We start from the raw sequence: 56,724 nt of genomic DNA, 5'->3' as shown, positions 1-56,724 counted from the left end.
TGTTTCCCAATCCGGCGCCGAGTTCGGTGTCGCTGGGGTTCGAGATTCTCGCGTTGGACTCGAAGGCGATGACGACCCGCGTGCGCTTTGACGGGCGACAGGAGTTCACCAATCCGGCGGGGTTCATCCAGGGCGGCTATCTGGTCGCGATGATGGACGATGCCATCGGCATGCTGACGACCGTGAAGGCGGGCAAGTCGAAACTACCTTCGACTGTGGACCTTCACACGCACTTTCTGCGCCCGGTGCGCGTTGGCGCCATCGAAGTCGCCGCGCGCCTGCGCAATGTCGGCCGGTCCATGGTGTTCGCCGAAGCTGAACTGTTCGACGCGCGCGGCAAGGAAGCCGCCCGCGCCACTGCCTCCCTCACGCTCAACCCGGTGTCGAAGCCGGCCACCTCATCCTGATCCCCTGAAAGGAGCCTCCAATGCCTGAAGCCTATATCTACGACGCCGTGCGCACGCCCCGCGGCAAGGGAAAGTCCTCTGGCGCGCTGCACGAGATCACGGCGCTTAGCCTTGGCACGCAGGTGCTGCAGGCCATCCGTGACCGGAACAATCTCGACACGTCGAAAGTCGACGATGTGGTGTTCGGCTGCGTCTCGCCGGTCGGCGAGCAGGGCGGCGATATCGCCCGTATCGCGGTGCTGAACGCCGAATATGCCGAGACGACCGCCGGCGTGCAGGTCGACCGTTTCTGCGCCTCGGGCCTTGAGGCCTGCAACATGGCCGCCTCGAAAGTCATCACCGGCGAGGCCGACATGGCGATCGGCGGCGGTGTCGAAAGCATGAGCCGCGTGCCGATGGGCGCAGCGGGCGGCGCGTGGTCGACCGATCCGCAGATTGCACTCAAATCCTACTTCACGCCGCAAGGCATCGGCGCCGATACCATCGCCACCAAGTACGGCTTCAGCCGCGATGACGTGGACGCCTTCGCCGTCGAGAGCCAGCGCCGCGCCGCGCAGGCCTGGAAGGAAGGCCGTTTCAAGAAGTCCGTTGTGCCGGTGCGCGACCAGATGGGCGGCATTCGCCTGGCGCATGACGAGTTCATGCGGCCCGACACGACCATGCAGACACTGGCGGCGCTTGAGCCATCCTTCGCGGGCATGGGCGGCATGGGCTTCGATGAAGTCATCAAGCAGCGCTATCCGGAACTCGAGAAGATCAACCACGTGCACCATGCCGGCAACTCGTCGGGTATCGTGGACGGGGCCTCGGCGGTGCTGTTCGGCTCGAAGGAAATGGGCGAAGCGCTCGGCCTGAAGCCGCGCGCGAAGGTGCGCGCCATGGCCTCGATCGGCTCTGAGCCGGGCATCATGCTGACCGGCCCGACCTATGTGACGCAGAAGGCCTTGAAGAAGGCCGGCATGAATGTCGGCGACATCGACATCTACGAACTGAACGAGGCCTTCGCCTCGGTCGTGATGCTGATGATGAAGTTGCTGGGCATCCCGCACGAGAAGATGAACGTCAACGGCGGCGCGATTGCCATGGGCCACCCGCTGGGTGCCACCGGCGGCATGATCCTCGGCACCGTGCTCGACGAGCTTGAGCGCTCGGACAAGGAAACCGGCCTGATCACGCTCTGCGTCGGCGCCGGCATGGGCACCGCCACGATCATCGAGCGGGTCTGAGGCTTTCGGCGATGGACCCGGCCGAGCGGTACAGCGCTCTCTCAGCAGATTCGATCCTCAAGACGCTTGGCCGTCTTGAGGACCGGGTGCTGGAGCGTTTCCCTGACCGGGGCATCGCCGGCGTCAGCTCCGAGCTGAACCGGATCGCGAAGATCCATGTCAGCCGCGTGAAGGAAGTGTCGAGGCCGCACCTGCTGCTTCGTGGATTGGTCGCGCTCGTGTTGATGGCGGGCCTCGTCATGGCCGGGTTCGGCATCGAGCAGAAGGTCCGGGGACTGATCGATAATCCCGATGCCATCGGATTCGAAGGCATCGAGGCGATCGTTAACATCCTCATCCTGATGGGCGCGGCGATCTGGTTCCTTCTCAACCTCGAGACGCGGATCAAGCGCGCGCAGGCGCTCAACAGCCTGCATGAGCTCAGGTCGATGGCGCATGTGATCGACATGCACCAGCTGACCAAGGATCCGGCCAGCGTGCTCGGCACGGACCGGACGGCTTCGTCACCGGAGCGGGATCTCTCGCCCGGCGACCTCATGCGCTACCTCGACTACTGCACCGAGCTTCTCTCGCTGATCGGCAAGCTCGCCGCCCTCTACATGCAGGGCGTGCGCGACGAACTGGTCATCCACACTGTCAACGAGATTGAGGGCCTGACCACCAATCTCTCCAGCAAGATCTGGCAGAAAATCATGATCATCCGTTCCGAGATCGATCTGCCTCAAACCCAAACCGCATAATTCCGAATACAAGGAGACACTCCATGAAACTCGAGACATTTGGCTGGGATATCGACGCGGACGGCATTGCTCATGCCGTGTTCGATGTGCCCGGACGCAGCATGAACACGCTGACGGCGAAGGCCGTGGCGGATATCATCGCCATCACCAAGGAAGTGGCCACCAACGACGCCATCAAGGGCCTCGTGATTTCGTCCGGCAAGGCCAGCGGCTTCTGCGCCGGCGCCGACCTCGGCGAGATGAACGAGCGCGCGGGCGGCGGCGAGAAGGTCAAGAAGTCCGCAGACGAACTGAAGAAAGAACAGTTTGACGCTGGCTTCTCGCTGAACGGAACGCTGCGCAAGCTGGAGACGTGCGGCAAACCGGTCGCCATCGCGCTGAACGGCCTGGCCCTCGGCGGCGGCCTCGAAGTGGCGCTGGCGGGGCACTACCGCGTCGCCGCAAATGACAATCCGAAGCTGCAATTCGGCCTGCCGGAAGCCAAGATCGGCCTTCTTCCCGGTGCTGGCGGCACGCAGCGTCTGCCACGACTTGTCGGTATCCAGGCCGCGCTCCCGCTGATCCTGCAGGGTGAAAGCTTCACCGCCGAGCAGGCGAAATCGATGGGCGTGGTGAACGAGCTTGCGCCGTCTTCGGAAACCGTTGCCCGCGCGAAAGCCTGGGTGAAGGCGAACCCCAAGGCCAAGGCGCCATGGGACGAGAAGGGCTTCAAGGTGCCGGGCGGCGTTCCGCACAAGTCGCCGGGCGTCGGCCAGGTGGCCACGATGTCGAACATGATGCTGTCGGCGAAGACCTACGGGAACTATCCGGCGCAGAAAAACATCCTGTCGTGCATCTATGAAGGCATCCAGGTTCCGATCGATGCTGGCCTGCGCATCGAGACGCGCTATTTCATCAATACGCAGCAGCGCCCGGAGGCGAAAGCGATGATCCGCTCGCTGTTCCTGTCGATGCAGGAACTGGGCAAGGGCGCAAACCGCCCGGCCGGTCATCCGAAGACGGAGTTCAAGAAAATCGCCGTGATCGGCGCGGGCCTTATGGGGGCAGGCATTGCCTATGTGCAGGCAAAGGCCGGCATCCCGACGGTGCTGGTCGACGTGTCGAAGGAAGCGGCCGAGAAGGGCAAGCAGTATTCAGTGCGCCTCGTCGAGAAAGATGTCTCGCGCGGCAAGCTCTCGAAAGAGAAGGGCGATGCGCTGCTCGCGCTGATCACGCCAACCGATTCCTATGATGACGTGAAGGGTGCCGACCTCGTGGTCGAAGCGGTTTATGAAAACGAGGAACTGAAAGCGAAGATCACCAAGGCGGCCGAGGCCGTGCTGGGCGACGACGCCGTGTTCGGCTCGAACACCTCGACGTTGCCGATCACCGGTCTTGCGAAAGCTTCGAAGCGCCCGGCGAACTTCATCGGCATCCACTTCTTCTCGCCGGTCGAGCGGATGGGTCTCGTCGAGATCATCAAGGGCAAGGAGACGAGCGAGGCAACGCTGGCGAAGTCGATCGACTATGTGCTCGCCATCCGCAAAACGCCGATTGTCGTGAACGACAGCCGGGGCTTCTACACCTCGCGCTGCTTCGGCACCTATACGCGCGAAGGCATGGAAATGCTGGCCGAAGGCATCAAGCCGGCGATCATCGAAAACGTGGGCCGCCAGGCCGGCATGCCGATGGGCGCGCTGGAAGTTTCGGACTCTGTGGGTCTCGACACGGCGCTGAAAGTGACGCGCGCGATGGCGGAAGCCACCGGCGTTGATCTGCAGTCGGATGAACGCACGCAGTTCCTCGCCTGGCTGGTCGAGGATCAGGGCCGCGTTGGCCGCAAGGCTGGCAAGGGCTTCTACGACTATGACGAGAAGGGCAAACCCGCCCGCCTGTGGCCGGACATCAACAAGCAGCTGACGCTGAAAGTTGATGAGTGCCCGCCGGCGCTGAAGAAGGAGCTGACCAATCGTTTCCTCGTGCGTCAGGCGGTCGAGGTCGCCCGCTGTTTCGAGGAAGGTGTGATCACTGACTCGCGTGACGCGGACATCGGCTCGATCCTCGCCTGGGGCTTTGCACCGTTCACCGGCGGCTGCTGTTCCTATGTCGACCTGATCTGGGGCATCAAGGAGTTCGTCGCCGAAGCTGACAAGCTCGCCGACAAGTATGGCGACCGCTTCCGCCCGAACAAGTTGCTGCGCGACATGGCCGCCAAGGGCGAAGGCTTCTACGACCGCTTCCCGCCGGCAGGCTCGAAGGCGAAGGTGAAAGAGCCGGCATAGGCTCTTTCCGCCAGCCAGACTGAAAAGGCCGGAGCATCGCTGCTCCGGCCTTTTTTGTTTGAGTACGGATGAGCCGCCTTATTTCTTGCTGCGGTTCCACCAGCCGGACTTTTTCGGGCCTTCGGGCTGCGTTGGCGCGAGCGGCGCAGACGGCTCGGGTGCAGGCGCTTCGGCTTCGGCCATGACGGGTTCGGGCGCAGCTTCCGGTTCGGCCGGAGCCGCTGGCGTGTCCACTTCCACCGTCTCGGGCGGATGCTCGGCGACTTCGGCCTCGACATCGGCGACCGGGTCCGGCGCTGGCTTTGCCCGGCTGCGGCGGCTGCGCGGCTTCTTGGCCGGCGCGTCTTCCGCCGCGACTTCCTGCTCGGCGTCCGCCTCTGACACGTCATCAGCCTCTATGGCGGCCGCTGCCTCGACAGGGACAGCTTCGCCTTCTTCGGACAGCATCGCTTCAGCGCTCACCGAAAGACCATCCAGATAGGCGCCGCCATCGGCGATCGCCGCGATCTCTCCGCCTTCCGGACGGGCCTCGCCCGAACGACGCCGGCGCCGGCCGCCCCGGCGACCCCGGCGGCGGCGTTTGCGCGGGCCGTCTTCGCCTTCCGCGCGCGGGGCCATGCCGGCGTCATCGCCTTCGTCATCTTCCTCATCGTCGCTGTCTTCGCTGGAGGCTGCGACTGCGTCTGCGAGGGCGGGCGCATCACCATCGACGACCTCGAGGCCGGTCTCGCGCTGCTCCCGGCCCTTGCCGCCGCGGCGACGGCGACGGCGCTTGCGTCCGCCGTTTCCGCCTTCGGCACCTTCTGGACGGGCCGCGCGAGGCGCTTCGCCCTCGTCGCCGCTTTCGTCTTCGTCGGCATCGGCGATTTCTTCGATTTCCTCGCCGTCCTCATCGTCCTCGTCGCGGACCGAAGCTGGGGTGGGCTTCATCAGCGAGCGGGGCGAGGGGCGCTTCTTCGGCTTGGCGTTAGGGTCGCGCTCGGCGTCGAGCTGGAAGTCGCCCGGCAGCATGTCTTCCGAGGAATGGATCGACACGGCAAAGCCGGCAACCCGCTCGATCTCGATCAGGGCTTCGCGCTTGTTGTTCAGGATGTAGAGGGCGACGTCGGTCGGCGCCTTCACCGAGATGCCCTTGAGGGCGCCAATAGCAGCGCGGGCCTCGATGGCGCGGATCAGCTGGAGGGCGGCCGACGGAATAGAGCGGCGGCGGCCGGTGCCGTTGCACGCTTCACACGGATCGGACGTTGCCTGCAACACACCCTGGCGGCGGCGCTGGCGGGAGATTTCCATCAGGCCGAACTGCGAGATGCGGCCATGCTGGACGCGCGCACGGTCAACCTTCAGGCATTCCTTCAGACGTTTCTCGACGGCGCGATTGTTCTTGTTCTCCTCCATGTCGATGAAGTCGATCACGATCAGGCCGGCCAGGTCGCGCAGGCGCATCTGGCGGCACGCTTCTTCAGCGGCCTCCAGGTTGGTGCGCACGGCGGTCTGCTCGATGTTGCGCTCACGGGTCGATTTGCCGGAGTTCACGTCGATGGCGACGAGGGCTTCGGTCTGGTTGATCACCAGGTAGCCGCCGGATTTCAGCTGCACGGTGGGCGAGTAGATGGAATCCAGCTGGCCTTCGACGGCTTCGGCAACGTACAGCGGGTCATCCTCGCGCCATTGCTGCACCTTCTTGGCCTGGCTCGGCATGATGATCTTCGCGAGGTCTTTCGCCTCGCGGTAGGCATCATCGCCCTGGACCCAGACCTCCTCGATTTCCTTGTCGAACATGTCGCGCATGGCGCGGTGGACGAGCCCGCCTTCGGCATTGATCAGGGCCGGCGCTTCCGAGGTCAGCGTCTTTTCGACGATCTGCTCCCAGAGTTTCGACAGATAGTCATAGTCGCGCTTGATCTCGGCCTTGGTGCGCTTAGCGCCGGCCGTGCGCACGATCAGGCCCTGGCCCTCCGGCACGTCCAGCTCGGCGACGATGCTTTTCAGGCGCTTGCGGTCGGCGGAGTTGACGATCTTGCGGGAGATGCCGCCGCCGCGCGGCGTGTTCGGCATCAGGACCGAATAGCGACCGGCGAGGGAGAGGTAGGTGGTGAGGGCCGCGCCCTTGTTGCCGCGCTCTTCCTTGACGACCTGCACCAGCATCACCTGCCGACGGCGGATGACTTCCTGGATCTTGTAGCGCTTGGAGATCGGTGTGCGGGTCGAGGCCGGCTTCGAGCTGCGGGCGCTGCGGGCGCGGGGCTTGGGCGGGCGCGGAGCGGCCTCGCCGGCGTCATCGCCCTCGGCCTCGTCGCCTTCGGCGTCTGAGTCGGTCTCGCCTTCGGAGTCGGCCTCGTCCGAGTGGTCGTGGTCAGCGTGGTCGTGATCATGGTCGTGTCCGCCATGCTCGATTTCGGCGGCCACGCCGTGCGGCACGTAGGGGCCGTCATCGTCGTCATCGTCCTCGATAGCGGCTGCCGCCTCTTCCGCGGCTTCGCGCAGCAGGGCTTCGCGGTCCTCGGCGGGCAGCTGGTAATAGTCGGGGTGGATCTCGCTGAAGGCGAGGAAACCGTGGCGGTTGCCACCGTATTCGACAAAGGCCGCCTGGAGCGAGGGCTCCACCCGGGTGACTTTTGCGAGGTAGATGTTGCCGCGGAGTTGTTCGTTGCCGGTTGCTTCGAAGTCGAAATCGTCAACCTGGCCGTTGTTGACGATCGCCACCCGCGTTTCTTCGGGATGGGCGGCGTCGATCAGCATCAATCTGCTCATGTAACAGAACCTTTCGGTCCGGCGCGGCGGGCCAGGGCGCAGGGCGCCTCAGTTGGCCCCGAAGGCCGGCGGTATGAATTGAAGGACATGCCACGCCCGACGGCCTCGCGAATCGCGTTGGCGACCCGGCGAATCCTGTAGTGGCAGTGGCACAGTTGCGCATTGTTCCTTGCTTTCCGGAGCGCGCTACCCGCTTGCCTTTCCGGGGAAGCCGGGTCTGGTGCGCGCTTGTGGGAAACCCTTGGGCCAGCCTCTTCGGACGGCCACGCGAATATAGTGCCCAATTTCGCCCGCAAATGAAAGGGCCAAATTCCGAACCCCGGACTGCGCGCTGCTAAGGGGCGGTCAAGCTGAGGTTAATCTTCCTCAGGCTAAGAGGCAGCTTCCGCCTTTGCCTCCCGAGTTCGGGCCCGACGACAACCTTGATGCCGAAATTCTTCGCTATCCTTTTGATAATATTGGGTTTGTCTGGCGCGCTGCCGGCAGGCGCCGATGTCACGCAGGTGCGAATCGTGGGAGATGGCGCGCCGACCCGCATCACCATCTGGACCGATACGGCCGAAACCGCCGACGGGCTGGTCACCGAAGCCGGCGGGGAACGCAAGGTTGTGCTTCTGCTCGCGCAGAACGGGTATTCTGCGGCGGGCGAAGGCAATGGCGGGGTGGCGGCCTGGACGCTCGAGCCCGGCCGCCTCGAATTCAAACTGGACCGGCCGATGGCGGTAACCCGGATGCTGCGCCTGCCGCCCACCGGCAAGGAGCGCGCCTACCGCGTCATCCTCGATCTCGATACGGTTTCGGCGGTGCGCTACACGACGACGGCGCGCCGGGACACCAAGAAACTCGCCAAGCTTGAAACCGAGTATGCCGATGCGCGCGCCAGTGCGGTGCTCGCCGGAGCGGCGCCCGCCCGTGGCGGGAAGCTCGCCGGGGCGCCGCGCAAGCATGTGGTGGTCGTGGACGCCGGGCATGGCGGCAAGGATCCCGGCGCCTTGGCCGTAAACGGCGGCAAGGAAAAGGACATCACGCTCAAGACGGCGCTGGCGCTGAAAGAGCGGCTGGAGCGGGACGGGCGCTACGATGTCCGCCTGACCCGAGACTCGGACGTCTATGTCGAGCACGAGGACCGCGTGACGCTTGCCCGCAAGTGGGGCGCCGAGCTGTTCATTTCGCTGCATGCCGATGCGGCGGGATCGGACTCGGTCGCGGGCGCCTCGGTCTACACCATCTCCGCACGCGGCGAGACGCGGATTGACCGCGAATCGACCCGCAATGACTGGAAGATCGCCATTGAGGATGGCACGCCGGAGCGCCTGAACAGCCTGCTGGAAGACCTTGTGAAACGCGAAACCAAGACGCGTTCCGCCGAGTTCGCCGAGCTGCTGCTGCCGCAGCTGCAGGAGGCGGGCCCGGTCCTGCGCAATTCGCACCGCAATGCGGGCTTTTATGTGCTGCTGGCGCCGGATGTGCCGGCGGTGCTGCTGGAGCTTGGATTCCTGACCAACGATGCGGATGCCAAGCGCCTGCAATCCGACAAGGGACGCAAGGCGGCGGTGGAGGCAATTGCCAGCACCATCGACACCTATTTTTCCCAGCAGGACCTGCGGCTCGCATCGAACTGACCGGCCGGGCGCGGCGCGGCGCCCCTTGCCGCACCGATCGGATGCTGCGACTTTCGGGCGATGAAAGCTCCCCGTTTCCTGCTCGCCCTGGCGCCGTTGCTCGTTGCAACGGCCTGCGCCAGCGGTTCCTTCGGATCAACCCGCTATCCCTCGGCTGACCGGCCCGACGAGGCGCGTGCCTATGCCGACTTCATGGTGGCGCGCTATGCGGCGATGACGAATGACCCGCAGGTGGCCACCCGCCACTACGCGTCGGCGATCAGCACCGCGCCCGAGGACACGGGCGTCGCCGAGCGCGCGGTGTTCTCGGCGTTGCTGGCAAATGATTACGGCATGGCGGCGGGGCTGGCGCGGCGGGCGAGCGATTCCGGCAGCGAGGCCAGCCTTGTGCGTCTCACGCTTGCCGTCGATGCCATCGGCCGGGGCAAGGCCGGGCAGGCGATCGACATCCTCGAAGCCAGCGACCTGCGGGCCTTCAACCGGATGATCGCCCGCAGCCTGGAAGCCTGGAGCGTGCTCGATACCCAGGGGTCCGAGGCGGCCGAAACCTTGCTCCAGCGCAACCTGACGGGCGATCCGCGGCTCGACAATGCGACGCTTCACATGATGGCCCTCGTCCAGGTCGCCGCAGGCGAAGACGATGCGGCGATCGCCACCTTCGACACGATCTGGGCGTCGGGCGCGCGTCTGGCCGTCGGCGCCGAAACCTATGCGTCGCTGCTGGCAGCGCGGGGCGAGCGCGACAAGGCGCTCGCCATTCTCGGCCAGTTTCGCGAAGAAGTCGGGTTCAACGCATCGCTGATGGCGTTGAAGGCACGGCTGGAAAACGGCGAGGCGATCAAGCCGGTACGCCCGTCGACACGACAGGGCGCGGCGCTCGCGCTTTTCCTGCCGGCCTCGGCGCTGATGTTCCAGACCGATGACGATGTCGCCGCCGTTTATTTCGTGCTGGCGCTCGCGCTTGATCCGCATCTGAACCAGGCCCGCACCCTGCTGGGCCAGTCGCTGGTGCAAGGTGGCCGGCCGCAGGCCGCGATCCGGGTGCTCGGTGAGGTGCCGACGGACTCTCCCTATTATGCCGTGGCGCGCGGCCAGATGGCGAGCGTGCTCTACAAGGAAGACCGCGCAGACGAGGCGCTGCGCGTCGCGGCCGAAGCCCTCGCGGCGAGGCCGGATCGCAGCCTCAAGATCCAGGTCGCTGACCTTTACCGCGCGGCCGACCGGCAGGCAGACGCGGAAGCGCTGCTGAGCGAGGTGATCGCATCGGACGAGGCGGAAGGCCGGCGCGACTGGCGTGTCTATTTTGTGCGCGGCGCAGCGCGCGAGCGCCAGTCAGACTGGGCAGGCGCCGAGGCGGATCTCGAGAAAGCGCTCGAACTGAACCCCGAGAACGCGACGGTGCTCAACTATCTCGGCTATTCCTGGATCGACCGGGGAATCCGGCTTGAAGAGGGTTTCGGCCTGATCCGGAAGGCGGTGATCCTTGAGCCGAATTCGGGCCATATCGTCGACAGTCTCGGATGGGCACACTACAAGCTGGGCATGTACGAGGACGCAGTCGACTTCCTCGAACATGCGGTCGAACTGCTGCCTGCTGATCCGACGCTGAATGACCACCTCGGTGATGCGTACTGGAAATCGGGACGCCGCAAGGAAGCGGGTTTCCAATGGCAGCGGGCCCTTAAGCTTGATCCGTCAGCGGATGACCGCGTCCGCATCGAGCAGAAACTGTTGACGGGGCTGGAGGCAGCGCCTGCGGGCACTGGTCCTGCAGTCGCCCGTTGAACATCGCCGTGGGAGGGCGGTGACATGACGTTCCTGATGGCGCGCGCGCCGGCCAAGGTAAACCTGTTCCTGCATGTCGGGCCGGTCAAGCCGAACGGCCGCCACGATCTCGACTCCCTCGTCGTGTTCAGCGACACCGGTGCAGGTGACTATATCAAGGCAGAAGCCGCCGACACGTTGACCCTGGAAGTGACGGGGCCTTTCGCGGCCAATGCCGGCGCGCTGCAGGACAATCTCGTCCTGCGTGCGGCGCAGGCGCTGCAGGCGGCGTCTGGTTGCACGCGCGGGGCTGAGATCATCCTGCAGAAATGGCTTCCGGTGGCGGCCGGTATCGGCGGCGGTTCATCTGATGCGGCGGCGGCGCTCAAGCTGCTGACCGAGCTCTGGGGTATTGATCCCGTCCACGCGGACAACCTGGCGCCCTCGCTCGGCGGCGATGTGCCGGTGGCGCTCGCGGGTGTGCCGTCGCTGATGCGCGGTGAGGGAGAGCGCGTTGTGCCTGTGGATGTGCCGCTGCGGCTCCCGGCGCTACTGGTCAATCCCGGGGCGGCTTGTCCGACCGGGCCAGTTTTCCGGGCCTATGATGCAGCAGGCGGCGGTGCGGGGTTCACCGAAATTGATCCGTTCCCGGGCTTTCTCGACAAGCACCATCTTGCAGACTGGCTCGGCGCGCAGCGCAACGACCTTGAGGCTGCCGCTACGGCGCTGGTGCCGGAGATCGGCGACGTGCTCGCCTTCCTGCGCGCCCAGCCGGGCGTGAGGATGGCGCGGATGAGCGGATCGGGCGCGACCTGTTTTGCCTTGTTCGAAGCGGTTTCGTTTGCCGAGCGGGCCTCGGTCGTCCTCAAGTCTGAACAGCCGGATTGGTGGACTGCGCCGTGCCGGCTCGGAGCGTCGGATTGAACCTGATTACCCTCATCCTCGTCCCGTTCGTGGTCAGTCTTGCGGCCTGCTGGCTGATGATCCGGCTTGGCCCCAAGGACGCGCCGGATGGCGGAAGAAAGTTGCAGGCGGCGCCGGTGCCAAGCTCGGGCGGCATGGGCGTGCTGGCCGGTATCCTCGCCGGCATCGGCGCGATCGCAATGCTTGGGTCGCCGGTCACGGCGCTCCTTTCCGCACCGCCGCTGGCCGGCGTGGCTGCGTTCACGGTGCTGGCGGCGTTCCTCGGCTGGATCGATGACGTGTACGGATTACCCGCCATGGCGAAGCTGGTAGCGCTCGTGGTGGCGGCGGTTGGCAGCATTGCCTTCGGTCCGCAGCCCTCGGCGCTCTGGATCGGTCATGACGTCTTCGCCATTCCAATCGTGCTTGGCATTCTGGGCGCGGCGGCTTTCGTGTTCGTGATGGCGAACGCGGTCAACTTCATGGACGGGGCGAACGGCATTGCGATGGGCACGGCCCTCATCATCCTCGCCGCGATGGGCCTGTTGCTCGCGCCCGGCGCGGCCTATTCGCCAGACCAGATCGCACCCGCCATGCTGATGGCCCTGCTGTTCGCTTCGGTGGCTGCTCTGGCCGGTTTCCTCTTCTGGAACCTGCCGGGACGCCTTTTTGCGGGGGATGCGGGCTCCCTGTCCGTGGGCGGACTGATCGGCGGCGCAACGGTCATGTACGCGCTGAACGGGCAGGTTCTCGTTCCGCTCACGCTGTGCCTGCCGATTCTGATCGACGTGTTCATGACGCTCGCCTGGCGCGCGCGCAGAGGCCTGCCATTGATGCAGGCGCACACGGATCACGCCTACCAGCTCCTGCTGCGGGCCGGTTGGTCGCATGCGCAGGTTGCGCGGCTTTGGTGGGGCATGACGGCGATGACCGCCGGCGCGGTGATTGCAGGTCCGTTCGCCGCCACGAGCGGCGCTTACACGACCGGCGGCATTCCTCTGGATGTGGCGGTGTTTGTAGGGGTGCTGACGATCGGCATCTGGCTATGGCTGCGCCAGCGCGCGAACTGGGGCGTCGAGGCGGATCAGTAAGCCCGGCTGACGCAGAAGTCAGCGAGGTCTTCCAGCGCATCGCGGTAAGGCGTCGCCGGGAGGGTGCGCAGGGCGCCCTTGGCGAGGGCGGCATAGGCTTCCGCTTCCTGCACGGCCGCTTCGGCGGCGCCGGTCGCCCGGATCAGGTGCACGGCATGCGCAAGATCTGAATCTTCCTGCGTCTCGGGTTTGAGCGCCCGGTCCCAGAAGGCGCGATCTTCGTCCGAACCGCGGCGGCGCGCGATGATCACCGGCAGGGTGATCTTGCCTTCCCGGAAATCGTCGCCGACCGATTTGCCGATCACCGACGTCGTGCCGCCATAGTCGAGCGCATCGTCGATGATCTGGAACGCCAGGCCGAGGTTCTTGCCATAGGTTGCGAGGGCAGGCGCGTGCACGTCGCCGCCGGCAGACTGCGCGCCGGTTTCTGCGGCGGCTTCAAACAATGCGCCCGTCTTGGCTTCGACAATCGCAAGGTATTCTTCGGTCGGCAGGTCGCCCGACGCCATCGCGGCGAGCTGGCGGACTTCGCCCTCGGCAATCACGGTGGACGCCGTTGCGAGACGGTTCAGGATCTCGAGATTGTTGGTTTCGACGAGCAGGTTGAAGGCGCGGGCGAACAGGAAATCGCCGACCAGGATCGAAGCCTTGTTGCCCCAGATCGTCTTGGCGGCCGGCTTGCCGCGGCGCAGGGCGCTCTCATCGACCACATCGTCATGCAGCAGGGTAGCCGTGTGGATGAATTCGACAGCGGCGGCCAGCGCGTGGGTCGATGGCGTGGCCTTGCCGACGGCGTTCGCGGCGATCAGCGTGATCAGCGGCCGGAGGCGCTTTCCGCCTGCCGACACGATATAGCCCGACAGGTCCGGAATGATGGCGACCGGGCTGGCCGCGCGCGTGGCCAGCAGGTGCTCCACCTTCGCGAGGTCTGCCGCCACAAGGTCCTGCATCCGGTCCACCACGGAGGACAGTGCAGCCTTGCTCTTGGGCTTCGGGGCGAGGGTCAATGCACAACTCCGGAAGGCGACAGCCTGTGTAATAAGTAGTTTTACGTGAGCGGTCCGCCAAGCCTACGTGGCACCGGGCCGCAGTATTGAGCCGATGTTCGCGCGTGGATCAACCGTCCTGCCATCACAATGGCTGACAAGCGGTCCGGTTTCGCGCTAAATGCGAGCATGAAGAACGCACTCCTTATTCCCGCGCTCGCGCTGCTGGCTGCCTGCACGACCACGCCGTCTTATGGCCCTGCCAAGTCGGCAAACGCCATGGGCTATTCCTCTCAGCAGATCGAAACGGGCCGCTACCGTGTCTCCTACACCGACGCAGACCCCGTGCGGGCCCGCAACATGGCGCTCCTGAGGGCGTCCGAGATCACCTTGCAGGAAGGGCGCGACTGGTTCGAAATCACCGGCGAATCGACCGATGTCGAAGCCGGCCGCAGCGGCGGATCTTCGATCAGCGTGGGCGGCTCGGCCGGATCCGGCGGGTATTCGGGCGTCGGCGTGGGGGTCGGCATCGGCTTTCCGCTGGGCGGCAGCAAGTCTGGCAAGGCGACGCATTCGATGGAAATCGTCACCGGCGCCGGGCCCAAGCCGGACAAGGCCGAAGCCTATGATGCCCGGTCGGTCGACATGAACCTGCGGGTCACGTCAGGTTGATGGAAGAAGTCTTCCGCACCAACGACCTCGTGAAGTTGTCCTTCGTCGAACACCTGCTGCGTGAGGCGGGTATCGAGTTTTTCGTGGCCGACCAGCACATTTCAGCGGTGGAAGGCAATATCGGCGCGTTTCCGCGCCGCCTCTTCGTCAAGGCAGAGTTGAAGGCGAGGGCGGAGGCGGCGCTCGCCCAGGTTGAGCGCGGTTAAGTTCAGATTTCATTCAGGAAATTTGCGTTTCATTGCAGGATCGGCGGGCCTTGTCCGGTGCGCCATTCGGGGAGTCTTTGAGATGCGAATTGGGATACTTGCCGCCATGCTCGGCGCTGCGGCGATCTCGGCCTGTTCATCGACGGACCTGGCGGCTTTCAATGTCGCCATGGAAGAGGCGAACGGCACCTACTGGCCGGAACAGTCCCAGAGCCAGCCGCTCGAATGCGGATCCGGCGATGGCTACATTATGGAATATTCCGGCGTCAGCGGCGGCGAGGGATACATTTATTTCGTCAGCTATGCCGGTGGCTACACCGACATCACGGTGACCTATGATGACGGCGACGTCTACAGCGCAAACATTGCGCCGGGCGAGACATCCTACACGATGTACAACCACCCGGGTTACGCTTGGAACTCCAACTGGGCGTGTTGACGCGCGGGCGCCCTTGCCTGAAGGCAGGGCATGAGCCGCACGCCGACCGGACCCCTGCCAGATACCACACAAGACACCGTCTATCAGGGGCGGGTGCATCTCGTGCAGCCCGTGCAGGGGTTCCGCGCCGGGTTTGATTCGCTCGCCCTCGCCGCAGCCCTGCCGGTCTTGACCCAGGGCGAGGCGCTCGAACTCGGGTGTGGCTGCGGCGGCGCATTGCTGCCGGCGGCCTACCGGATGCCCGGCGCCACCTTCACCGGCATCGATCAGGACGCGGGCATGGCTGCGCTGGCGCGGGTTGGCGCTGTGGTCAACGGGTTCGACGGCCGGGTCACAATCGAGAGCGGCGAAGCCTCTGCCTGGGTGCGGGCCCACGAGAACCAGTTCGATCTGGTGTTCGCGAACCCGCCCTATTTCGAGCCGGGCACCATTTCAGAGCCCGGCGCCGGCAAGGCGGGGGCCTATCTCGAAACCTTGCCTCTGGATGGCTGGATCAAGGCGATGGCCTTTGCCGCAAAGCCGCGCGCGCCGCTCGTGTTGATCCACCGGGCAGCGGAGCTTGCCCGCATCCTGGCAGTGCTGGACCGTCAGGCCGGCGAGATCACCGTTTTACCAATTGCCTCGAAGACCGGCGAGCCTGCACGACGTGTGCTGGTGCGCGCACGCAAGGGGCTGAAGCGCGGGCCACTGACGCTGTTGCCGCCGCTGGTGACGCATGACGAGCGCGGGGAGGCCCGGTGCGCGGCCGCGCAGGCGATTGTCGAAGGCCGCGCGATCGACTGGTAGCGGCGCCGATTTAGGTTGCATTCCGGCCGGGGACGCCCAACCTCTGAACGAGGGGGTGCCAGAGGACGACGACATGTTCACCATCCTGTTCATCCTGAGCGTAGGGCTCGGCATCGTCATCGCGTGGATCGGCTGGTTCGGGCAGGGTGACCACGACAAGGGACGCGGCCGCAACGACCGGTAAGACCGGTTGCACCGCGCACGGCGAGGCGCTAGGCCGGGGCATCCCAGCCTGACGAGCCCTCAATGCCTGCGCCGAAAGCCCACGCCAAACCGAAATCCTTCCAGGACCTGATCCTGACGCTGCAGGCCTACTGGGCCGCGCAGGGCTGCGCGATCCTGCAGCCCTATGACATGGAAGTTGGCGCCGGTACGCTGCACCCCGGCACCGTGCTGCGCGCGCTCGGCCCGAAGAACTGGCGCGCCGCCTATGTTCAGCCTTCGCGCCGCCCAAAGGATGGCCGCTATGGCGAGAACCCCAACCGGCTTGGCCATTACTACCAATATCAGGTGATCCTGAAGCCGAACCCGGCCAACCTTCAGGACCTCTATCTTGAGAGCCTCTACCGGATCGGCATCGACCCGACCGTGCACGACATCCGCTTCGTGGAAGACGATTGGGAGAACCCGACCGTGGGCGCCTGGGGCCTTGGCTGGGAAGTCTGGTGCGACGGGATGGAAGTCAGCCAGTACACTTATTTCCAGCAGGTCGGCGGGCTCGACGTGTTTCCGGTTTCGGGCGAGCTGACCTACGGCCTCGAGCGCCTCGCCATGTACGTGTTCGGCGTGGACCGGGTTTACGACCTTCCGTTCAACGACCCGGCCTCCGCCGTGCCGCTGACGTATGGCGACGTGTTCCTGGAGAATGAGCGCCAGCAAAGTGCCTTCAACTTCGAACATTCGGATGTCGAGATGCTGAAACGCTGGTTTGCTGACTGCGAGACGCAGTCGGTTGCGCTGCGCGGCGCCGGCAAGCCGCTGCCCGCCTATGACTATGCCCTCAAGGCGTCGCACACCTTCAACCTGATCGACGCCCGCGGCGCCATCAGCCCGACCGAGCGGCAGGCCTACATCGCCCGCGTGCGTGACCTGGCACGTGGCGCTGCGGCGCAGTGGGCGGAAAGCCAGTCCGCAACCTGAACATATATTCATATAAAAATCAGTGCATTAAGCGCAGATTCTTTCACTTCCCCGCGACGGAAGCACAGCCCCGCTCTCGTTGAACCCGCATGATCCGAACAAACGGGTCATGCAACTCAAGGAGGACCAAGCATGTTCAAACCCCTGATCGCAGCTGCCTTGATTGCGGCCTTTGCCGCTCCGGCCGCACTCGCCGGCCCCGCCGAACGCCTCGGCCGGATCGACCACCGCCTTACCGCCGCAGAAGTGCGCGGCGACTTTGCGCAAGGCAGCCGCGCTGACCTCGCCGAAGACCGTCTCGACAGGTTCGAGAACAAGGTCGACCGCCGCGAAAGCCGCCGGGACGAGGCCTATGACCATGGCCCGCGCGACGTGATCGAGGACCGCCTCGACCGCGCCGAGAACGTGCTCGATCGCCGGGAAGACCGGATCGACCGCCGCCACTAGGCCTGCGCCTGAACCCCTCTCCCGTTGCACGGGAGAGGGGAGAAGGTGTGGTGCGCTTGACCCCGGCGCCGGCGCCTGTAAGCCGTGGCGGCCTCACTTGCCGCTGATTGACTGGGCCCATGGCTGAACTCCTGCTCGAACTCTTTTCCGAGGAAATTCCTGCGCGCATGCAGGCAAAGGCCGAGGCCGATCTCCTCGCCGCGTTGACCGCGCGGCTGAAGGAAGCTGGCCTCAGTTGGAAAAGCGCGTTTGCGGTTTCCGGCCCGCGCCGCCTGACAGCGGTGATCGAAGGGCTGGACCTGCGCTCGGCAGATGTGCGCGAAGAGAAGAAAGGTCCCAAGGTGGGCGCGCCGGAGCAGGCGATTGCGGGCTTCCTGCGCGCCGCGGGGCTGGCCGATATCAGCCAAGCCGAAATCGTCTCCGATCCGAAGAAGGGCGACTCCTATGTCGCCTACCTGTCGAAGCCGGGCAGGGATGCGAAGGACGTGATCGCCGAGGCGGTGCCCGAAATCATCAAGGGATTCCACTGGCCGAAATCGATGCGCTGGGGCACCGGCGAGCTGCGCTGGGTGCGTCCGCTGCAAGGCATCGTCTGCGTGCTGGACGGCGCCGTTGTGCCGTTTGAAGTCGGCGGCACGGCGAGCGGCAATGTCACCGAAGGCCACCGCGTTCACGGGCGAGGTCCGTACACGGTCAAAGGCTGGGCCGACTACAAGAAGCAGCTCGAAGGCAAGGGTCATGTGATCCTGTCGCGGGCCGATCGTCGTGCACGCATCCTCGAGGGAATTGCGGCCGTGTGCGGCAAGGCCGGGCTCGAATTGGTGCCGGACGAGGGGCTGCTGGAAGAAGTGACGGGGCTGGCCGAATGGCCGGTCGTCGTGCTCGGGCAGATGGACCCGTCCTTCCTTGACCTGCCGCCGGAAGTGATCAAGCTGTCGATGCGCACGCACCAGAAGTATTTCGCCGTGCGCCGTCCGGGTACGGAGGGCCTCGCGCCGAACTTCATCGTGGTGGCGAACATTTCCGCAAGCGATGGCGGCGTGAAGATCGCCGAGGGCAATGCGCGCGTGCTGTCGGCGCGTCTGTCGGATGCGCGCTTCTTCTGGGAGAAGGACAAGGCAACGCCGCTGGAGGTGATGGGCGAAAAGCTGAAGACCATCGCCTTCAAGGAAGAGCTTGGCTCGCTCGGTGACAAGGTGGAGCGCGTCGCGGCGCTAGCGCGCGAGCTGGCACCGAAAGTTGGCGCAGATCCGGACCTCGCAGAGCGCGCCGCGCGTCTGGCAAAGGCGGACCTTGTGTCCGAAATGGTTGGCGAGTTCCCGGAACTGCAAGGCGTGATGGGGCGGTATTATGCGCGCGCCGCAGGCGAAGATGCGCGCGTGGCCGATGCGATCCGAGATCACTACAAACCGCAGGGTCCAAGCGATGCCGTGCCGTCAGAGCCGGTGGCGGTCGCCGTCGCGCTGGCGGACAAGCTGGATACGCTGGTTGGCTTCTGGGCGATTGACGAGAAGCCGACGGGATCGAAAGACCCGTTCGCATTGCGGCGCGCGGCGTTGGGTGTGGTGCGGATTGTTTTGGAGAATGCCATTCGGCTACGGTTGGGCGGTGAATGCATGCTGCATTCGTCTGAGTACGCTGAAGCCGAACTTAGAGGGCTCGAAGCGCTGGTGGAGAAGAGGTTTGCTGGAGTGCAGCCATTCTTCCCAGATTCGGTATCAAAGAAGTTTGCTGAAAAGGCGCGATCAAAGGTCCGTGACTTGGCGGTGCTGAAGGTGCTGTTCGAGCGCCTTGAGCCAAAAATGCAAGACCTCCTCTCCTTCTTCGCAGACCGCCTCAAGCAAGTCCTCCGTGACCAGGGCAAACGCCACGATCTGATCGACGCCGTCTTCGCGCTCGGCGAGGATGACCTCGTCCTCATCGTGAAGCGCGTCGAGGCGCTCGGCGCCTTCCTCGAAACGGAAGACGGCGCGACGCTGCTCGCCGGTTACAAGCGCGCCGCGAACATTCTAAAGGCAGAAGAGAAGAAAGGCGCGCTGCCGGAGAATCTCTCCGTCGACCCGGCGCTCATCGCCAAAGGGCCCGCCGCCGAACAGGCGCTCTGGAAAGCCGTGACCGCCGCCGAGTCCTCGCTCGAAGCGCCGCTCGCGAAGGAAGACTTCGCCGGTGCCATGCGCGTGCTCGCGGGCCTGCGTGCCCCGGTCGATGCTTTCTTCGAGGGCGTTATGGTGAATGATGCCGACGCCGCCATCCGGGCGAACCGTCTGGCGCTGCTGGTGGCGGTGCGCGAAGCGCTGCACCGGGTTGCTGATTTCTCGCGGATCGAGGGCTAGGGGCAACTTGTTCCGGTTCGGAACGCGCAGCGCCCTGCAGCGGGGCAGCACCTTCCCCGGCGCGCGAACAAACAACGTTGTCACTCGCCGGGAAGACGAAACGCGCACTTCTCAGTTGCTGTGCAATGCAGCATAGGACTTGCAAAACGGCAGCCCGAAGCGAGTCTGATGGGCTCGGGGCCTGAACACAGGAGGCGACTACGCATGGGTGAAGCGGCACGCAAGGGCGCAGAGCAAACCTGGGTTTACGCCTTCGGAGGCGGCACCGCGGACGGCGACGCTTCAATGAAGAACCTGCTGGGCGGCAAGGGCGCCAACCTCGCCGAAATGGCGAAGCTGGGCCTGCCGGTGCCGCCGGGCTTCACCATCTCCACTGCCGTTTGTGTGGCCTACTACCAGACGGGCCGGGCTTATCCGGCGGGTCTGGAAGCGGAAGTGAATGCTGCGCTTGAAAGCCTCGAACGCCAGTCCGGCAAGGGCTTCGGCGATCCGGCGAACCCGCTGCTCGTCTCTGTGCGCTCCGGCGCGCGCGCCTCGATGCCCGGCATGATGGACACCGTGCTGAACCTCGGCCTCAACGAAGCCGTCGCACAAGGCCTCGCCAAGCTGGCCGGTGACCGCTTCGCCTATGACAGCTATCGCCGCTTCATCCAGATGTACTCCAACGTCGTTCTCGGCCTCGGCCATGACGAGTTCGAACACATCCTTGACGACTATAAAGAGCGCGAAGGCCTCGACCTCGACACCGACCTCACCGCCGAAAACTGGAAACAGGTGATCGTGCGCTACAAGGCGGCGGTCGAAAAGGAACTCGGCCGCCCGTTCCCGGAAGATCCGCGTGAGCAGCTCTGGGGCGCGATTTCCGCTGTGTTCAACAGCTGGATGAGTGACCGCGCGATCATCTACCGCAAGCTCAACGACATTCCGGAAGACTGGGGCACCGCCGTCAACGTGCAGGCGATGGTGTTCGGAAACCTCGGCGAAACCTCTGCCACCGGCGTCGCTTTCACGCGCGACCCGTCCAACGGCGAAGCCATTTTCTACGGCGAATACCTGATCAACGCGCAGGGTGAAGACGTGGTGGCGGGCATCCGCACGCCGGCGCCAATCTCGCGCGAGCGGGCTGCGACGCTCGGCTCCGGCGACCTGCCGCTCGAGGATTCGATGCCGGAAGTCTACAAGCAGCTGCGCGATGTCGCCGCAAAGCTTGAGCATCACTACAAGGACATGCAGGACATCGAGTTCACGGTCGAAGCCGGCCGCCTCTACATGCTGCAGACCCGCAACGGCAAACGCACCGCCGCCGCCGCCGTGAAGATCGCCGTCGACATGGTGCGCGAGAAGCTGATCTCGGAGAAGGACGCGCTGCTGCGCCTCGAGCCGTCGCAGCTCGACCAGCTGCTCCACCCGCGCATCCCGAACGAGCAGGAACAGAAGGCCGCGAAGATCCCCGCCTATGACGTTATCGTCAAAGGCCTGCCGGCGAGCCCCGGCGCCGCGGTCGGCAAGGTTGTCTTCGATTCCGAGGAAGCCTTCACGCTCGCCGCCAAGGGCGAGGATGTCATCCTCGTTCGCGTCGAGACGAGCCCGGACGACATCAAGGGCATGCACGCGGCCCGCGCCATCGTCACTGCCCGTGGCGGCATGACCAGCCACGCGGCCGTCGTGGCGCGCGGCATGGGCCGGCCCTGCGTCTGCGGCGCCAGCGACCTCAAGATCGACCATGCGCGCGGCGAATTCACGGTGCGCGGGCGCAAGTTCAAGAAGGGCGACGTGGTCACCATTGATGGCGGCACGGGCCGCGTGATGGCCGGCGCGATCGACCTTATCAAGCCCGACCTGTCGGGCGATTTCGGCGAGCTGATGGGCTGGGCCGACAAGGCGCGCCGCCTGAAGGTGCGCGCCAACGCGGAAACCCCGCTCGACACGCGCACCGCCGTCGAGTTCGGCGCCGAGGGCGTCGGCCTTTGCCGCACCGAGCACATGTTCTTCGACGAGGACCGCATCCCGGCGGTGCGCGCCATGATCCTGTCGAACGACGAGAAGGGCCGCCGCGAGGCGCTTGCCCGCCTGCTGCCGATGCAGCGTTCGGATTTCGAGGAGATCTTCCGCATCCTGGAAGGCCGCCCGGCGACCATCCGCCTGCTCGATCCGCCGCTCCACGAGTTCCTGCCGCACACCGACGAGGATATCGACAACGTCGCCAAGGCATCCGGCATCAACGCGGACGAACTGCGCCGCCGCGCCCACGACCTGCACGAGTCGAACCCGATGCTCGGTCACCGCGGCTGCCGTCTCGGCATCACCTATCCGGAAATCTACGAGATGCAGGCCCGCGCCATTTTCGAAGCGGCTGTGAACGTCGCGAAGGAAGGCAAGCTGAAGCCGGTGCCGGAAGTGATGATCCCGCTGGTCGCCACGCAGCGCGAACTCGCAATTCTCAAGTCGCTCGTCGACGAGACGGCGAAGACCGTCTTCAGGGAAACGGGCACCGAGGTCGACTATACCGTCGGTACAATGATCGAATTGCCGCGCGCCGCCTTGCAGGCCGGCGAGATCGCGCAGTCAGCTGCGTTCTTCTCGTTCGGCACCAATGACCTGACTCAGACCACGCTCGGCATCAGCCGCGACGATGCGGGCCGCTTCCTGCAGGCCTACTCGGAGAAGGGCATCTACGAGAAGGATCCCTTCGTGACGCTCGACCAGGAAGGCGTCGGCGAGCTGGTGAAGATGGCCGCCGAACGCGGCCGGCGCACCCGCCCCGGGATAAAACTCGGTATTTGTGGTGAACACGGCGGCGACCCTGCGTCCGTGGAATTCTGCCACCGGTCGGGCCTCGATTACGTCTCCTGCTCGCCCTACCGGGTGCCGATTGCCCGTCTTGCGGCGGCACAGGCAGCGCTCAAAGACGGCGCAAAGTAACCAAAACCCGCCATTTTTGCGGGCGCTTGAGTGTTGTTTTTTCGCAACACTGCTTTCCGCCCGGAATCGCCGAGGTTGATCCCCGACAGGGCTGAAAACACCAATTTTTCAGGCCGTTGGAACCAATTTGCTCGAAATTCGTTTAACCTCCCGCCTCCATCTGTGCGGGACCCTTTCGACTTTGTCACTCAGAACATTGGCTGGATTATTGCTAGATAGCGACGGGTGGGCCAAGTCCCCCGTGCCCTAACGGGCGTGGTGGGACGCGTTCGGTCCTCAGACTATGCGTACTAACCCTGGAAGCCCGGGTCTCAAGGCGGAACATAACCGCCGGCCGGGTAAAGAGGATCGGTGATGTTAAGGTTTCTTCAACCAAGCCAGACGAGTCTGGTCACCCTGAATGGGCTGCGTGAAAAGCTCAAACGGTGGTGGCTCGGTATGACGGATCAAGAGCAGCGCGAAGTGTTCATCCGTGGCGGGATGATTGCCGTCTGTGCGGTTACCGCCTCCGTGTCGCTCCCGGTGATCTCGAACCAGCAGGCGAGCCTGCGGGCTGACGCTGAATACCGCGCCGAAGCCCAGCGCTTCGCCGCTTACCAGGATGCCGGTCTTGCAGCGCGCGCTGATGCGAACGCGCCGGCCCTGCTCGACACGCCCTGGCTGCGCACGGTCGAATACACACTGAACCGCGACCCCGATTCCTCGATGAGCCGCTATGCGAAGCGCGACCGTGATGGCGCCGCGCTGCAGACGCTGGCCTCGTTCCGTACCGAAGAAGTTCAACGCGCGGAGTCGATCGATTCCGAGCTGATGTGCATGGCGCAGGCCGTCTATTACGAGTCGGCCCGTGAGCCGCTCGAAGGCCAGCTGGCGGTTGCCGAGGTGATCTCGAACCGCATGAAGGACCACCGCTATCCGGATACGGCATGCGGCGTTGTCTTCCAGGGCGCGACCCGCACGACCGGCTGCCAGTTCACGTTCACCTGTGACGGCGCCATGAAGACCAAGCCGAAAGGCGAGAACTGGGAGCGTGCGAAGCGCATCGCGGCCCACGTCCTCATGAATCTCAACGAAGAGCGCACGGGCGGGGCAACCCATTACCACGCGACCTACGTGGACCCGATCTGGAATTCGGGCCTGGTGCAGACCAGCCAGGTCGGTATGCACATCTTCTATCGCTTCCCGCGCGGCTCCGAATGGGCCAGCGTCGAACGCAATTTCGAAGCCCGCAAGCAGGCGGTCGCGGTTCAGCTCGCGGCGCTCGACGCCGGCAAGTCGGGCGAAGATGCTGTCGATGAGACGCTGCTGTTCGCAGATGGCTCGGCCGCCGGTGACGATGGTTATTACACCATCACGCCCACCACGGCCCCGGCTGCGGTCTCGACCTCCACCCGCACGATCAGCACGACGGCTCCGCGCCTGATGAGCATCCAGACCATGCCGGCCGAGGAAGAGAAGCCGGAGGTCGTTGCCATGGACGCCTACACGGCCAAGCAGGTTGGCGCCGCCTCTTCAGCGGCCGTTGACGGCGCGTCTTGAGCCGGAACGAAGAGCAAGAGATTTTCCAGGCCGTCGATGGGTTCATCGACGGCCTTTTTGCATCTGAAGATGCCGTCCTGGAAAACCTGCACCGCCGGGCTGCCTCATCCGGCCTGCCCAGAATCGAAGTGTCGGCAGGGCAGGGCAAGCTCCTCTACCTGTTTGCGCGAATGACAGGTGCCCGCAGGATTCTCGAGATCGGCACGCTCGGCGGGTATTCGGGCATCTGGCTGGCGCGCGCCTTGCCGGTAGACGGCGAACTCGTCACGCTGGAGCTCGACCCCGCGCACGCCGCCTTTGCGCGCGACTCGTTTGCCGAAGCCGGGTTGTCAGACAAGGTCCGTGTACTGAACGGCGTGGCGCTCGATCTGCTCGCGGGGATGGAAGGCAACTTCGACCTCGTCTTCCTCGACGCCAACAAGGACGATTACCCCGCCTACCTCGCCGAATCCGCGCGCCTGCTGCGACCCGGCGGATTGCTTCTCGCGGACAATGTCGTGCGCAAGGGCGCTGTGCTCGATCCGCCGGCGGGAGACGTGATGGCCGCCGGCGCGGCGCGGTTCCTCGCTGACTTATCGTCGGGCGACCAGTTCGACTCGATCGTGCTGCAGCAGGTCGGCATCAAGGGTCATGACGGCCTGGCTGTCGCGCTGAAGCGCTAGGCGCGCGGTGGCACGTTCTTCTTGATCTGCTTGCGCACAAGCCCCGGCAGCCAGCGCGTCATGAACCGTGCTCGCTCGGCCTCGCCGCCCACCATGTACTGGATGTCGTCGCCGTGCGCCGCTTCCCAGACCTTCTCTGCAGCCATCGATACGGGATAGATCGTCGCGCCATTCGCCTTCATCTGGTCCGACATCTTTTCGTTGGAGCCTTCGGATTTTCCCATGTCAAGGATCGGCGTATCCACGAACCACGGCATCAGGCTCATCACCTTGATGCCGAGATCGCGAAACTCCGCGTCGAGGGCTTCAGACAATCCGCGTACGGCCCATTTCGAGGCCGAATAGACGGCGAGTTGCGGCGCGCCGACGATGCCTGCCGTCGAGGCCGTGTTGAGGATGCGTGCGCCGGGTGTCGCCTTCAGCAGCGGCAGCGCTGCGTAAACGCCGTTCACGACTCCCTTCACGTTGATGTCGACGATGAGGTCGGCGTCTTCCGGCGGAACCTCTTCGAACCAGCCGTGACGTCCGATGCCGGCATTGTTGAACAACACGTCCATCTTGCGGCCGGTGGCGGCGCCGAATCCTTCCATCGCTGCGGCCCAGTCCGCGCGCCGGGTAACGTCCAGCCTTGCGACATGGCAGTTGGCCGCGCCGAGTTCGCCCTGCACGGCCTTCAGGCCCATCTCGTTGACGTCATACAGGCCGCAGAACCAGCCCTTGCGGCTGAAATGGCGGGCTGTCTCCGCGCCGATGCCGGACGCGGCGCCAGTAATGAAGATGCTCTTGCGGCCGTTGGCGGCGGTCATCTGTAACTCCCCGGGTGCTGGTGCGCCGCTCCGGCGCGCCTCTCCTGACAGTCAGACGACATCCAGTCCAAGGTCAAGGTTCGGCGCGGAATGCGTCAGCGCGCCGGAGGAAATGAAGTCAACGCCCGTCTCGGCGATTGCCGCTAGGGAAGCAAGCGTCACGCCGCCCGAGGCCTCCAGAGGTACGCGCCCCGCGGTCAGTTTCACGGCGGCGCGCAGGTCGTCCAGGCTCATGTTGTCGAGCAGGACGGCGTGCGGTCCATGACGCAAGGCTTCTTCAAGCTGGGTGAGTGTATCGACTTCGATCTCGATCATCCTCAGATGCCCGGCATAGGCCTTGGCGCGCGTCAGCGCATCGGTAATCGAGCCGCCGCACGCGGCGATGTGGTTGTCCTTGATCAGGATCGCATCATCGAGACCGTAGCGATGCGAGGTGCCGCCGCCGCACCGCACCGCGCGTTTCTCCAGCGCGCGGTGGCCGGGTGTGGTCTTCCGTGTGCAGACGACGCGCGTGTGCGTGTGGGCGACCGCATCGACGTATTGCCGCGTCAGGCTTGCGACGCCCGACAGCCGCCCGAGGAAATTCAGCATCGTGCGCTCGGCGATCAGGATGGAGCGCGCCGCGCCGTCCAGTTCCGCGACGACATCGCCCGGCGCAAGGGCTGCGCCGTCGTGCTTGCGAACCGTCAGGCGCACCTCAGGGTCAACGAGGCGCAGTGCATGCGCGGCCACGTCGAGCCCGGCGAGTACGCCCGGCTTGCGCGCCGCGATCACCGCGCGCATCGGCGTGCCGGCCGGAATGGTCGCGTCAGTCGTCAGGTCACCCGCCCGGCCAAGATCTTCGGCGAGCGCAAGGCGTACGATGGGATCAAGGATGATCCCTGGCAGCGGCGGAATTTCAAGGGTCATGGGGCCACGTGTTCGGCAGGTGGATGGGCGACGAACTGGCGCTGCGGCCGGCCCGTCAGGGGAAAGTCGTCGCGGAAATGTCCGCCGCGGCTTTCAGTGCGGGCGAGGGCGCCTTCGGCGATCATGCGGGCAGCCGTGAGCGCGGGCGCGCCCGGCGCTTCCGGTTCGATCTGGGCGCAGAGGTCCAGCACGCGATTGAGGCCGGCCGCATTGCGAACCACGCCGCAATGCGCCGACATCGCTTCGCGCAATTGTAGCAGGCGGTGGGCGGGCAGCGTCGATGGCACGGCGGCTTCACTTGCCGCCGGCGCATCCAGCACGGCGGAATTCAGCCGGCGCGCGATGCGCTCGGAGAAGACCACGGCTTCAAGCAGGGAGTTCGACGCGAGCCGGTTGGCACCGTGGGCGCCGGTGGAGCTGCACTCGCCGCAGACGGAGAGTCCGGCCAGCGTGGAGCGGCCCCAGAGGTCGGAGACGATGCCGCCCATGTGATAGTGCGCCGCGGGCGCAACCGGGATACGGTCGGTACGCGGATCTATACCGGCGCTCATGCAGGCGGCGAACACGGTCGGGAAGTGATCCGGGAAATGATCGCCCACCGCCTTGCGGCAATCGAGGAAGGCGCCGCGACCGGCAAGGCGTTCGGCATGGATGGCACGGGCCACTTCGTCGCGCGGCGCAAGTTCCGCCAGCGGATGATAGTCCGACATGAAAGCGCGCCCGTCGGCATTGTGCAGCGTGGCGCCTTCGCCGCGCAGCGCCTCGGTCGCTAGCGGTGCGGGGTCGCGGCCGATATCGATACCGGTCGGGTGGAATTGAACAAACTCGAGATCACCAAGCAGCGCGCCGGCTTCGTAGGCCATCGCAATGGCGTCGCCTTGTGCTTCGCGCGGGTTGGTCGTGACGCGGAACAGGCCGCCCGATCCGCCAGTGCACATGGCGGTGGCGCGCGCGGTGCGCGCCGTCAGCTGGCCCGCCATGTCCCGCAGCACCACGCCTGCCACCCGCCCGTTGCCGTCCTGCAGCAGCGAGACGGCGCGTGCGCCTTCGATCAACTCGATGCTCGGCGTCGCCTGCACCGCGGCCACCAGGGCGTCCATGATTGCCTTGCCGGCAAGGTCGCCGGAGACGCGTGCGACGCGCGGGCGCGAATGGGCCGCTTCCAGCGACAGGGCAAGGGCGCCGTCAGGCGTGCGGTCGAACGGTACGCCGAGGGCCAGCAGGTCGCGCACGCGGGCGGGGCCATCTTCGGCGATGAGGCGGGCGATCACGGGGTCGACCAGCCCGGCGCCGGCGGCCACCGTATCGGCGGCGTGCTGGGCAGGGCTGTCGAGCGGGTCGAGCGCCGCTGCGAGGCCGCCCTGCGCCCAGGCCGACGAGGCGGCCTGTCCGAGCGGTGAGGGCGATACGACGAGGCAATGGCGCGGCGCGAGTTTCAAGGCGAGGAACAGGCCGGCAAGGCCCGCGCCGACGATCAGCACATCAACGCTCGCCCCCGCTTCGGCGCGTATCCGGTGAGCGTCCCCTTCGAACATCGCTGCCTCAGGATATCCCGTCATTGGCACGGCGGAATTCGACCGGCGCCGTCACGGCAGAGACCAGCGCGCCGAACATGCGCTCATGCGACTGGACCGTCAGCGTGAAATTGTCCGGCACGTACAGCATCTCGGGGTTCTTCGTTTCGATGAATTCCTCGATGTTCGAGCGGATCGAGACCTGGTCACCGAACCGGCGCGCCTCGCAGGACTGGCGCACGACAGACCGGCCCCACATGGAGCACATCTCCACGGCGGTCAGTTCGCAATTGTAGAGCCCTTCGTCCGGATGCGGAGCAAGTGTCATGGTGCCCGTCATCACGCAGGTGCCCTCCCGGTAGGGCCGCGTCTGGAAGCTCCAGCTGCCCAGAACGTCGGCCTTGTCGGTATCAACCTTGCCTTTCACCGCGCCCGCAGGCAGCCCGGCAGCAATCGCAAGCAGCAACAGGCCGAGAACCGGCTTGTGGTAGTTCGACATGGACGCCTCCTCGACTAGGGTCCGGTTGACTTCACGACTTCGGCCCGCCCTTGGCAAGCCGTCTCCTTCACACGCCCGTCACACGACCATTTCCAGCTCAAGCGGCTTGAGGCCGGTCTTGAAGGCCAGCGGGCGCGCCATTTTCGGCAGCGCCAGCATGGCATCCAGCGCCGCCTTGGCGCGTACCCGGACGTCTTCCGGGATGCTCACTTCGAACTCGCCGTTGACCAGGCAGTCATAGATATTCTCAAGCGTGATCCGCTTCATGTGCGGGCAGAGATTGCACGGCCGGATGAAGTTCACGTCGGGGTTCTCGGCGGCGACGTTGTCACTCATCGAACATTCCGTCAGCAGCACCACCTTGGGCGGCTGCTTGTCGGCCACATAGCTGGAGAGCGCAGACGTCGAACCGGCAAAGTCCGCCTCCTGCAACACGTCCGGCGGGCACTCAGGGTGCGCCAGGATGACGACGCCCGGATGCGCCTCGCGCAGCTGCTTCACGTCCTCGGCCGAGAACAACTCATGCACCTCGCACGCGCCCGGCCAGGTCAGGATCCGGATGCCCGTCTGCGCGGCCACGTTCTTGGCCAGATACTGGTCCGGCACCATGATCACGGTGTCGCTGTTCCATTCTTTCGCGATGTGTTCGACCACCTGCGCCGCATTGGAGCTGGTGCACGTGATATGGCACTCGGCCTTCACCTCGGCGGTGCAGTTCACATAGGTGACAACCGGATAGTCCGGATATTTCTGCTTGATCAGGCGCACGTCCGCGCCCGTGATCGACGCCGCCAGCGAGCACCCGGCGCGGGTGTCGGGGATCAGCACGGTCTTTTCGGGCGCGAGGATCTTCGAGGTCTCGGCCATGAAATGCACACCGGCCTGCACGATGATGTCGGCATTCGTCGCGGCCGCCTCGCGGGCAAGCTGCAGGCTGTCGCCCCGGAAATCCCCGACCAGGCTGAAGATGTCGGGCGTCATGTAATTGTGCGCGAGGATCACCGCGTTCTTCGCTTTCTTGAGCCGGTTGATACCGGCCACCAGCGGCGCGATCGCCGGCCATTCCATCGGCGTCACGAAATCGGCGACCAGCGGATAAAGGCTGTCGGTCTCTGCCTTGACGGCGTCATCATAGACCAGCCCGCGCGCCTCGGCCGCAGAGCGGCCCCGCAGCGGGGTCGGGGTCGGGCAGCCCGGTCCGGAATCGATCAGTCGTGCCATGTCAGCCTCCATCCTCGAGTAATTATGCTCGATTTGAGTATAAGTTAGGCCCGAATGTCCGCGTTTCAAGGCACGCCTTCAAACGTTGTTGCGGGACCCGGGGCTCGTTCGTGACAGCGCTGCTACTTTTGCGCACTCTGAGCAAAAGGGGGTATAGCGAATCGGATCGGCTCTGGCAAGGTTGCCTGCCTTAATCCCGCCATCTTTGAAAACGGGGAAGAAAAGGCCGACGCTATTTCTTGAACAGCGCTTCCACGGCGGCAGTCATCGCGTCGACGCCGGTGGCAATTGCCGGATCGTAGTCCGGGGCGAAGAGGCCGGAGTGGAGCGAGGGCAGCGGCATGCCGTCGATCTGCGAGGCGGCGTACTTGTCGGGGTCGACGGCGCCGAGCCAGAAGATGACGCTCGGGATCTTGTCTTCGGTGCGGGCGTACTGGCTGAAATCTTCGCCGCCCATCACCGGTGGGACCGAACGGACATTTGCTTCCCCAAGCTCCTTGCTGATCGCCGCCATGGCGCGGGTTGTCAGGTCGGGGTCGTTATAGGTCGCCGGTGTGTAATCGCTTTCGACCGTGATCTCGGGCGCCGGGGCGCCGAAGGCGGCCGCCTGGCCTTCGGCGATCCGCTTGATGCCGTCGAGCAGCATCTGGCGCGTCTTGTCCTCATAGGAGCGCACGGTGATCAGCAGTTCGGCTTCATCGGGGATGATATTGTGCTTGGCGCCGGCCTTGAACGAGCCAACTGTCACCACGGCAGAGTCGAGCGGGTTCGTGTTGCGCGACACGAGGCTTTGCAGCGCGACCACGATATGGCTGCCGACAAGAACGGGGTCGACCGTGGTGTGCGGATAGGCGCCGTGTCCGCCCACGCCTTTCACCTTGATGTCGACGGAATCGACGTTGGCGAGCGCGAAGCCGGACGAATAGCTGATGGTGCCCGCCGGGGCGCCGGCCGAAACGTGCAGGGCGATGTTGTAGTCCGGCTTCGGGAAGCGCGAATAAAGCCCGTCTGCCAGCATGGCCTCGGCGCCGAGGCCGATCTCTTCGGCGGGCTGCGCGATCATCACGAGCGTGCCCTTCCACTTTGATTTTTCAGCAATAAGCTTGCGGGCCGTGCCGACCCAGACTGTCATGTGCACGTCGTGACCGCAGGCGTGCATGACCGGGCTGTCTACGCCGGTCCAGGTTTGCGAATTGACCTTCGAGGCGAAAGGGAAGCCGGTCTGTTCGGGCACGGGGAGCGCGTCCATGTCGGTGCGCACGAGGACGACGGGGCCGGGTCCATTCTCGTAGACGGCGACGAGGCCGTAGCCGCCGACGCCGGGGCGGACCTCGTCATGGTCGCGCACGGCCTTGTCCTTGACCCAGACATCGCCGAGGCCTTCGGTGACGGCAAATCCCAATGATTTCATCTCGCTGGCGAGGAGCGCCGAGGTCTGAGCTTCCTTGAAGGACAGCTCCGGCGTCTCGTGCAGCTGCTTGTAGAGGGAGACGAGGCTCTCGTCGGCGACCCGCAGCGGGCCTTCCGGCATGCCGGCGACCGAGGCGGTTGCCACAGTCGCGCCGCCGGGCCCTGCGCCCTCGGCTGCGCTGCCGGGCGCACCTGCCGTTTCATTGTTGCAGGCCGAAAGGAGGGCGATCCCGCCCGCAAAAAGTGCCGCCTTGAAGGTTGCGTTCATAGCCCGTTCCCCGCTCCACAAACTGTCCACAAAAGACTCCACAAGTCAGCCCGACTTATGGAGCGATCGAGGAGGTAGCGTAGCGGCAGGAGGCGGTGGGGGGAAGGGCCGTTGTCCCCGCCCCACCTGGCGCACGGCGGCGGCGGGATCTACCGACGCCCGCGCTTCAGGTCTTCGCTGAGGCGGATGTCTTCGGGCTGACCGGAGATGCGGTGGCGGTAGACCTGGATGTTTTCCATGACGCGCTGGACGTAGTTGCGGGTCTCGGAGAAGGGGATGAATTCCACCCAGTCGATCGGGTCGATCTGGCCGGTGCGGGGGTCGCCGTAGTCGCGCACCCACTGGCCGGGGCGGGACGGGCCGGCGTTGTAGGCCGCGGCGGTCATGATGTAGCTGCCGCCGAACTGCTTGATCAGCGTGTCGAGATGCAGGCCGCCAAGCGTGAGGTTGTAGCCGGGATCATCCGTCAGCCAGGATTGCTGGTAGCCGAGGCCGCGCAGGCGGGCTTCGCCTTTTGCGGTCGCCGGCATGAACTGCATCAGGCCGCGCGCGCCGACACGGCTGATGGCGTTCGGATTGAATTCGCTTTCCTGCCGCGTGATGGCGAGCACGAAGGCGCGCTCGACTTCCGGCTTGCGGGAGATCGGCGGGTTGATGACCGGATAGGCCGCGCCCGGCGCGACGACGCCGCGCTGCAGGCCGGCCTTGCCGACACGTACGCCAACTTCCGGCGTCGCAAGCTCGTTCGCCATTGCGGAGAGCAGTTCGTATTCAACCGGATCGGTCAGCTGGTCGTCGAGGAAATAGGCAAACTGGCGCACGCTTTCCGACTCGCCCGCCTCGCCGAGCAGGCGCATCGCCTGCACGACCGGATTGGCGTTGAACTTCGCCAGTTCTTCCGTCGTCGGAACACGCGGCGCGCCGAGGTCGACCGCCTTGTCGCCGAGACGTTCGGAGGCAAGCTGGCCGTAATAGGTGTACTTGTGGGTCGAGGCGACGCTGTAGGCGGCGACTGCCTGGTCGGCCTGACCCAGCGCATCGCGGGCCCGGCCTGTCCAGTAATAGCCGCGCGCCACGCTGACCGGGCTGGAGACGCCGGCAGCCATCGTTTCGAAGTGGCCAAGGCTACGGGTGGCATCGCCGTTGAGACGAAGCGCGATCCAGCCGGCGAGCCATTCGGCGTCGGCAAAGTCCCCGCCGCTCGACATGCCGTGCGGCGCCGTCAGCTGGTAGGCGCGCGCATAGTTGCGTAGCTTCAGTTCCTCGCGCGTCGCGATCGCGCGCTCGTCCCAGAGGCGGCCGCGGCCCGAAGCCGGTACGTCCTTGCCATCGATCTGGCGCAGCAGGTCCGAGACGCCGTCGACCTTCTTCACACGGCGCCATTTGGCGCGCTCGTAGAGGAGGCCCGGATGGGATTGCAGGTGGTCGGGCACGCCGGACACAGCGGAGTCGACATTCTTGGCGCGCTTGGCCAACGCTATGCGCGCGTCGGTGAGCTTGCGGTAGTCGGCTGTGAGCTGCGGCTTCAGGGCTTCGGCGGCGCTGGTCTGACCGGTCCAGAGCAGGAAATCGACGCGGGCACGGTGGTCGTCCTGGCTGAGCGATTGGCCGTAGCGGGCGAGGACGAGGCGCTGCACATCGGAGTCCAGCGAATTGCTGCGCCAGGCGTCCTTGATCACGTCATCCGCGCGGGCGCGCTGGCCGGTCTCGCGAAGGGCATTGGCGAGGGCAACCTTGCCGTCACCGGTCGCCGGGCCGGACTTTTCCAGCCAGGCAATGCGGGCCTTGGCGTCGAGCGAGGAGAGTTCGATGATCTCTTCGGCCCGGTCGCGCATCTTGCCGGTCTGCGGCCAGCCGTCGAGCAGGGTCAGCGCGAGGTCGAGCTCGTCGAAGGTCATGCCGGGCACGCCGTCGCTGGCGCGCTTCCACATGATCACGTTCTTCAGGACCGGATCCGGCGCGCCGTATTGCAGGTTCTGCAGTTCGGTCCACTGGCTGCGTTCGGCGGCGCTGAGGGCGCGGGCCAGATAGAGGGCATTGGACGAGCGGGCGGTGAGCGACGGGGCGGCGGCCGCGGGCGCGGTGGTCGCCGTGTTAACGCTCAGCACCGGCGTGGAAGCCGCCGGCGGCAGCTCCTTGCCCGGTTTCAGGCTCGGCGTTTCGGGCACAGCCGCGCCAGCGGCGCCCGCCAATAGCGCCGACAGCGACACGAACACAGCGATTTTCCGGACAAGTCTCATGGAAGCCTATGTTTATTTCTGTGCCAAAGCGTGACAATCCAAGCTTCGCAGCCTAGCACGCATATCCCACGAATTCCTGAAACGAATCCCTGAAAAACTGGCAATAATAAGATGTTCTCTGGATCGATCCCTGCGCTTGTCACCCCGTTCCGGAACGGAGAGGTGGACCGGAAGGCGTTTGCTGACCTGGTCGAGCGCCAGATCGCAGGCGGGTCGCGCGCGCTGGTGCCGGTCGGCACGACGGGCGAGACCTCTACCCTGTCGACCGAGGAACACAAAGCAGTCGTAACCCTTTGCGTGGAAGTGGCGGCCGGAAGGGTGCCGGTGATCGCAGGCGCCGGATCGAACGCGACCGAAGAGGCGATCGACCTTGCCGCCCATGCCAAGGCGGTCGGTGCGGACGCCGCCCTGATCGTCTGCCCTTATTACAACAAGCCGAACCAGGACGGCCTCTATGCCCACTTCAAGGCGATCAACGATGCGGTCGCCCTGCCGGTGTTTCTCTACAACGTGCCGGGGCGGACGATCGTCGACCTGATGCCGCAGACTGTGGCGGCGCTGGCCGCCTTGCCGAACATCATCGGCATCAAGGATGCGAGCGACGAGATGGAGCGGGTGGCGCTGCACAACCATCTGATCGCGCCGGGCACGCAGTTCATCCAGCTGTCGGGCGAGGATTCGAGCGCGCTGGGGCATCGCACGATGGGCGGGGCGGGCTGCATTTCGGTGACCGCCAATGTGCTGCCGGAAGCCTGCGCCGCGATGCATGCCGCGTTCGATGATGGCGACCTGGAGACGGCGCGCGCCATCAATGCGCGCCTGGTGCTGCTGCACCGTGCGATGTTCTGCTCGCCCTCGCCGGGGCCGGCGAAGTATGCGCTGTCGCGTATGGGTCTGTGTACGGACGAGGTGCGCCTGCCGATCACGCCGCCGGACGCGGCCGCCCGCGCCCAGATCGATGCCGCCCTCGCGCTGGCGGGTGTGAACGTCTAGGCGATGGCAACCAAGCCGAAAGCCCCTGCCGTCAAAGGCCGCACAGACGGGATGGTCGCCGAGAACCGGCGCTCCCGCCGCGAATATGCCGTGGAGGACACGCTGGAGGCCGGCGTGATGCTGGTCGGCTCGGAAGTGAAATCGCTGCGCGACGGCAAGGCGAATATCGCCGAGGCTTACGCGTCGGTGGAGCAGGGCGAACTCTGGCTGATCAACGCCGAGATCCAGACCTATGGCGGCGCGAACCGATTCAACCATGAACCGCGCCGCAAGCGGAAGCTGCTCGTGTCGAAGCGGCAGCTGGCGAAACTGTCGCAGGAAGTGGAACGGGCCGGGCGCACGATCGTGCCGCTGAAGCTTTACTTCAACGACAAGGGCCGCGCGAAACTGCTGATTGGCGTCGCCACGGGCCGCAAGGCGCATGACAAGCGCGAGAACGAAGCCAAGCGCGACTGGGCGCGCGACAAGGCGCGGATCATGAAGGGCGGGTAGGACGTCGTGAGTGGAACTAAGGAGCGTCGCTAGTAGATGCGTTGGTTCGTGATCTTCTGGGGGTCTTTTTTCTGCGCTGTGCTTGCCGCCACGTTTTCTTTGTGGGCCATGTCAATTGTCGCAGCGGCGTTCCAGTCGGTCCCGAAGTTCCCGGTCGACACCTACTCAGCCAGAATCTTCCTGCTTGTGGCCGGAGGTATTGCCAGCATCTCTGTCATTCCGGCGCTGATCGCTTGCCGATTGGTTGAAGCGGCCGGACGGTCGCCAAGTTCACGCATATATGCCCCTGCGGGGATGGCGACAGGTGGACTGGCCAGTCTTGGCTGGTTTTTATTGCCGTTGCTTGGACATCTGTCGAAGTCGTGGGCTTGGAAGAACTTTTTCTCAGAACTTTACCTGTGCGCAGCTTTTGCAATTGCTGGTTTGGTCGCAGGCTGGGCGTTTGGCGAAGTCCGGAAGCAATTCGTTCCCTGATCTTCCTCGCCACCCGAAGGAGCGCCTTAAAGCCCCATATCGAACACCATCTTCATGGCGCCGTCGACGCGGCGGTCGAAGATGTCGTAGGCGTGGGCGCCGTCCGAAAGCGGAAGGTTGTGGGTGATGTACTTCTCCGGCTTGATGCGGCCGGACTGGACCAGCGGGATCAGTTCCGGCCATTCCTGCGGGACGGAACATGTCCCGATACGGAAGGTCAGGCCCATGCCGAAGGCTTTCGACATCGGGAAATCGAAGCTGCGATCCTGATTGACGCCGATGACCGAGACGGTGCCGCGCTTGCCCGTGAGGCCGAGGCTTGCGCGGATGGTGGCGGAGTGGCCGACGGCTTCGATGACGCTGTCGCACATGCGGCCTTTGGTGGCTTCGGTGATGTATTCGCGGGCGATGGCGGGGTCCGGTGTTTCGAGGCCGATGGCGCGGCCCGCGGCGCGGCGGCCTTCTACGAGGTCGATGCCGTACACGCGCGCGGCGCCCATGATGAAGGCCGCTTCTGCCGCGAGGAGGCCGATGGGGCCGAGGCCGACGACGGCGACCGTCGAGCCGCGCTGGATGTCGGCATTGCGCGCGCCGAACCAGGCGGTGGCGAGCGCGTCGGTCATCATCAGCGCCTGGTCGGCGGTGATGCCGTCCGGGATTCTCTGGGCGTTGAAGTCGGCAGCGGGCACACGGACGAATTCGGCCTGGCATCCTTGCAACTTCGAGGACAGGCCGTAACAGCCTGCCGCATTGTTTTCGCAGCGGTTGACGATGCCTGCGAGGCAGGGGCGGCACTGGCCGCAGCCCACCGCGGCCGAGATCATCACCTTGTCGCCGGTCTTCAGCTGACGCACGCCGCGCCCGGCCTCGACCACCTCGCCGACCGCCTCATGGCCGACGCAGTAGCCCGTGTCTTCGGAGAAGGTTTCGCCATGATAGATGTGCAGGTCGCTGCCGCAGATGGCGCACTTGTCGACTTTGATGATCGCATCGCGGTCGTCGTGCAGCTTCGGATCGGGCATGGAGTCAAAGGCGATGTCGCGCGGGCCGCGATAGATGAGAGCTTTCATGGCCGGGTTCCTTCGGGGTTCATGGGTCAGCTGATCCAGCGGTTGGCGCGTTCGAGCAGGTTGATGGTGCTGGCATGCAGCTGGTCGCCGGTGGCTTTCGGCGCCTTGCCGGCGCAAGCGCGCGCATAGGTGCCTTCGAGGATGATGCCGAGCTTGTAGCAGGCGAGGACGCCGTACCAGTGGATTTGCGAGAGGTCGCGTGTGGTCTGGGCGGCGTAGTGCGCGACGAGTTCGTCCGCAGACGGAAAGCCTTCCCAAGGCGTCACCGTCACCGCGGTGGCGCCGTCTTCCGGCCAGGTGGCGAGCAGCCAGCCGAGGTCGAGCAGCGGGTCGCCGATGGTGGTCAGTTCCCAATCGACAATCGCCGCGAGCTTCGGCGCGTCAAAACGGTACATGACATTGGCGAGATGGTAGTCGCCGTGGATGATGCCGGGCGCGAAGCTGCGCGGGCGGTGTTCTTCCAGCCAGCGGCCCACGCCGGCGATATCGGGCAGGTCCTTCAGGCCGTCCCATTCAGGAAATTCGGCATATGATTCAAGTTGAGCTTTCCAGCGGCCGACCTGGCGTTCGAGGTAGTTGTCGGGCTTGCCAAGGCCGGTGAGGCCGAGAGCAACGTAGTCCTGCGCGCCGAGCGCCGCTATACCGTCGACGAGGGAGAGGCCCATTTCGCGGCGCAGCTGGGCCGACGAGACAAACGGCTCGGGCAGGCCGGTGGCCGGGTTGTAGCCGTCGATGGGTTGCATCAGGTAGAACGCGGCGCCGAGCACATCCTCGTCCGGACAGGCGGCGATCAGTTCTGGATGCGGCACGCCGGTCCCCTTCAGGGCGGCGAGCACGCGCGCTTCCCGGCGCATCGTTTCATTCGAGTTCGCCCGCAGCACCGGAGGTGGACGCCGGAGCACATAGCTGCGGCCGGCGCGGGAGAACTTCAGGAGGATGTTCTGCGTGCCGCCGGCAAGGCGCACGATATCCTCAAGCGGGCCGCGGCCGAGACCTTGCCCGTCCATCCACGCGGCGAGCGCGACCAGGTCTACGGTGTTATCCGGAGCGTTCGATGCCTCTGTCATGGCCTCAGAGTGTCGGAAGCCCGGCGCCTAGCCAAGGGCTTCCTTCGCGGCAGCGAAGACGTCTTCGAACATCCCGGCGGTGAGACGGCCGGTGTTCGTGTTGTACCGCGAGCAGTGATAGCTCGACAGCAGGGTCACCGGGCGGCCGTTGGCTTCCACCTCATACCGCTTGCCGTGCCCGAACGGGTGCGCGCCGATCTTGAGGCCCAGCGCGCGCAGCGTCGAGTCATGGCTGATCTTGCCGAGGCAGAGGATGACCCTGAGATTCGGCAGCGCGGCGAGGCGCGATTGCAGGAAGGGCCGGCAGGTGTTGATCTCTTCCCCGACGGGCTTGTTCTCGGGCGGTACGCAGCGCACGGCGTTGGTGATCATCGCGCGGTTGAGCGTCAGGCCGTCATCGGGGCGCTGATCATAGGTGCCCTCCGAGAAACCGAACTTGTCGAGGGTGGCGTACAGCAGGTCGCCCGCCCAATCACCGGTGAAGGGGCGACCGGTGCGGTTGGCTCCGGTCACGCCGGGGGCGAGGCCGACGATGACGAGCTTCGCGTTCGCATCGCCAAAGCTCGGCACCGCACCGTTGAACCAGGTGGGCTCCTTTGCGCGCACGGCTTCGCGGTATGCGACGAGGCGCGGGCAGAGCGGGCAGTCGCGCGGGGCTTCGGGAGGCATCATCATGATCCTTTCTTAAGCCCCTTCTCCCCTTGAGGGGAGAAGGGGTTGGGGATGAGGGGTGAGGCGAGTCGTGCCTTCTCTACTGCTGCAACCCCTCACCCCCAACCCCCTCTCCCCGCAAGCGGGGCGAGGGGGCTTAAAGGCATGGGCACTAAATTCCGAGTTTCTCTTGTACCAATCTCAGCAGGTGATCCGGCGCCATCGCGTCCTGTGCCGGAATTCGCAGGACGTCCCAGCCCAGACTCTTCAAGATCTGATCCCGTGCGGCGTCTCTCGCGGCAACATCCGGCAGCTTGTGAATTCCGCCGTCTATTTCGATGACGAGCCGCGCCTTCGTGATCGCAAAATCCACGATCATGTTCTGGATCGGATGTTGTCTTCGTACCGGAAAGCCATATTCACGCAAAGTCCTGAGGGCCTGCCATGCAACGTCTTCTGGCGCGTTGCTCTTTTGGCGAAGACTGCGTGCGCGCGAAGCGGCGGAACTTTTTGGCACGCTCTGCTCCCCTCATCCCCAACCCCTTCTCCCCAGTGGGGAGAAGGGGCTTGAGAGATCAATACCCATCAGCATTGCCATCTTTCCGCATTTCGGTGGCGGCGATCCAGGCGCCGGTTTCGAAGTCGCGCATGATGGCCTGGTAGCCGCCGGCATTGGCGCGGATGTATTTCACGGTGTGGCCGCGCGCTTCCAGCTCGGCCTTGGTGGCCGCCGGGATGCCGCCTTCGATCTCGACAACTCCCATATCTTCCTCACACGGATCACCATCCAGCGCGTTGGTCGGTTCGCAGCCGCCAAGATGTTCCCAGCGCGCAGCGTCGCCGGCTTCCTGCAGGCCCATGTCATAGTCGACGAGGTTGAGGATGATCTGGACATGGCCTTGCGGCTGCATGCCGCCGCCCATCAGGCCGAAGCTGAGCCAGGGCTCGAACGGGCAGGCCTGTTCGATGGGTTCGGCGCGCACCTGGCAGCCGGGCATGTCTTTCTTGAAGGCAAACGCCGGAATGATCGTGTGGAACGGCCGCTTGCCGGGAGCCCAGACGTTCGGGTGATTGGGGTCGAGGCTGAACAGCTGGCCGCGGTCCTGGAACATGAAGCCCATGCCGTCGGCGACAAGACCCGAGCCCATGCCGCGATAGTTCGACTGGATCAGCGACACCATCATGCCGTCCTTGTCGGTGACGGTGAGGTAGGTCGTGTCGCCTTGCTTCAGCTTGGCGTCAGCTTCGGCGCCGTCGAACGCCTCTACCTCGACGTCGCCGAACGGCTCGATCGGAACGGTCGCCATTGCTGCGCCGGTATCAATCAGCGCGCTTTGCCGCTCCGTGCGGGCCGGATCGATCAGCGCCTGCGGTTCGAAGCGCGTGAAGGCGGGGTCAGCGTAGAACCGCGCGCGGTCTGCGAACGCGATCCGCTTGGCTTCCACCTGCGCCATCATGCTGTCGGCCGAGCCGAAGCCCATCGCGCGCAGGTCGAACTTCTCGAGGATTTGCAACATCTGCAGCGCGGCGATGCCCTGCGTATTGGGGCCGAGTTCGCAGACCTTGTAATCTTCGCGGTACGTGACGCAGAAGGGCTCGGTCCATTCGCCCTTGTGGGCGGCAAAGTCGTCATAATCGAGATGGCCGCCGATACGGCTGAAATAGGCGGCCATGTCTTTCGCCATGATGCCTTTGTAGAATTCGTTACGGCCCTTCTCGGCAATCTTCTCAAGCGTGTCTGCAAGGTCCGGATTGCGGAACAGCGCGCCTTCGCGGGGCGGCGGGTCGAAATAGGTTTTGCGGGCGTTCTCGAATTCCTCAAGCATGCCGCTCTCGGCAGATTTCGGGAAGGCGACGGCGCTGCGGCCCCAGTAATAGGCGATGACTTCCGGGATCGGCGCGCCATTGCGCGCGTAGGTGATCGCGGGCTGGAGATTGTCCGCCATCGGACGTTTGCCGAATTTCTCATGGAGGGCATACCAGGCGTCCACGGTGCCCGGCACGGTTACGGGCGCGGTTCCGTGTGGCGGCAGTTCCTTGCCGTCCATGAATTTGTCGGCGATCGCCTGCATGTCGGCGAGCGTCGCATCCATCGGGCTACGGCCGGAACCATTATAGCCGTAGAGCTTCTCGGTCTTCGGGTCCCAGACGATGGCAAACAGGTCGCCGCCGATGCCATTGGCGGTGGGCTCGACGAGGCCAAGCATGGCGTTGGCCGCGATGGCGGCGTCCATCGCGGTGCCGCCGGCTTTCAGAACATCCAGCGCAGTCTGCGTGGCGAGCGGGTGAGCTGTTGCGGCGGCGCCGTTCGGGGCGACGACCGCGGAGCGCACGCCAAGGTCGCGGCCCGAAGGCATGCGCCCGCCGGACCCGGGTGCTTCCGGTTCGGCGGCGACGGGTGCCGCGGCGCTCAGTTCAGGTGCCGGCGCGGGACCATCAGAGGTGCAGGCCGCAAGTAGCAGGGCAGCGAGGCCGGCAGTCACAATATTGCGCATCACTCAAATCCCTTGCCGGTACGTTCCCGCTTGGGGAAATAGAAGGTGGCCATCCGCGTGGAGATTTCCTGGCCATCGGCGGCGAAGCGGGCCTCGGCGGCCACCGCCACGCTGTCGCACACCAGGTAGTCGCGGCTGACATCGGAAAAAGCGTCGTTGAACTCGCGCACCAGCGAGGAGCGCAGGTTGCCCGATTCGGGCGCCTCGAACGCCAGCATGTCCGCCATGTAGCGGCGCCAGTACTGGTCGTCGCGCCCGTTGCAGCGCACCCGGATGGCGTGGGCGGAGCCAAGGACGCGGGCCAGCTCGGCGGCGTCCCGGAAATAGTCGGGCCCGCGAACCGGCAAACCGGTCTGTGCGGCGCTTGTGCCCGCGACCAAGGCAAGGCTAAGCAGGAGGCCATGAAAACGTGTCTTGTTCATGCGCGGACTTTCGCGCGCCTTCGCCCGCGGCTCAAGGGGCTGGAAGCCGCTGTCCGCTTTGTCACCATCGACGATGCCGGCAAGGCGCACGACGCCTGGACCAGTACGGCGCTGGATGACCTGCCGCCACTGGACATCGCGTTCGGCAATGCCGACGCTTTCTTTTCCTCGGTGGTGCGCGAATTCATGACCGGCATCCTCAAGAGCCCGTCGCTGGACTGGTTCCAGTCGGCCGCCGCCGGCATCGAGAACCCCGCCCTGATGATGATTGGCCAGAAGGCGCGCCTCTACACGACCAACCACACGCAGGCCGAATCGATGGCCGAATGGGCCCTGTGGCAGGCGCTCGATTTCCTGCGCGAAGGACCGGCGCACCGGGCGCTGCAGGCTGGCTCGAAGTGGCAGCGTGTGAAGGCGCGCGAGGTGCGCGGCTCGCGCTGGCTGGTGGTGGGATATGGATCGATCGGGCAGGCGGTCGGCCGGCGCGTGACCGCGCTGGGCGGCGAGGTGACCGGCGTGCGCCGCTCGCCGGGGCCGGCCGAGGGCGCGGCGCGCATCGCGGCTCCCGCGCAGCTCCTGACGGAATTGCCCGGCGCGGATGTCGTCCTGCTCTGCTCGCCGCACACGCCGGAAACCGAAAACATGGCGAATGCAGCCTTCTTCGCTGCGATGGCGCCGCATGCCCTGTTCATGAACCTCGGTCGCGGCGCGCTGGTCGATGAAGCGGCGCTGGTGGCGGCCCTCGATGCAGGCCGGCCGGCCTTCGCGGCGCTGGATGTGACGCGCACCGAACCCCTGCCGACGGACAGCCCGCTCTGGCAGCATCCCAAAATTGCCATAACCCCGCACGACAGTTCCGACACACCGGGCACGGTCACAGGCGCAGACGACACTTTCCTCGCCAACCTGGCGCTCTATCTCGCTGGCAAGCCCATGAAGCATCTCGTGGACCCCGCCGCATTTGCCGCGGGGCCGTCCGCCTAAGGAGGCCCCTCATGTCCAAGCTCTGCTCTTCCGCCTTCGCCGCGGCCGTTTCCGCGCTCGCCCTTTCCGCGTGCGCCAGCGAGCCGCCCGCTTCGGTCGCGCCGCAAGCCGATGGCGGCTTCGTCGTGACCGGCACGAAGGGCACGCCCTTGCGCGCCGTTGAACTTGCCACCTTCGACAGCCCCTGGGCCATGACCTTCCTGCCGGACGGTCGCGCGCTCGTCACGGAAAAGGGCGGCGCCATCTGGCTGCTGGATGCCGACGGCAGCAAAGCCGGGCAAGTGAGCGGCGGACCGCGCGTCGAAGCGCGCGGACAGGGCGGCCTCGGCGACATCATCCTGCATCCCGATTTTGCGTCCACGGGCGAGGTTTATCTCTCCTATGTGGCGCGCGACGCGGACAATGACGAGTTGTCCCGCGCGGCAGTCGAGCTGGCGCGCCTTGACCTCACCTCAACTGGCGGCACGTTTACCGCGCGCGAGGTGATCTGGCGCCAGTCCAACGCCGTGCCGGGCAACGGCCATTACGGCCACCGGCTCGCCGTCTCGCCGGACCGGCACCTGTTCATTTCCTCCGGCGAGCGTCAGAAATTCACGCCCGCGCAGGACATGGCCCAGACGCTCGGAAAAGTCGTGCGCCTGAATCTCGACGGTTCGGTGCCCGCTGACAATCCGTTTGCCAGCGACGGCGGCGTGGCGGCCGAGATATGGACCCTCGGCCACCGCAATCCCCTCGGCCTTGCCTTTGCGCCGGACGGCCAGCTCTGGGAGCACGAGATGGGCCCAAAGGGCGGCGACGAGCTGAACGTGATCGTCCGTGGGCAGAATTACGGCTACCCGGAAGTCTCTAACGGCGACCACTATGATGGCACGGTGATCCCCGACCACGATACGCGTCCGGAATTTGCCGCGCCCGCCGCTTGGTGGGTGCCTTCGATCAGCCCGGCAGGCCTGATCATCTATGACGGCAGCGTGTTCGGTGACTGGAGCGGCGATGCGTTGATCGGCGGGCTATCGTCGATGGCGCTCGTCCACGTGGATATTCAGCCGGACGGGTCGGCCGCCGAAGCGGAACGCTTCGAATGGGGCAAGCGCGTACGCGAAGTCGAACAGGGACCGGACGGCGCTGTCTACGTGCTTGAAGACAAGGACGGCGGCCGTTTGCTGAAGCTGACACCGGCGGGATAGCCCGGTTGCCTGCAACGGCGGATTGGCCCAGACCTGAGACGGTGAACGCGTTTCCGGAAGACCCCGCATGATCCGCACCTATTCCAACCGGTCAGGCCGGTTTGCCTTTTCCGGCGAGGACCTCGCGGCCCTCGACGACGCCGTCTGGATCGATCTGCTGCGCCCGACCAAGGACGAAGAGACGGCGGTCGAGCGGGCTTTCGGCATTGATGTGCCGACGCGTGAGGAAACCAGCGAGATCGAACTTTCGAGCCGTCTTTATGCCGAGGACGGCGCGCATTTCATGACCGCGATGATGCTGTCGCATACGGATGGCGACGCCGTCCTGTTGTCGCCGGCGACCTTCGTTCTGGCCGGCGATCGGCTGATCACGGTGCGTTACGAGGCGCCCCGGGCCATCGACACGTTCGTCGCGCGTTGTCAGAAGTCCGGCACCAACACCGCCGAATCCCTGTTTGCCGGATTGCTGGAAGCGCTGATCGAACGCGCGGGCGATGTGCTCGAACGCACAGGCCACGAACTGGACGATGTCTCGCGCGGCATCTTCGCGATCGAGACACCCGCGCCCAAGTCCACGGGGCCTGCTGCCTTGCTCGCGCCGAAGCCCAAGCCGAAGCCGCGCGATTTCCAGTCCGTACTCGAACAGATCGGCCGCAAGGGCGACCTGTTGTCGAAGGTCTATGAAAGCCTGATCTCGGTGCAGCGCCTGCTGACCTACGCGACCGCCGCCGCGCAGGCGCGCAAGGCCGACAAGGAAGCCTCAAGTCGTTTCAAGTCGCTCGGCCGCGATGTGCAGTCGCTTGTCGATCACGCCGCGTTCCTCACCCAGAAGATCAACTTCCTGCTGGATGCGACGCTCGGCATGATCAACATCCAGCAGACGGGCATCATCAAGATCTTCTCGGTCGCCGCCGTCGTCTTCCTGCCGCCGACGCTGATCGCGTCGATCTATGGCATGAACTTCAAGTTCATTCCGGAACTCGCCTGGCCTTATGGCTACCCGTTCGCGCTGGTGCTGATGGTCCTTTCGGCGATCGTACCCTACCAGTTCTTCAAGTGGCGCGGCTGGCTCTAGGCCGGCGCGTCACTTGTAAGGCTTCGGCGGGTCGATCGGCTGGAGTCCCAGCTTCGCGCGTTCAGCGTTCAGGTCCTTGGAATACTTGGCCAGGAAGGCCTTGCCGCGCGGGTTGGCAGGATCGTTCAGATACGGTGACATGAACAGCGTGATGTTGCGGAAGCCTCTGGCGTAAGCGGCTTCCGCCAGATCCATCCCCTTATCCGTGTCTCCCTCAATCAGCAGCAGGTTGGCTTCGATCGCGTCCATCTGGCCGCTGGCAAAGCCTTCCGAACGGCGACTATCGATCGACTCACGCCAGGCGGCGAGCATTGCGGGCGCGTCGGGGTGCTTGGCATCGAGCAGCGCTGGCAGGACGATATTGTAAGGCGGATACCGGAAGGGACTCTGGAAAGCCTCCAGGCTGTCCCACGTCGCATCGTAGTATCTGACAACTTCCTTCCAGTCGCGAACCACATTGTGAAGGTCGAGGTAATCCGACTGTTGGGAGGGGAAATCCGGGCGCGCGGCGAGTTCACTCGCAACCAGTTTGAGGGCGTCTTGCTTGCGGCCCATCAACATCATGGCGCGGTAGCGGATGTAAGGCTCCTTCGCCTTCAGTCCGTTTTCGAACTCGCCGAGCTGCAATTCCGTGAAGTGCAGGTCGCGCGACGCGCGTGGATCGTCTGGCGCAAGTTCGAGCACGCGGCGGCGAAATTTCAGGGCTTCGGCGAGATTGCCCAAGGCCGATTCTATTTCGGCGCGGAACGCGAAGGGGCCAGGGTTTTGCGGCGAGATTTCGCTCCACCGGTCCACAAGTTCGCGCGCCCGTGTGTAGTCTCCGAGACCGGAATAGTGCGAGATCAGGTTGGAGTTCACATCGCTCTGCGCGGGATCGTGCTCAAGCGCGATCTCGAATTGTGCCACCGCTTCATCAAACCGCTGCTGATCTGACAGCCAGTAGCCGTAGTCGTTGCGGGCAAGGGCAAAGTTCGGTTTCTTTTCCAGCGCGCGCTTGTAAAAGGCCTCCGCCTGCTTCCGGGTCTCCGCGTCGAACGACATCGACAGTAGCCCCGCCCTTGCAAACAGCGCGTCCGCAGAGTCGCGGTCGAGCCTGAGCGCGCGGGAAATCCATTCGTCCGCCCGCTTGAAGGCGACTTCGGCCGGAATGTCGCCTGCGGCGCCGTTCCCGTCCGACATCATCAGTTCGTAATATCCACGCCAGGCAAGGGCCGGAACAAAGTCCGGGTCGATCTCAAGCGCCTTGTCGAGCGCTTCGGCGGCGGCTTGAAAGCCTGCCATCGTGTTCAGTGCGGCCTTCTGCTGGGCAAGGAGGTAGAAGTCGTAGGCCGTGATGTCCGTACGCGGTGCAGCGGCTGGCGCGACCGTTCCCATCAGCTGGGGCTTCAACTCGGCAAGGATGGCGTTCGCGATTTCGTCCTGTACGGCGAAGATGTCCGTCAGGTCGCCGTCATAGGTCTCCGACCACATGTGGAAGCCGTTGTCGGCGCGGATCAGCTGGGCGGTGACGCGCACCCTGTTGCCGGATTTGCGTACGGACCCTTCGAGCACATGCGCGACATCCAGTATGCGACCGATCTCTCGCAGGTCCGTGTTCTGTCCCTTGAACGCGAAAGACGAGGTGCGGCCGGCGACTTCCAGCCCCGGCACCTGTGCCAGCACATTCAGCAATTCTTCCGAGATGCCGTCGGCGAAGTATTCCTGATCGCCCTCCGGGCTCATGTCGGAGAATGGTAGCACCGCGATGGAGAAGTCCTCATGCGCGCCCGTTCCGCGCCGGCCGGTATCGCCGTGCGGAATGAGCCGGTCGCCGATGATCACGATCACGAGGAGCGCGGCCGTCCCGGCCAGGACCATGTCGAGGCGCTTGCCGGTCTTGCCGGTGATGCTTTCGCCTTCTGGTACCGCCGAAGTGCGTTTCATGCCTTCCGGCGTCATTTCGAAGGCCCAGGCGAAAATGAGCGCAATGGGGAAGCCGAGGAAGATGAGCGCAATAAAGGTCTGGGCGATCCATTGGGGCGCGCCGAAAGTCGGCAGCACGGCCACTGCGATCTGGATCAGGAGCCAGCCCACGACGGCATATACACCGGCTACCCGGAACACGTTCCGGCGCTGAAGTTCGGCAAAAAGCTTGTTCAAACCACGTCCCCGGCAAACAGCATCCCGTCACGGCTAGCATGAGTTGGGGGGTCTGTCTCGGGTCACGCAGGACGGGTCGGGGCGTAAAGGAAGTGCAGGGACCCGGATCAGCGGGTCCCTGCACGGGTGCCTGAGAAGCGCGGCGAGGGGCGCGCCTCAGAGGCGGATGTCAGCCGTCTTGTCGGCGTATTGCTTCTTGGGATCGCTGCCCATCAGCAGTTTCAGACCGGCGAACAGGCTGTTCTCATTGAGCCAGACGTGGGCGCGGTGAAGGTCAAGGCGCAGCAGGCGCAGCTTGGGGTCCGAGCGGCCGCCTTCGTACCAAGCGGCGATGAACGGGTTCCAGAGGCGCTCCACCGTCGCCGGATCATTCTGCAGGGTGAGCGTGCCATGCATGGTGGCGAACAGGTCGTGCCCCTTGGAGGCGAACTGCGCGACGGCGGCTTCCTCGCCGTTGATTGCCTGCACCAGGTCGACATCCTTGGCGGAGAAGATCCAGATCGGGCCACGGGTATCGTCTTCGACGATGGCGGTCATCGGTTGCGCATCACCCGCCCCCGGACGCTCGAGGCCAAGCATGATCGTGCGGTCGGATTTCACCGCTTTCCAGAGTTTCTTTTCGAGGTCTTCCGGCGTTGTCATGATTGCTCCTGTGGTATTTCCAGCCCACCGTGACGCAACGGTCGGGCGGTCGGTTCGTTCCGTGAACGATGCGCCCGCTGACCCGTAAGCGGCGCGGCCTGAACCGGAGGAACTTGCATGGCGGAAAAGACGGTCAACTCGGTCAACCCAGCGACGGGCGAGATCATCGAAACCTTCAGGCCACACGATGAGGCGAAGGTCGATGCCGCGCTGGAGAGGGCGCACTCAACTTTCCGCGACTGGCGCCTCACCAGTTTCGCGCACCGCGCAGACCTGATGCGCAAGGCCGCCGGCATCCTGGAGGCCCGCCAGCCGGACTATGCCCGCGACATGGTGCGCGAGATGGGCAAGCCCGTCGCACAGGCCGAAGCGGAAGTGGCGAAATGCGCGCTCGCCTGCCGGCATTATGCCGATCACGCGGAAGACTACCTGCGCGACGAGCAGATAAGGACGGAGGCGCGGCGATCGTTTGTGCGCCACCTGCCGATGGGGCCGGTGCTGGCGGTCATGCCGTGGAATTTCCCGTTCTGGCAGGTCTTCCGATTTGCCGCCCCGACACTGATGGCGGGCAATGTCGGCCTGCTGAAACATGCCTCCAACGTCTGGCGCTGTGCGCTGAACATCGAGGAAGTCTTTCGCGAGGCGGGTTTCCCGGAAGGCTGTTTCCAGACGCTGCTGATCGGTTCAGACGGCGTCGAGCGCGTGATTGCCGATGAACGTGTGCGCGCCGTGACGCTCACCGGCTCCGGCCCCGCTGGCAAAAGCGTGGCCGCGTCGGCGGGGAGGGCATTGAAGCCAAGTCTCCTTGAGCTCGGCGGATCGGATGCGTTCATCGTCATGCCATCTGCCGACATTGCGAAGGCCGCGGAAGTGGCCGTCAGGGCGCGGGTGCAGAACAACGGCCAATCCTGCATCGCGGCGAAACGCTTCTTCGTTCATGCCGACGTGTACGGAGCATTCCGGGATGCCTTCGTCGCGGGCTTCGAAGCGCTCCGCATCGGCGACCCCATGCGGGCGGACAGCGATATCGGACCGCTCGCGTCGGCAAAGTTCCGCGCCGACCTCGAAGGCCAGGTGGCGGCTAGTCTCAAGGCGGGCGCGAAGCGCCTCACGCGACTGGCGGACCTGCCGAAGACGGGCGCCTGGTTTGCGCCGCAGGTGCTGGAGGACGCCCCAGACGGCTCGCCGGCGGCCGGGGAGGAATTGTTCGGACCGGTCGCCAGCCTCTGGAAGGTGGCGGACCTCGCAGCCGCAATCTCGGCGGCGAACGCAATCCCCTTCGGCCTCGGTTCGGTCCTGTTCACGCAGGACGACAGCGAAATCGAAACAGCCGTGCGTGATCTCGAGGCCGGGGCGACCTTCGTCAATGCGATGGTCGCCTCCGATCCGCGCCTTCCGTTCGGCGGCGTCAAGCAATCAGGCTACGGCCGCGAACTCGCCGCCGATGGCATCCGTGCCTTCATGAACCGGAAGACGGTCTTCGTCAGCTGACGGATCACGCCTTCGCGTTTGCGCGCAGCCCGGCAATCCGCGAGATCGACGCCTCGGCGTCGCGCATGATGTCCGCGACGATCGCCGCCACCGGCTTCACTTCGCGCACACCGCCTGCCGACTGGCCCATGGCGAAGCAGGACTTGTCCATCGACAGCTTGGCCTCGTCGGTGATGCCGCCGATGCCGCCGATCACGCCGGTGCGGGTCGAGTGGATGGCCTGGTGCGGGAACGGCTGGATGTCCTGCGGGCGGCTTTCCCAGTCATTGATATAGTCATTGGTGCGGCAGCGCATCGGCTTGCCGGAATAGCAGCGGGTGCGGGTCGTGTCGGTGTCGCCGGCCTCGACGACGGCATTCTTGTACATGTTGGCGGCGTGGGCCTCGGCCGAGGCGATGAAACGGGTGCCCATCCAGACGCCTTCGGCGCCCAGCGCCAGGGCGGCGGCAAGGCCGCGGCCATCATAGATGCCGCCGGCGGCGATCACCGGGATCTTCACGGCTTCGACTGCCTGCGCGACCAGCGGCATGGTGCCGACGAGGCCGGTATGGCCGCCGCCTTCGCCGCCCTGCAGGATGACCGCGTCACAGCCTGCTTCCTCGGCCTTGATGGCGTGCTTCACCGCGCCGCCGACCACCATGACCTTCACCTTGGCGGCCTTCAGGCGCGCCATGATCGGAAGCGGCACCCCGAGGCCGGCCACGAACGAATCGGCGCCGCCCTTGATGATGACGTCCACCGATTCCTCGAGGCTCTCCGGGCTCGCCGCGAGGAGGTCCACGCCAAACGGCTTGCCGGGGGCGAGTTCCTTCACCCGCTTCATCTGGCCGGCGATGAAGTCCGGGCTGGTGCCCGCCATGCCGAGTACGCCATAGCCGCCCGCATTGCACATCGCCGCGCAGACTTCCGCATAGGAAACGCCGCCCATGCCGGCCAGCATGATCGGGTGTTGGACGTTCAGCAGTTTGGTCAGGCGGGTTTGCAATGCCATGAGGGGAGCTCCGTGAAGGGGGATGGGTTGCCCAATCCTTAGGCTGGCGCCGCCACGTCAACGCAAGAGTCTTCGGCGTTTTGCAGTGCAGGCCGCATTTGGAACAGATTTGCCGTGTCTTTGCCGCAATCTGGCCCTGATCAATGGGCATGAGCGCTGGGTCCGTGGAAATCTCCGCTGGGCAGGGTGTCAAAAAAGTGAGGGGAAACTCCAAATGACCAAACTGTTTGCTGGCGCTGCCGCTGCAATCCTTTTCGCCGGCGTTGCCTATGCAGGTGAGCCTGCCGTCGAAACCGAAGTCGTGGAAGCTGAAGCCGCTGTGGAAGCGGTTGAAGTGGAAGCAACGGGTGAAGCCGAAGCCGTTGAAGTGGTTGCCGAAGCGGAGGCAGAAGCTGCCCCGGCTGAAGCCGCTGCCGAAGAAGGCGTTACCGAAGAAGCCGCACCCGAGTAATCGGACAGCGGCTTGAAGCTGCCCTCATCCATAGGCGGGTGAGGGTTTCTTTCAACCGAACCGCGAAGGTTGACATCGCTGAAGAATTAACTTTCGGCAATGTTAAACAAGTGCTAGATCACCGACCGTTCGCAAGAACACTCAACAGGGGTACTACCATCATGAAAAAGCTGATCCTTGCTGCTGCTGCCGCCTCGGCTCTCGTTCTCGCTGCTTGCGGCGCGACCGAAGAAGCTGCTCCGGCCGCTGAAGAAGCAACCGTCGAAGAAGTGGCGACCGAAGCTGCTGCTACGACCGAAGAAGCCGTGACCGAAGCCGTCGAAGCGACGACCGAAGCCACCGACGCTGCTGTCGACGCGACCACCGAAGCTGTCGAAGAAGCCGTCGAAGAAGCTACGCCGGAAACCACCACGGAAACCGCTCCGGAGTAATCTCCGCGCGGATCCAGGTTACTGGTCCAAAAGATAAGGCCGCTTCCTTCGGGAAGCGGCCTTTTTCTTTGGCACCCAGGTCAGGTCTCGCGGCAGACGGCTTCGATATTGTTGCCGTCAGGATCGAGCACGAAGGCGGCATAGTAGCCAGGCGGATATCCGCCTTCCCGAAGGCCGGGCGGTCCATTGCACATGCCGCCATTCGCGAGGGCCGCCACGTGGAAGGCGTCTACGACTGCCCGGCTGCGCGCCGCGAACGCCGTGTGATAGCGCTGCGCCGGTGGATGAAACCGGTCGATCCAGAACTCCGGATAAGTAAACCCGTAAGCCACGCCGTCGGCGCCGGTGTCCGGGGGCAGCTGCATCACGCGTTTGATTCCGAGGGCCGCGAAGACCGCATCATAGAACCGGGATGAAGCGGCCATGTCGGACACGCCTATCCCGGTATGGTCGATCAGGGCCATGCCGAATCAGAACTTCGCGTAGCCGCCGTCGATGACCAGCGTATCACCCGAATGATACTTAGAGGCGTCTGACGCGAGGTAGACCGCGATGCCGCCGAAGTCTGCCGGTTCACCCCAACGGCGAATAGGCACGCGCGTGATCACCTTGGTAGCAAACACGTCGTTGCCTTGCGCGCCTTCGGTCATGTCCGTGGCAATCCAGCCCGGCAGCACCGAGTTCGCCCGGATTCCGTAGCGGCCGTATTCGACGGCGCATGCGTTCATCATCGCGATCAGGCCGCCCTTGGTGTGGGCATAGGCCTGGTTGCGGCCGGCGCCTTCGATACCCGCGAGCGAAGCGGTGCCGACCAGGCTGCCGCCCGGATCACCCGCCTTGGCGCGCGCCACCATCGACTTGGCCGCCTCGCGCAACGTCAGGAAGGCGCCTTCGGAGTTGATCGACTGGTTATAGCGCCAAGTCTCCAGCGTCATCTGCTCGAACGCGGCGGCGCCGCGGCCGACACCGGCATTCGCGATGCAGGCGTCGATGCGCTTGAACTCTTCCTCGGCCTCTTTCATCGCCTTCACAACCTGCGCCTCGTCCGCCACGTCGACGGCCCAGGCCTTGACCTTGCCGGTACCCAGCTTCGACGCCGATTTGACGGCTGCGTCATTGTCGGCCGTCTTGCGGCCCCAGATGACGACATCCGCGTTGGACGCCGCCAGCGCCTCAACCATGCCGAGGCCAATGCCCTTGTTGCCGCCGGTGACGACGACAACTTTGCCGCTGAGATCAAAGGGTTTGTAGGTCATGTTGATGTGCTCCCTGTGTGTCTGAGATTTCTTGCCTGCCTAAACAGACCTGACAGTGCGGCGGGTCAAGCAGGCAATCGGATCGCTTCCCCATGGGAAGGCTCAGCCGCGCACAAGCAGCCGCGCCGCCTCGATCACGCGCCGTGTCTCGTCCCACAGCGGCAACTGCGCGAGACGCTCCGGGGAAATCCACTCGGCGTGGCCGGCGTCGTCGCCTGCTATGGCTTCCCCCGCGGTCCATACCGCAGCGTAGTCAAACAGCAGGTAGTGGCGCGCCACTTCGCCGCTGGTCCGCGACCTGAAGATCGCGTCGACGACATCCACCAGCCCCACCAGCCGCGCCGTCACGCCAGTCTCTTCAGCCAACTCCCGCAGCGCCGCCGCTTCGGCAGGCTCGCCGAATTCGATCCGCCCGCCAGGGATCGACCAATCTCCCGCCAGCGGTTTCGTGCCGCGGCGGATCAGCAGCACGTCCTCACCCTTGAAGCAGATGGTGCCGACGGCGGGTTGCGGCTTGCCGGTCATCGGGCGCGCTCCAGCAGGGCGACCGCCTCGACATGCGCCGACCAGAGGAACTGGTCGATGGGATGTATACGGACGATCCGGTAGCCGCCGTCGACCAGAGTGCGCAAGTCGCGCGCCAGCGTGCCGGGATCGCACGAGACATAAGAGATCTTTGCCACCATGCTCTTCGCCAGTTCCGCCACCTGCGCCGCCGCACCCGCACGCGGAGGGTCCAGCACGACGGCGTCCAGCCGCGCAAGCTCTGCGGCGCCATAGGGGTTGCGGAACAGGTCGCGCACCTCGGCGGTCACCGGTTTCAGACCATGCGCCGCGCGCACCGATTCCCTCAGCGCCTCGATGGCGGCCGCATTGCCTTCTGCCGCCAGCACGCTTGCTTCTGCGGCAAGGCGCAGCGCGAATGTTCCGCATCCGGAGAAAAGGTCGGCGACGCGGCTGGCAAACTTGACGTGTTCGCGCACGATGCGCTCCATCTCGGTCTCCGCCTCGGCGCTTGCCTGCAGGAAGCTGCCTGGCGGCGGCAGCAAGCTGGCCGCGCCCGCCGGGAGGCGGGGGCGGCGCTCGGTCAACACGTCGGTATCCTCGATCGAGACACGTCCGAAACCGGCGCGCAGCGCAGCGCTCATCGCTTCGGCGCGTGCCAGCGCCTTCACCTCTTTGGCGAGGCCCGTGATGTGCAGGTCGAGACCCGAGGCAGTCTCGGTCACGAGCAGGCCGACTTCATCCTTGCCGGCCAGCACATGGCCAGCAATCGCCCGCAAGGCGGGCAGCGCCGCCACGATGGCCGGGCGCAGTACCGGGCATTCCGACAGCGCGACCAGTTCATGGCTCTTGCGGGCATGGAACCCGAGCACGACTTCATTGCCACGGCGTCTCGCCGCCAGTGCCGCGCGCCGGCGCGACCGGGCAGGCGTCACCCATGTGTCCGCCACCTCCGCCTCAAGCCCGCGCGCGCTCAGTACACGGAGGATCAGGTCGCGCTTGAACACGGCATAGGGCGCCGCCGCCATGTGCTGCAACGTGCACCCGCCGCACTTTCCGAAATGCCGGCAGGACGGCGCGGCCCGCGCGGGCGAGGCCTCGGCCACACGTTCCAGCTTCAGGCGCTCGCCATCGCCGCTCACCTCCACGACTTCCCCGGCCAGCGTGAACGGCACCGACACCCAGCGGCCGGCGTCCTGCGCCCGCCCGTCGCCCTGCGATCCGACATGATCGATGGTTAACGTGCGCGGGGCCGAGGCAGTCGGGTCGTGCAGGGCAGGCATGCTAGTCTCCGGGGTGGCCGTCGGCGCCGCCTTCCGTTAGCAGGAGCGGGCTGCAGCCGGAAGGAGCCCTCCCGATGCCGAATGACAAGACCCCCGCCAACGGCAAGACCAACGGCAAGCCGAAGCGCCGCCCGATCAGTCTGGCCTTGCAAGGCGGCGGCGCCCACGGCGCTTATACCTGGGGCGTGCTCGACCGGTTGAGCCGCGAGGAAACGCTCGACCTCTCGGCCATTTCCGCCACGTCTGCCGGCGCGGTCAACGCCGTCGCCTATGCCGCCGGGCTCGGCGAAAACGGGCCGGAAGGGGCGCGCGCCTCGCTCGAACAGGTCTGGCGGCGGGTGTCGGATTCCAGTTCCGCCTTCGGCGGCTTCGGCGCGGCCGGCTTTGCGATGGCCTCCGCCCTCACGTCGCTCGCCAGCCCGTATGACCTGAACCCTTTCAACTACAATCCTCTGCGCACCCTGGTCGAAGACCTCATCGACTTTGACGCCGTGCATGCCTCCGGCCTGAAGCTCTTCCTCTCCGCCACCAGCGTCGAATCGGGAAAGGTGCGCGTCTTCGCCAAGGACGAGATCACCGCCGAAGCCGTGCTCGCCTCGTCCTGCCTGCCGCAGACCTTCCAGGCCGTGGAAGTCGACGGCAAGCCCTATTGGGACGGCGGCTTCATGGGCAATCCCAGCCTCTTCCCGCTGATCTATTCCGGCGCGCCGCAGGACGTGCTGCTGGTACTGCTGAACCCGCTGGAACGCCCCGGCACGCCGCGCCGCGCGGCGGAGATTCTCGAGCGCGTCAACGAGATCAGCTTCAATGCCTCGCTGATCGGCGAGCTGCGCGCCATTGCCTTCGTCCAGCGCCTAATCGACGAGGGCATGCTGAAGGAACCGATGATCCGGAAATACCGCAGGCTGAACATCCACGCGATCCGCGGCGGGCAGGACCTGCTCGGCTACAACCTCTCCACCAAGTACGACACCCGCTGGCGCTTCCTCGTCGAGCTGCGCGACAAGGGTATCGCCGCCGCCGATGCCTGGCTGAAGGATTGCGCCAAGGATGTCGGCACAAAGAAATCCAGCTTCGACATTCGCAAGGAATTCCTCGAAAGTTAGCTAGGCCTGCGACTTGGCCATTCCGGCATGCCCGGCGCCGGTCTATGCTGGGACCATGAAACGCTCTCTCGTCCTGGCGGCGCTTGGCGCCCTGATGGCCGGCGCAGCCATCGCAGGCCCCGGCAACGAGCCGATGACCGAGGAAGCCTTGCGCGAAGAGCTGTTCGGCATCCGCATGTCGGGCATCGTGCTGGGCACCAGCATCCGCTGGCGCGAATGCGTCGAGCCGGGCGGCCGCACACTCTACGAGATCGAAGGCGACGCCTATGAAGGCCGGCTCGAAATCACCGCCGAAGCGCAGGCCTGCTTCACTTATGAGGCAACCGGCACATCCTGCTTCCGGGGGCAGCGCGCACCGAAGGGTTTCCTGTTTCACCCGGTCGGCGGCGGCAACACGTTCAGCGTCACCAAGGTGGAACGCGGCGTGAAAAAGTGTATCGCGTCCGACCTTATCGGATAGCCTGCTTGAGGAAACTCACCCGCGCCGCGCCATAGTCGCGGCTGTCCAGCTGCTGCCAGCCGGGCAGCATCAGCGCCTCGTCCGAACCTGTCTCGACCACCGCCACAGCGTCCTCCGCCAGCCAGTTGCCGCGCACGAGGCAATCGAGCGCAGGCTGCACAAGGTCCTTGTGATAGGGCGGATCAAGGAAGGCCAGCGTGAACGGGCTGCCCACGCCGGCCGGCTTCTCGCCAAGGTCAGTCGCCGAGCGCCGGTGCAACCGCGTGTTCCCGAACAGGCCGAGCGCTTCGATATTGTCGCGGATCGCGCCGCGCGCGCCGTGATCGGTCTCGACGAACAGGCAGAAGGCCGCGCCTCGGCTGATCGCCTCAAGGCCGAGCGCGCCGGAGCCCGCAAACAGGTCGATCACCCGCGCGCCCTCCAGCGGCGGCGCCCAGTCGGCATGGGCGATCACGTTGAACAGGCTCTCGCGCGTCCGGTCACTGGTCGGCCGCGTGCCCATGCCCTTGGGGGCGATCAGGGCGCGGCCCTTGTGCTGTCCGGCGATGATGCGCATGGCGTGTCCGTCGTTTCAGGTGCGAGCGGGCTTTAGCATGGGTTCCTGTTTTGAACAGCCTTGCCACGCCGGAAACGCAAGCGCAGTCTGCCGGGAAAACCGGGAGGACAAGATGGCCAAAGTCACAGCTGATACGAAGGGCGCCGTGCGCCTCATCCGGTATGCCAACCCGCCCCGGCATTACATGACGGCCGAAGGCAGCGGCCTAATGACGTCGGCCATCTCCGAAGCCGTGGCGGACCCGGCTATGCGCGTCATCGTCCTGACGGGTACGGAGGATGTGTTCGTGCGCCACTATGACGTGTCCGAGATCGTCGCGGTCGGGGAGGCCGTCCGGGCAGGTCAGCTGAAGCCCGAGGACTTCGAGCGCGGCGGCTTTGCCGACATGATCCGCGCGGTCTTTGAATCGCCGAAGCCCGTCATAGCCGCTATTAATGGTGTTTGCATGGGCGGCGGATTCGAACTCGCGCTCGCGTGCGACCTGCGCATCGCCGCCGCCAGCGTGCCCCTCATCGGCCTGCCGGAAACGCGCATTGGCATTTTCCCCGGCGGAGGCGGCACGCAGCGCCTGCCGCGCATGATCGGCGAAGCGCGGGCGCTCGAGTTCATTCTCCGGGGCCAGACGGTCGACGCGGCCGGCGCGAAGGAGCTTGGTCTCGTCAACGCCGTCGCGCCGGACGCCGTCGCCGCTGCGCTCGAACTCGCCGCCGAACTCGCCGCCCGCGGCGCCGAAGGCCTCG

The 56,724-nt window shown here is 65.3% G+C and carries 53 protein-coding genes (2 of these 53 running past the window's edge); 30 read left to right on the top strand and 23 right to left on the bottom strand.

Features of this window, described 5'->3' with window-relative positions; all coding sequences use genetic code 11:
- The 4 genes in view from IPK75_02015 to IPK75_02000 are tightly spaced (at most 23 nt apart) and all read left to right on the top strand, a layout consistent with a single transcriptional unit that may run on beyond the window.
- Positions 1 to 407, top strand: partial view of a PaaI family thioesterase gene (locus tag IPK75_02015; GenBank protein ID MBK8197117.1) — the 3' portion only. 28 nt of this gene lie to the left of the window's left edge; only the last 407 of its 435 coding nucleotides appear in the window; its start codon lies beyond the left edge, outside the window; the stop codon is at positions 405 to 407.
- A gap of 20 nt (positions 408 to 427) precedes the next feature.
- Positions 428 to 1,633, top strand: coding sequence for an acetyl-CoA C-acetyltransferase (locus tag IPK75_02010; GenBank protein MBK8197116.1), 1,206 nt, complete (start codon positions 428 to 430; stop codon positions 1,631 to 1,633).
- Positions 1,634 to 1,644: 11 nt separating this feature from the next.
- A complete protein-coding gene (locus tag IPK75_02005; GenBank protein ID MBK8197115.1) occupies positions 1,645 to 2,373 on the top strand; it encodes a hypothetical protein in 729 nt (242 codons plus the stop codon).
- Between the two features lie 23 nt (positions 2,374 to 2,396).
- A complete protein-coding gene (locus tag IPK75_02000) occupies positions 2,397 to 4,634 on the top strand; it encodes an enoyl-CoA hydratase/isomerase family protein (GenBank protein MBK8197114.1) in 2,238 nt (745 codons plus the stop codon).
- Positions 4,635 to 4,712: 78 nt separating this feature from the next.
- Here IPK75_02000 and IPK75_01995 read toward each other — a convergent pair whose 3' ends face one another.
- Positions 4,713 to 7,385, bottom strand: coding sequence for a ribonuclease E/G (locus IPK75_01995; protein ID MBK8197113.1), 2,673 nt, complete (start codon positions 7,383 to 7,385; stop codon positions 4,713 to 4,715).
- A 458-nt stretch (positions 7,386 to 7,843) separates the two neighbouring features.
- Here IPK75_01995 and IPK75_01990 point away from each other — a divergent pair, with 458 nt between their 5' ends.
- From IPK75_01990 to IPK75_01975, 4 genes are read left to right on the top strand one after another with little or no spacing between them, the layout of a single operon-like run.
- A complete protein-coding gene (locus tag IPK75_01990) occupies positions 7,844 to 9,007 on the top strand; it encodes an N-acetylmuramoyl-L-alanine amidase (GenBank protein MBK8197112.1) in 1,164 nt (387 codons plus the stop codon).
- 60 nt (positions 9,008 to 9,067) lie between these two features.
- Positions 9,068 to 10,792 carry a tetratricopeptide repeat protein gene (locus IPK75_01985; GenBank protein MBK8197111.1) on the top strand — a complete coding sequence of 575 codons (1,725 nt, stop codon included), beginning with the start codon at positions 9,068 to 9,070 and terminating at the stop codon, positions 10,790 to 10,792.
- Positions 10,793 to 10,816: 24 nt separating this feature from the next.
- Positions 10,817 to 11,695: a 4-(cytidine 5'-diphospho)-2-C-methyl-D-erythritol kinase gene (locus IPK75_01980; GenBank protein ID MBK8197110.1), complete on the top strand. Its 879-nt coding sequence runs from the start codon at positions 10,817 to 10,819 to the stop codon at positions 11,693 to 11,695.
- Positions 11,692 to 12,765 (top strand): hypothetical protein, encoded by a 1,074-nt coding sequence (locus IPK75_01975; protein MBK8197109.1) that lies wholly within the window; start codon positions 11,692 to 11,694, stop codon positions 12,763 to 12,765. The genes IPK75_01980 and IPK75_01975 overlap by 4 nt, the downstream gene beginning before the upstream one ends.
- On the opposite strand, the gene IPK75_01970 is transcribed toward IPK75_01975, so the two are convergent.
- Positions 12,759 to 13,772 (bottom strand): polyprenyl synthetase family protein, encoded by a 1,014-nt coding sequence (locus IPK75_01970; protein MBK8197108.1) that lies wholly within the window; start codon positions 13,770 to 13,772, stop codon positions 12,759 to 12,761. The two genes, IPK75_01975 and IPK75_01970, sit on opposite strands and share 7 nt — an antisense overlap.
- Positions 13,773 to 13,940: 168 nt before the next feature.
- On the opposite strand from IPK75_01970, the gene IPK75_01965 reads away from it, so the two are divergent.
- The 10 genes from IPK75_01965 to IPK75_01920 all read left to right on the top strand — a co-directional run bounded on the left by IPK75_01965 (position 13,941) and on the right by IPK75_01920 (position 24,897).
- Positions 13,941 to 14,423 carry a hypothetical protein gene (locus IPK75_01965; protein ID MBK8197107.1) on the top strand — a complete coding sequence of 161 codons (483 nt, stop codon included), beginning with the start codon at positions 13,941 to 13,943 and terminating at the stop codon, positions 14,421 to 14,423.
- The gene (locus IPK75_01960) at positions 14,423 to 14,629 is read left to right on the top strand and encodes a DUF2007 domain-containing protein (GenBank protein ID MBK8197106.1); all 207 of its coding nucleotides are present in this window, start codon (positions 14,423 to 14,425) and stop codon (positions 14,627 to 14,629) included. Before IPK75_01965 ends, IPK75_01960 begins: the two co-directional genes overlap by 1 nt.
- An 82-nt stretch (positions 14,630 to 14,711) precedes the next feature.
- Complete coding sequence (locus IPK75_01955; protein ID MBK8197105.1) at positions 14,712 to 15,068, top strand: hypothetical protein; 357 nt, start codon at positions 14,712 to 14,714, stop codon at positions 15,066 to 15,068.
- Positions 15,069 to 15,098: 30 nt separating this feature from the next.
- Positions 15,099 to 15,854 carry a methyltransferase domain-containing protein gene (locus tag IPK75_01950; protein MBK8197104.1) on the top strand — a complete coding sequence of 252 codons (756 nt, stop codon included), beginning with the start codon at positions 15,099 to 15,101 and terminating at the stop codon, positions 15,852 to 15,854.
- Positions 15,855 to 16,100: 246 nt separating this feature from the next.
- Positions 16,101 to 16,994: a glycine--tRNA ligase subunit alpha gene (locus IPK75_01945; protein MBK8197103.1), complete on the top strand. Its 894-nt coding sequence runs from the start codon at positions 16,101 to 16,103 to the stop codon at positions 16,992 to 16,994.
- 132 nt (positions 16,995 to 17,126) lie between these two features.
- Positions 17,127 to 17,441 carry a hypothetical protein gene (locus IPK75_01940; protein ID MBK8197102.1) on the top strand — a complete coding sequence of 105 codons (315 nt, stop codon included), beginning with the start codon at positions 17,127 to 17,129 and terminating at the stop codon, positions 17,439 to 17,441.
- Between the two features lie 119 nt (positions 17,442 to 17,560).
- Entirely contained in the window at positions 17,561 to 19,774 is a 2,214-nt protein-coding gene (locus tag IPK75_01935; GenBank protein MBK8197101.1) for a glycine--tRNA ligase subunit beta, read from the top strand.
- 204 nt (positions 19,775 to 19,978) lie between these two features.
- Positions 19,979 to 22,696: a pyruvate, phosphate dikinase gene (locus tag IPK75_01930; GenBank protein MBK8197100.1), complete on the top strand. Its 2,718-nt coding sequence runs from the start codon at positions 19,979 to 19,981 to the stop codon at positions 22,694 to 22,696.
- A gap of 354 nt (positions 22,697 to 23,050) precedes the next feature.
- Complete coding sequence (locus tag IPK75_01925; protein MBK8197099.1) at positions 23,051 to 24,235, top strand: cell wall hydrolase; 1,185 nt, start codon at positions 23,051 to 23,053, stop codon at positions 24,233 to 24,235.
- Entirely contained in the window at positions 24,232 to 24,897 is a 666-nt protein-coding gene (locus IPK75_01920) for an O-methyltransferase (protein ID MBK8197098.1), read from the top strand. Before IPK75_01925 ends, IPK75_01920 begins: the two co-directional genes overlap by 4 nt.
- Here the strand turns inward: IPK75_01920 and IPK75_01915 are convergent.
- From IPK75_01915 to IPK75_01885, 7 genes are all read right to left on the bottom strand, one after another.
- A complete protein-coding gene (locus tag IPK75_01915) occupies positions 24,894 to 25,703 on the bottom strand; it encodes an SDR family oxidoreductase (GenBank protein ID MBK8197097.1) in 810 nt (269 codons plus the stop codon). The two genes, IPK75_01920 and IPK75_01915, sit on opposite strands and share 4 nt — an antisense overlap.
- A 51-nt stretch (positions 25,704 to 25,754) precedes the next feature.
- Entirely contained in the window at positions 25,755 to 26,612 is an 858-nt protein-coding gene (gene nadC, locus IPK75_01910; protein ID MBK8197096.1) for a carboxylating nicotinate-nucleotide diphosphorylase, read from the bottom strand.
- Complete coding sequence (locus IPK75_01905) at positions 26,609 to 28,147, bottom strand: L-aspartate oxidase (GenBank protein ID MBK8197095.1); 1,539 nt, start codon at positions 28,145 to 28,147, stop codon at positions 26,609 to 26,611. The genes nadC and IPK75_01905 overlap by 4 nt, the downstream gene beginning before the upstream one ends.
- A 7-nt stretch (positions 28,148 to 28,154) precedes the next feature.
- The gene (locus IPK75_01900; protein ID MBK8197094.1) at positions 28,155 to 28,625 is read right to left on the bottom strand and encodes a hypothetical protein; all 471 of its coding nucleotides are present in this window, start codon (positions 28,623 to 28,625) and stop codon (positions 28,155 to 28,157) included.
- A 78-nt stretch (positions 28,626 to 28,703) separates the two neighbouring features.
- Complete coding sequence (gene nadA, locus IPK75_01895) at positions 28,704 to 29,846, bottom strand: quinolinate synthase NadA (GenBank protein MBK8197093.1); 1,143 nt, start codon at positions 29,844 to 29,846, stop codon at positions 28,704 to 28,706.
- A gap of 232 nt (positions 29,847 to 30,078) precedes the next feature.
- On the bottom strand, positions 30,079 to 31,377 hold the full coding sequence (locus tag IPK75_01890; GenBank protein MBK8197092.1) for an amidohydrolase: 1,299 nt from the start codon (positions 31,375 to 31,377) through the stop codon (positions 30,079 to 30,081).
- A 296-nt stretch (positions 31,378 to 31,673) separates the two neighbouring features.
- On the bottom strand, positions 31,674 to 33,764 hold the full coding sequence (locus IPK75_01885; protein MBK8197091.1) for a transglycosylase SLT domain-containing protein: 2,091 nt from the start codon (positions 33,762 to 33,764) through the stop codon (positions 31,674 to 31,676).
- 111 nt (positions 33,765 to 33,875) lie between these two features.
- Here IPK75_01885 and IPK75_01880 point away from each other — a divergent pair, with 111 nt between their 5' ends.
- From IPK75_01880 to IPK75_01870, 3 genes are read left to right on the top strand one after another with little or no spacing between them, the layout of a single operon-like run.
- Positions 33,876 to 34,757, top strand: coding sequence for a 4-hydroxy-tetrahydrodipicolinate synthase (locus IPK75_01880; GenBank protein ID MBK8197090.1), 882 nt, complete (start codon positions 33,876 to 33,878; stop codon positions 34,755 to 34,757).
- A 3-nt stretch (positions 34,758 to 34,760) separates the two neighbouring features.
- Entirely contained in the window at positions 34,761 to 35,249 is a 489-nt protein-coding gene (gene smpB, locus IPK75_01875) for an SsrA-binding protein SmpB (GenBank protein ID MBK8197089.1), read from the top strand.
- A 36-nt stretch (positions 35,250 to 35,285) separates the two neighbouring features.
- Positions 35,286 to 35,723: a hypothetical protein gene (locus IPK75_01870; protein MBK8197088.1), complete on the top strand. Its 438-nt coding sequence runs from the start codon at positions 35,286 to 35,288 to the stop codon at positions 35,721 to 35,723.
- 26 nt (positions 35,724 to 35,749) lie between these two features.
- Here IPK75_01870 and IPK75_01865 read toward each other — a convergent pair whose 3' ends face one another.
- The 6 genes from IPK75_01865 to IPK75_01840 form a co-directional block, all read right to left on the bottom strand.
- Positions 35,750 to 36,793: an alcohol dehydrogenase catalytic domain-containing protein gene (locus tag IPK75_01865; GenBank protein ID MBK8197087.1), complete on the bottom strand. Its 1,044-nt coding sequence runs from the start codon at positions 36,791 to 36,793 to the stop codon at positions 35,750 to 35,752.
- Between the two features lie 26 nt (positions 36,794 to 36,819).
- Positions 36,820 to 37,860 (bottom strand): phosphotransferase family protein, encoded by a 1,041-nt coding sequence (locus IPK75_01860; protein MBK8197086.1) that lies wholly within the window; start codon positions 37,858 to 37,860, stop codon positions 36,820 to 36,822.
- A 27-nt stretch (positions 37,861 to 37,887) separates the two neighbouring features.
- Positions 37,888 to 38,535, bottom strand: coding sequence for a uracil-DNA glycosylase (locus tag IPK75_01855; GenBank protein MBK8197085.1), 648 nt, complete (start codon positions 38,533 to 38,535; stop codon positions 37,888 to 37,890).
- Positions 38,536 to 38,683: 148 nt separating this feature from the next.
- On the bottom strand, positions 38,684 to 39,028 hold the full coding sequence (locus IPK75_01850) for a DUF559 domain-containing protein (GenBank protein MBK8197084.1): 345 nt from the start codon (positions 39,026 to 39,028) through the stop codon (positions 38,684 to 38,686).
- Between the two features lie 58 nt (positions 39,029 to 39,086).
- Entirely contained in the window at positions 39,087 to 41,006 is a 1,920-nt protein-coding gene (locus IPK75_01845; protein MBK8197083.1) for a gamma-glutamyltransferase family protein, read from the bottom strand.
- Entirely contained in the window at positions 41,006 to 41,428 is a 423-nt protein-coding gene (locus IPK75_01840) for a TIGR02301 family protein (GenBank protein MBK8197082.1), read from the bottom strand. Before IPK75_01840 ends, IPK75_01845 begins: the two co-directional genes overlap by 1 nt.
- Here IPK75_01840 and IPK75_01835 point away from each other — a divergent pair.
- From IPK75_01835 to IPK75_01825, 3 genes are all read left to right on the top strand, one after another.
- Positions 41,408 to 42,412: a hypothetical protein gene (locus IPK75_01835; GenBank protein ID MBK8197081.1), complete on the top strand. Its 1,005-nt coding sequence runs from the start codon at positions 41,408 to 41,410 to the stop codon at positions 42,410 to 42,412. The two genes, IPK75_01840 and IPK75_01835, sit on opposite strands and share 21 nt — an antisense overlap.
- 11 nt (positions 42,413 to 42,423) lie before the next feature.
- The gene (locus IPK75_01830; protein ID MBK8197080.1) at positions 42,424 to 43,599 is read left to right on the top strand and encodes a PQQ-dependent sugar dehydrogenase; all 1,176 of its coding nucleotides are present in this window, start codon (positions 42,424 to 42,426) and stop codon (positions 43,597 to 43,599) included.
- A gap of 67 nt (positions 43,600 to 43,666) precedes the next feature.
- A complete protein-coding gene (locus IPK75_01825) occupies positions 43,667 to 44,674 on the top strand; it encodes a magnesium transporter CorA family protein (GenBank protein ID MBK8197079.1) in 1,008 nt (335 codons plus the stop codon).
- Between the two features lie 9 nt (positions 44,675 to 44,683).
- Here the strand turns inward: IPK75_01825 and IPK75_01820 are convergent, their stop codons facing one another.
- The gene (locus tag IPK75_01820; GenBank protein MBK8197078.1) at positions 44,684 to 46,813 is read right to left on the bottom strand and encodes a tetratricopeptide repeat protein; all 2,130 of its coding nucleotides are present in this window, start codon (positions 46,811 to 46,813) and stop codon (positions 44,684 to 44,686) included.
- 156 nt (positions 46,814 to 46,969) lie between these two features.
- Positions 46,970 to 47,455: a pyridoxamine 5'-phosphate oxidase family protein gene (locus tag IPK75_01815; protein ID MBK8197077.1), complete on the bottom strand. Its 486-nt coding sequence runs from the start codon at positions 47,453 to 47,455 to the stop codon at positions 46,970 to 46,972.
- Between the two features lie 117 nt (positions 47,456 to 47,572).
- Here IPK75_01815 and IPK75_01810 point away from each other — a divergent pair, with 117 nt between their 5' ends.
- The gene (locus IPK75_01810; protein ID MBK8197076.1) at positions 47,573 to 48,946 is read left to right on the top strand and encodes an NAD-dependent succinate-semialdehyde dehydrogenase; all 1,374 of its coding nucleotides are present in this window, start codon (positions 47,573 to 47,575) and stop codon (positions 48,944 to 48,946) included.
- A 4-nt stretch (positions 48,947 to 48,950) separates the two neighbouring features.
- Here IPK75_01810 and IPK75_01805 read toward each other — a convergent pair whose 3' ends face one another.
- Positions 48,951 to 49,937, bottom strand: a complete 987-nt coding sequence (locus tag IPK75_01805; GenBank protein ID MBK8197075.1) for a nitronate monooxygenase — start codon at positions 49,935 to 49,937, stop codon at positions 48,951 to 48,953.
- A gap of 214 nt (positions 49,938 to 50,151) precedes the next feature.
- On the opposite strand from IPK75_01805, the gene IPK75_01800 reads away from it, so the two are divergent.
- Both IPK75_01800 and IPK75_01795 read left to right on the top strand, forming a co-directional pair.
- Positions 50,152 to 50,388, top strand: a complete 237-nt coding sequence (locus IPK75_01800; protein ID MBK8197074.1) for a hypothetical protein — start codon at positions 50,152 to 50,154, stop codon at positions 50,386 to 50,388.
- A gap of 161 nt (positions 50,389 to 50,549) precedes the next feature.
- Positions 50,550 to 50,819, top strand: coding sequence for a hypothetical protein (locus IPK75_01795; protein MBK8197073.1), 270 nt, complete (start codon positions 50,550 to 50,552; stop codon positions 50,817 to 50,819).
- Between the two features lie 80 nt (positions 50,820 to 50,899).
- Here the strand turns inward: IPK75_01795 and IPK75_01790 are convergent, their stop codons facing one another.
- From IPK75_01790 to IPK75_01775, 4 genes are all read right to left on the bottom strand, one after another.
- A complete protein-coding gene (locus tag IPK75_01790) occupies positions 50,900 to 51,277 on the bottom strand; it encodes a VOC family protein (GenBank protein ID MBK8197072.1) in 378 nt (125 codons plus the stop codon).
- A gap of 12 nt (positions 51,278 to 51,289) precedes the next feature.
- Positions 51,290 to 52,075, bottom strand: a complete 786-nt coding sequence (locus IPK75_01785) for an SDR family oxidoreductase (protein MBK8197071.1) — start codon at positions 52,073 to 52,075, stop codon at positions 51,290 to 51,292.
- Between the two features lie 102 nt (positions 52,076 to 52,177).
- Positions 52,178 to 52,600: an NUDIX domain-containing protein gene (locus IPK75_01780; protein ID MBK8197070.1), complete on the bottom strand. Its 423-nt coding sequence runs from the start codon at positions 52,598 to 52,600 to the stop codon at positions 52,178 to 52,180.
- Positions 52,597 to 53,862, bottom strand: coding sequence for a class I SAM-dependent RNA methyltransferase (locus IPK75_01775; protein ID MBK8197069.1), 1,266 nt, complete (start codon positions 53,860 to 53,862; stop codon positions 52,597 to 52,599). The genes IPK75_01780 and IPK75_01775 overlap by 4 nt, the downstream gene beginning before the upstream one ends.
- Positions 53,863 to 53,936: 74 nt before the next feature.
- Between IPK75_01775 and IPK75_01770 the strand changes: the two genes are divergently transcribed.
- Complete coding sequence (locus tag IPK75_01770; protein ID MBK8197068.1) at positions 53,937 to 54,968, top strand: patatin-like phospholipase family protein; 1,032 nt, start codon at positions 53,937 to 53,939, stop codon at positions 54,966 to 54,968.
- Positions 54,969 to 55,023: 55 nt separating this feature from the next.
- Positions 55,024 to 55,428 carry a hypothetical protein gene (locus tag IPK75_01765; GenBank protein ID MBK8197067.1) on the top strand — a complete coding sequence of 135 codons (405 nt, stop codon included), beginning with the start codon at positions 55,024 to 55,026 and terminating at the stop codon, positions 55,426 to 55,428.
- Here IPK75_01765 and rsmD read toward each other — a convergent pair.
- On the bottom strand, positions 55,418 to 55,984 hold the full coding sequence (rsmD, locus tag IPK75_01760) for a 16S rRNA (guanine(966)-N(2))-methyltransferase RsmD (protein MBK8197066.1): 567 nt from the start codon (positions 55,982 to 55,984) through the stop codon (positions 55,418 to 55,420). The genes IPK75_01765 and rsmD overlap by 11 nt on opposite strands.
- A 112-nt stretch (positions 55,985 to 56,096) precedes the next feature.
- On the opposite strand from rsmD, the gene IPK75_01755 reads away from it, so the two are divergent.
- Positions 56,097 to 56,724: the 5' portion of an enoyl-CoA hydratase/isomerase family protein gene (locus IPK75_01755; GenBank protein ID MBK8197065.1), read on the top strand. It continues 155 nt past the right edge of the window; only the first 628 of its 783 coding nucleotides appear in the window; its start codon is at positions 56,097 to 56,099; its stop codon lies beyond the right edge, outside the window.

This window comes from Acidobacteriota bacterium, from assembly GCA_016712445.1.
In the GTDB taxonomy this organism is placed as follows: domain Bacteria; phylum Pseudomonadota; class Alphaproteobacteria; order Caulobacterales; family Hyphomonadaceae; genus Hyphomonas.
This window is presented reverse-complemented; position numbering and strand designations above follow the sequence as displayed.

Coding starts and splice junctions, on each gene's coding strand:
- IPK75_01865 (MBK8197087.1), bottom strand. CDS start 36,793: ATGAAAGCTCTCATCTATCGCGGCCCGCGCGACATCGCCTTTGACTCC.
- IPK75_01885 (MBK8197091.1), bottom strand. CDS start 33,764: ATGAGACTTGTCCGGAAAATCGCTGTGTTCGTGTCGCTGTCGGCGCTA.
- IPK75_01835 (MBK8197081.1), top strand. CDS start 41,408: ATGAAAACGTGTCTTGTTCATGCGCGGACTTTCGCGCGCCTTCGCCCG.
- IPK75_01855 (MBK8197085.1), bottom strand. CDS start 38,535: ATGATGATGCCTCCCGAAGCCCCGCGCGACTGCCCGCTCTGCCCGCGC.
- IPK75_01950 (MBK8197104.1), top strand. CDS start 15,099: ATGAGCCGCACGCCGACCGGACCCCTGCCAGATACCACACAAGACACC.
- IPK75_01915 (MBK8197097.1), bottom strand. CDS start 25,703: ATGACCGCCGCCAACGGCCGCAAGAGCATCTTCATTACTGGCGCCGCG.
- IPK75_01995 (MBK8197113.1), bottom strand. CDS start 7,385: ATGAGCAGATTGATGCTGATCGACGCCGCCCATCCCGAAGAAACGCGG.
- IPK75_02005 (MBK8197115.1), top strand. CDS start 1,645: ATGGACCCGGCCGAGCGGTACAGCGCTCTCTCAGCAGATTCGATCCTC.
- IPK75_01845 (MBK8197083.1), bottom strand. CDS start 41,006: ATGCGCAATATTGTGACTGCCGGCCTCGCTGCCCTGCTACTTGCGGCC.
- IPK75_01900 (MBK8197094.1), bottom strand. CDS start 28,625: ATGTCGAACTACCACAAGCCGGTTCTCGGCCTGTTGCTGCTTGCGATT.
- IPK75_01860 (MBK8197086.1), bottom strand. CDS start 37,860: ATGACAGAGGCATCGAACGCTCCGGATAACACCGTAGACCTGGTCGCG.
- IPK75_01930 (MBK8197100.1), top strand. CDS start 19,979: ATGGGTGAAGCGGCACGCAAGGGCGCAGAGCAAACCTGGGTTTACGCC.
- IPK75_01780 (MBK8197070.1), bottom strand. CDS start 52,600: ATGACCGGCAAGCCGCAACCCGCCGTCGGCACCATCTGCTTCAAGGGT.
- IPK75_01815 (MBK8197077.1), bottom strand. CDS start 47,455: ATGACAACGCCGGAAGACCTCGAAAAGAAACTCTGGAAAGCGGTGAAA.
- nadA (MBK8197093.1), bottom strand. CDS start 29,846: ATGGCACGACTGATCGATTCCGGACCGGGCTGCCCGACCCCGACCCCG.
- IPK75_01825 (MBK8197079.1), top strand. CDS start 43,667: ATGATCCGCACCTATTCCAACCGGTCAGGCCGGTTTGCCTTTTCCGGC.
- IPK75_01940 (MBK8197102.1), top strand. CDS start 17,127: ATGTTCAAACCCCTGATCGCAGCTGCCTTGATTGCGGCCTTTGCCGCT.
- IPK75_01775 (MBK8197069.1), bottom strand. CDS start 53,862: ATGCCTGCCCTGCACGACCCGACTGCCTCGGCCCCGCGCACGTTAACC.
- IPK75_01985 (MBK8197111.1), top strand. CDS start 9,068: ATGAAAGCTCCCCGTTTCCTGCTCGCCCTGGCGCCGTTGCTCGTTGCA.
- nadC (MBK8197096.1), bottom strand. CDS start 26,612: ATGACCCTTGAAATTCCGCCGCTGCCAGGGATCATCCTTGATCCCATC.
- IPK75_01965 (MBK8197107.1), top strand. CDS start 13,941: ATGAAGAACGCACTCCTTATTCCCGCGCTCGCGCTGCTGGCTGCCTGC.
- IPK75_01880 (MBK8197090.1), top strand. CDS start 33,876: ATGTTCTCTGGATCGATCCCTGCGCTTGTCACCCCGTTCCGGAACGGA.
- IPK75_01795 (MBK8197073.1), top strand. CDS start 50,550: ATGAAAAAGCTGATCCTTGCTGCTGCTGCCGCCTCGGCTCTCGTTCTC.
- IPK75_01925 (MBK8197099.1), top strand. CDS start 23,051: ATGTTAAGGTTTCTTCAACCAAGCCAGACGAGTCTGGTCACCCTGAAT.
- IPK75_01840 (MBK8197082.1), bottom strand. CDS start 41,428: ATGAACAAGACACGTTTTCATGGCCTCCTGCTTAGCCTTGCCTTGGTC.
- IPK75_02010 (MBK8197116.1), top strand. CDS start 428: ATGCCTGAAGCCTATATCTACGACGCCGTGCGCACGCCCCGCGGCAAG.
- IPK75_01945 (MBK8197103.1), top strand. CDS start 16,101: ATGCCTGCGCCGAAAGCCCACGCCAAACCGAAATCCTTCCAGGACCTG.
- IPK75_01905 (MBK8197095.1), bottom strand. CDS start 28,147: ATGTTCGAAGGGGACGCTCACCGGATACGCGCCGAAGCGGGGGCGAGC.
- IPK75_01765 (MBK8197067.1), top strand. CDS start 55,024: ATGAAACGCTCTCTCGTCCTGGCGGCGCTTGGCGCCCTGATGGCCGGC.
- IPK75_01830 (MBK8197080.1), top strand. CDS start 42,424: ATGTCCAAGCTCTGCTCTTCCGCCTTCGCCGCGGCCGTTTCCGCGCTC.
- IPK75_02000 (MBK8197114.1), top strand. CDS start 2,397: ATGAAACTCGAGACATTTGGCTGGGATATCGACGCGGACGGCATTGCT.
- IPK75_01800 (MBK8197074.1), top strand. CDS start 50,152: ATGACCAAACTGTTTGCTGGCGCTGCCGCTGCAATCCTTTTCGCCGGC.
- smpB (MBK8197089.1), top strand. CDS start 34,761: ATGGCAACCAAGCCGAAAGCCCCTGCCGTCAAAGGCCGCACAGACGGG.
- IPK75_01980 (MBK8197110.1), top strand. CDS start 10,817: ATGACGTTCCTGATGGCGCGCGCGCCGGCCAAGGTAAACCTGTTCCTG.
- IPK75_01770 (MBK8197068.1), top strand. CDS start 53,937: ATGCCGAATGACAAGACCCCCGCCAACGGCAAGACCAACGGCAAGCCG.
- IPK75_01810 (MBK8197076.1), top strand. CDS start 47,573: ATGGCGGAAAAGACGGTCAACTCGGTCAACCCAGCGACGGGCGAGATC.
- IPK75_01960 (MBK8197106.1), top strand. CDS start 14,423: ATGGAAGAAGTCTTCCGCACCAACGACCTCGTGAAGTTGTCCTTCGTC.
- IPK75_01890 (MBK8197092.1), bottom strand. CDS start 31,377: ATGCCGGAAGGCCCGCTGCGGGTCGCCGACGAGAGCCTCGTCTCCCTC.
- IPK75_01785 (MBK8197071.1), bottom strand. CDS start 52,075: ATGACCTACAAACCCTTTGATCTCAGCGGCAAAGTTGTCGTCGTCACC.
- rsmD (MBK8197066.1), bottom strand. CDS start 55,984: ATGCGCATCATCGCCGGACAGCACAAGGGCCGCGCCCTGATCGCCCCC.
- IPK75_01805 (MBK8197075.1), bottom strand. CDS start 49,937: ATGGCATTGCAAACCCGCCTGACCAAACTGCTGAACGTCCAACACCCG.
- IPK75_01955 (MBK8197105.1), top strand. CDS start 14,712: ATGCGAATTGGGATACTTGCCGCCATGCTCGGCGCTGCGGCGATCTCG.
- IPK75_01935 (MBK8197101.1), top strand. CDS start 17,561: ATGGCTGAACTCCTGCTCGAACTCTTTTCCGAGGAAATTCCTGCGCGC.
- IPK75_01870 (MBK8197088.1), top strand. CDS start 35,286: ATGCGTTGGTTCGTGATCTTCTGGGGGTCTTTTTTCTGCGCTGTGCTT.